At 70.4% G+C, this 57282-nt stretch carries 48 protein-coding genes (1 of these 48 only partly in view); 20 read left to right on the top strand and 28 right to left on the bottom strand.

Annotated features, from left to right (window positions below):
• The first annotated feature begins 93 nt into the window (after positions 1-93).
• A complete protein-coding gene (locus G6O68_RS12340) occupies positions 94-519 on the top strand; it encodes a hypothetical protein (protein WP_165248135.1) in 426 nt (141 codons plus the stop codon).
• A gap of 119 nt (positions 520-638) precedes the next feature.
• Here the strand turns inward: G6O68_RS12340 and G6O68_RS12345 are convergent, their stop codons facing one another.
• From G6O68_RS12345 to G6O68_RS12360, 4 genes are all read right to left on the bottom strand, one after another.
• Positions 639-2318 carry an exodeoxyribonuclease VII large subunit gene (locus tag G6O68_RS12345; RefSeq protein ID WP_165248137.1) on the bottom strand — a complete coding sequence of 560 codons (1680 nt, stop codon included), beginning with the start codon at positions 2316-2318 and terminating at the stop codon, positions 639-641.
• On the bottom strand, positions 2279-2803 hold the full coding sequence (locus G6O68_RS12350; protein WP_165248139.1) for an exodeoxyribonuclease VII large subunit: 525 nt from the start codon (positions 2801-2803) through the stop codon (positions 2279-2281). Before G6O68_RS12350 ends, G6O68_RS12345 begins: the two co-directional genes overlap by 40 nt.
• Positions 2804-3078: 275 nt before the next feature.
• A complete protein-coding gene (locus G6O68_RS12355; RefSeq protein ID WP_165248141.1) occupies positions 3079-4377 on the bottom strand; it encodes a TIGR03915 family putative DNA repair protein in 1299 nt (432 codons plus the stop codon).
• On the bottom strand, positions 4374-5597 hold the full coding sequence (locus G6O68_RS12360; protein ID WP_165248143.1) for a putative DNA modification/repair radical SAM protein: 1224 nt from the start codon (positions 5595-5597) through the stop codon (positions 4374-4376). Before G6O68_RS12360 ends, G6O68_RS12355 begins: the two co-directional genes overlap by 4 nt.
• A 419-nt stretch (positions 5598-6016) precedes the next feature.
• Here G6O68_RS12360 and G6O68_RS12365 point away from each other — a divergent pair, with 419 nt between their 5' ends.
• From G6O68_RS12365 to G6O68_RS12380, 5 genes are all read left to right on the top strand, one after another.
• Complete coding sequence (locus G6O68_RS12365; RefSeq protein ID WP_165248145.1) at positions 6017-6673, top strand: N-6 DNA methylase; 657 nt, start codon at positions 6017-6019, stop codon at positions 6671-6673.
• Between the two features lie 43 nt (positions 6674-6716).
• Positions 6717-7142 (top strand): hypothetical protein, encoded by a 426-nt coding sequence (locus G6O68_RS12370; RefSeq protein ID WP_206108085.1) that lies wholly within the window; start codon positions 6717-6719, stop codon positions 7140-7142.
• The gene (locus G6O68_RS32380) at positions 7129-7581 is read left to right on the top strand and encodes a hypothetical protein (RefSeq protein WP_206108086.1); all 453 of its coding nucleotides are present in this window, start codon (positions 7129-7131) and stop codon (positions 7579-7581) included. The genes G6O68_RS12370 and G6O68_RS32380 overlap by 14 nt, the downstream gene beginning before the upstream one ends.
• A complete protein-coding gene (locus G6O68_RS12375; RefSeq protein WP_165248147.1) occupies positions 7582-7836 on the top strand; it encodes a hypothetical protein in 255 nt (84 codons plus the stop codon). It begins immediately after the preceding gene.
• A 185-nt stretch (positions 7837-8021) separates the two neighbouring features.
• Positions 8022-9086, top strand: coding sequence for an SDR family oxidoreductase (locus G6O68_RS12380; protein WP_165248149.1), 1065 nt, complete (start codon positions 8022-8024; stop codon positions 9084-9086).
• Between the two features lie 176 nt (positions 9087-9262).
• Here G6O68_RS12380 and G6O68_RS12385 read toward each other — a convergent pair whose 3' ends face one another.
• From G6O68_RS12385 to G6O68_RS12415, 7 genes are all read right to left on the bottom strand, one after another.
• On the bottom strand, positions 9263-9529 hold the full coding sequence (locus G6O68_RS12385; protein WP_165248151.1) for a hypothetical protein: 267 nt from the start codon (positions 9527-9529) through the stop codon (positions 9263-9265).
• A 788-nt stretch (positions 9530-10317) separates the two neighbouring features.
• Positions 10318-13227, bottom strand: coding sequence for a BamA/OMP85 family outer membrane protein (locus G6O68_RS12390; protein ID WP_240911152.1), 2910 nt, complete (start codon positions 13225-13227; stop codon positions 10318-10320).
• Positions 13228-13605: 378 nt separating this feature from the next.
• Positions 13606-16620 (bottom strand): FAD-binding and (Fe-S)-binding domain-containing protein, encoded by a 3015-nt coding sequence (locus G6O68_RS12395; RefSeq protein ID WP_165248155.1) that lies wholly within the window; start codon positions 16618-16620, stop codon positions 13606-13608.
• Positions 16621-16720: 100 nt separating this feature from the next.
• Entirely contained in the window at positions 16721-17254 is a 534-nt protein-coding gene (locus G6O68_RS12400; protein ID WP_165248157.1) for a hypothetical protein, read from the bottom strand.
• Between the two features lie 25 nt (positions 17255-17279).
• Complete coding sequence (locus tag G6O68_RS12405; RefSeq protein ID WP_165248158.1) at positions 17280-18038, bottom strand: hypothetical protein; 759 nt, start codon at positions 18036-18038, stop codon at positions 17280-17282.
• Positions 18039-18090: 52 nt separating this feature from the next.
• Entirely contained in the window at positions 18091-18687 is a 597-nt protein-coding gene (gene folE, locus G6O68_RS12410; RefSeq protein ID WP_165248160.1) for a GTP cyclohydrolase I FolE, read from the bottom strand.
• 133 nt (positions 18688-18820) lie between these two features.
• On the bottom strand, positions 18821-19501 hold the full coding sequence (locus tag G6O68_RS12415) for an LON peptidase substrate-binding domain-containing protein (protein ID WP_165248162.1): 681 nt from the start codon (positions 19499-19501) through the stop codon (positions 18821-18823).
• 120 nt (positions 19502-19621) lie between these two features.
• On the opposite strand from G6O68_RS12415, the gene nth reads away from it, so the two are divergent.
• The 4 genes from nth (at position 19622) to queG (ending at position 23755) form a co-directional block, all read left to right on the top strand.
• Positions 19622-20296 carry an endonuclease III gene (gene nth, locus G6O68_RS12420; RefSeq protein ID WP_165248164.1) on the top strand — a complete coding sequence of 225 codons (675 nt, stop codon included), beginning with the start codon at positions 19622-19624 and terminating at the stop codon, positions 20294-20296.
• Between the two features lie 152 nt (positions 20297-20448).
• Entirely contained in the window at positions 20449-21594 is a 1146-nt protein-coding gene (locus G6O68_RS12425) for an FkbM family methyltransferase (protein ID WP_165248166.1), read from the top strand.
• A gap of 111 nt (positions 21595-21705) precedes the next feature.
• Positions 21706-22623 (top strand): methylenetetrahydrofolate reductase [NAD(P)H], encoded by a 918-nt coding sequence (gene metF / locus G6O68_RS12430; RefSeq protein ID WP_165248168.1) that lies wholly within the window; start codon positions 21706-21708, stop codon positions 22621-22623.
• A 13-nt stretch (positions 22624-22636) separates the two neighbouring features.
• Positions 22637-23755 (top strand): tRNA epoxyqueuosine(34) reductase QueG, encoded by a 1119-nt coding sequence (gene queG, locus G6O68_RS12435; protein ID WP_165248170.1) that lies wholly within the window; start codon positions 22637-22639, stop codon positions 23753-23755.
• 24 nt (positions 23756-23779) lie between these two features.
• Here the strand turns inward: queG and G6O68_RS12440 are convergent, their stop codons facing one another.
• From G6O68_RS12440 to G6O68_RS12450, 3 genes are all read right to left on the bottom strand, one after another.
• Complete coding sequence (locus G6O68_RS12440) at positions 23780-24772, bottom strand: Ig-like domain-containing protein (RefSeq protein ID WP_165248172.1); 993 nt, start codon at positions 24770-24772, stop codon at positions 23780-23782.
• A 307-nt stretch (positions 24773-25079) separates the two neighbouring features.
• Positions 25080-26447 (bottom strand): glycosyltransferase family 87 protein, encoded by a 1368-nt coding sequence (locus tag G6O68_RS12445; protein WP_165248174.1) that lies wholly within the window; start codon positions 26445-26447, stop codon positions 25080-25082.
• 98 nt (positions 26448-26545) lie between these two features.
• Positions 26546-28591 carry a hypothetical protein gene (locus G6O68_RS12450; protein ID WP_165248176.1) on the bottom strand — a complete coding sequence of 682 codons (2046 nt, stop codon included), beginning with the start codon at positions 28589-28591 and terminating at the stop codon, positions 26546-26548.
• A 198-nt stretch (positions 28592-28789) separates the two neighbouring features.
• Here G6O68_RS12450 and G6O68_RS12455 point away from each other — a divergent pair, with 198 nt between their 5' ends.
• The 3 genes from G6O68_RS12455 (at position 28790) to G6O68_RS12465 (ending at position 33115) form a co-directional block, all read left to right on the top strand.
• A complete protein-coding gene (locus tag G6O68_RS12455; protein ID WP_165248178.1) occupies positions 28790-29242 on the top strand; it encodes a BlaI/MecI/CopY family transcriptional regulator in 453 nt (150 codons plus the stop codon).
• Positions 29239-32031 (top strand): carboxypeptidase regulatory-like domain-containing protein, encoded by a 2793-nt coding sequence (locus G6O68_RS12460; protein ID WP_165248180.1) that lies wholly within the window; start codon positions 29239-29241, stop codon positions 32029-32031. The genes G6O68_RS12455 and G6O68_RS12460 overlap by 4 nt, the downstream gene beginning before the upstream one ends.
• Positions 32032-32152: 121 nt before the next feature.
• Positions 32153-33115: a hypothetical protein gene (locus G6O68_RS12465; protein WP_165248182.1), complete on the top strand. Its 963-nt coding sequence runs from the start codon at positions 32153-32155 to the stop codon at positions 33113-33115.
• Between the two features lie 10 nt (positions 33116-33125).
• Here the strand turns inward: G6O68_RS12465 and G6O68_RS12470 are convergent, their stop codons facing one another.
• The 4 genes from G6O68_RS12470 to G6O68_RS12485 form a co-directional block, all read right to left on the bottom strand.
• Complete coding sequence (locus G6O68_RS12470) at positions 33126-33602, bottom strand: nuclear transport factor 2 family protein (RefSeq protein ID WP_165248184.1); 477 nt, start codon at positions 33600-33602, stop codon at positions 33126-33128.
• A 31-nt stretch (positions 33603-33633) separates the two neighbouring features.
• Positions 33634-34794, bottom strand: coding sequence for a TlpA family protein disulfide reductase (locus G6O68_RS12475; RefSeq protein WP_165248186.1), 1161 nt, complete (start codon positions 34792-34794; stop codon positions 33634-33636).
• A gap of 575 nt (positions 34795-35369) precedes the next feature.
• Complete coding sequence (locus G6O68_RS12480) at positions 35370-36365, bottom strand: acyl-CoA desaturase (protein WP_165248188.1); 996 nt, start codon at positions 36363-36365, stop codon at positions 35370-35372.
• A gap of 326 nt (positions 36366-36691) precedes the next feature.
• A complete protein-coding gene (locus tag G6O68_RS12485) occupies positions 36692-38257 on the bottom strand; it encodes a B12-binding domain-containing radical SAM protein (protein ID WP_165248190.1) in 1566 nt (521 codons plus the stop codon).
• Positions 38258-38558: 301 nt separating this feature from the next.
• Between G6O68_RS12485 and G6O68_RS12490 the strand changes: the two genes are divergently transcribed.
• Complete coding sequence (locus G6O68_RS12490; protein ID WP_240911153.1) at positions 38559-39539, top strand: YheT family hydrolase; 981 nt, start codon at positions 38559-38561, stop codon at positions 39537-39539.
• Positions 39540-39760: 221 nt separating this feature from the next.
• Here G6O68_RS12490 and G6O68_RS12495 read toward each other — a convergent pair whose 3' ends face one another.
• The 3 genes from G6O68_RS12495 to G6O68_RS12505 form a co-directional block, all read right to left on the bottom strand.
• On the bottom strand, positions 39761-40384 hold the full coding sequence (locus tag G6O68_RS12495) for a hypothetical protein (protein ID WP_165248194.1): 624 nt from the start codon (positions 40382-40384) through the stop codon (positions 39761-39763).
• On the bottom strand, positions 40377-41693 hold the full coding sequence (locus G6O68_RS12500) for an MFS transporter (RefSeq protein ID WP_165248196.1): 1317 nt from the start codon (positions 41691-41693) through the stop codon (positions 40377-40379). The genes G6O68_RS12495 and G6O68_RS12500 overlap by 8 nt, the downstream gene beginning before the upstream one ends.
• 107 nt (positions 41694-41800) lie before the next feature.
• Positions 41801-42787, bottom strand: coding sequence for an aldo/keto reductase (locus G6O68_RS12505; RefSeq protein WP_165248548.1), 987 nt, complete (start codon positions 42785-42787; stop codon positions 41801-41803).
• A gap of 186 nt (positions 42788-42973) precedes the next feature.
• Here G6O68_RS12505 and G6O68_RS12510 point away from each other — a divergent pair, with 186 nt between their 5' ends.
• The 4 genes from G6O68_RS12510 to G6O68_RS12525 are packed head-to-tail and all read left to right on the top strand — an operon-like array spanning position 42974 to position 45402.
• Complete coding sequence (locus G6O68_RS12510) at positions 42974-43402, top strand: hypothetical protein (RefSeq protein WP_165248198.1); 429 nt, start codon at positions 42974-42976, stop codon at positions 43400-43402.
• A gap of 4 nt (positions 43403-43406) precedes the next feature.
• The gene (locus G6O68_RS12515) at positions 43407-44234 is read left to right on the top strand and encodes a lipoate--protein ligase family protein (RefSeq protein WP_165248200.1); all 828 of its coding nucleotides are present in this window, start codon (positions 43407-43409) and stop codon (positions 44232-44234) included.
• Between the two features lie 26 nt (positions 44235-44260).
• Entirely contained in the window at positions 44261-45073 is an 813-nt protein-coding gene (locus G6O68_RS12520; RefSeq protein WP_165248550.1) for a carbon-nitrogen hydrolase family protein, read from the top strand.
• 20 nt (positions 45074-45093) lie between these two features.
• Positions 45094-45402: a hypothetical protein gene (locus G6O68_RS12525; RefSeq protein ID WP_165248202.1), complete on the top strand. Its 309-nt coding sequence runs from the start codon at positions 45094-45096 to the stop codon at positions 45400-45402.
• A gap of 76 nt (positions 45403-45478) precedes the next feature.
• Here G6O68_RS12525 and G6O68_RS12530 read toward each other — a convergent pair whose 3' ends face one another.
• From G6O68_RS12530 to G6O68_RS12540, 3 genes are all read right to left on the bottom strand, one after another.
• Positions 45479-46168 carry a hypothetical protein gene (locus G6O68_RS12530; RefSeq protein WP_165248204.1) on the bottom strand — a complete coding sequence of 230 codons (690 nt, stop codon included), beginning with the start codon at positions 46166-46168 and terminating at the stop codon, positions 45479-45481.
• 24 nt (positions 46169-46192) lie between these two features.
• Entirely contained in the window at positions 46193-47527 is a 1335-nt protein-coding gene (locus G6O68_RS12535; RefSeq protein WP_165248206.1) for a Gfo/Idh/MocA family protein, read from the bottom strand.
• A 240-nt stretch (positions 47528-47767) separates the two neighbouring features.
• Entirely contained in the window at positions 47768-49978 is a 2211-nt protein-coding gene (locus G6O68_RS12540) for a sigma-70 family RNA polymerase sigma factor (RefSeq protein WP_165248208.1), read from the bottom strand.
• Positions 49979-50197: 219 nt separating this feature from the next.
• Here G6O68_RS12540 and G6O68_RS12545 point away from each other — a divergent pair, with 219 nt between their 5' ends.
• Positions 50198-51442 (top strand): acyltransferase family protein, encoded by a 1245-nt coding sequence (locus G6O68_RS12545; protein WP_240911156.1) that lies wholly within the window; start codon positions 50198-50200, stop codon positions 51440-51442.
• Positions 51443-51643: 201 nt separating this feature from the next.
• A complete protein-coding gene (locus G6O68_RS12550) occupies positions 51644-52507 on the top strand; it encodes a hypothetical protein (protein ID WP_165248210.1) in 864 nt (287 codons plus the stop codon).
• 97 nt (positions 52508-52604) lie between these two features.
• Here the strand turns inward: G6O68_RS12550 and G6O68_RS12555 are convergent, their stop codons facing one another.
• From G6O68_RS12555 to G6O68_RS12570, 4 genes are all read right to left on the bottom strand, one after another.
• Positions 52605-54614 carry a glycoside hydrolase family 97 protein gene (locus tag G6O68_RS12555; protein ID WP_165248212.1) on the bottom strand — a complete coding sequence of 670 codons (2010 nt, stop codon included), beginning with the start codon at positions 54612-54614 and terminating at the stop codon, positions 52605-52607.
• Positions 54615-54709: 95 nt separating this feature from the next.
• On the bottom strand, positions 54710-55318 hold the full coding sequence (locus tag G6O68_RS12560) for a sulfotransferase family protein (RefSeq protein WP_165248214.1): 609 nt from the start codon (positions 55316-55318) through the stop codon (positions 54710-54712).
• An 86-nt stretch (positions 55319-55404) separates the two neighbouring features.
• Entirely contained in the window at positions 55405-56688 is a 1284-nt protein-coding gene (locus G6O68_RS12565) for a beta-ketoacyl-[acyl-carrier-protein] synthase family protein (protein ID WP_165248216.1), read from the bottom strand.
• Positions 56689-56779: 91 nt separating this feature from the next.
• Positions 56780-57282, bottom strand: partial view of a XylR family transcriptional regulator gene (locus G6O68_RS12570; RefSeq protein ID WP_165248217.1) — the 3' portion only. 703 nt of this gene lie beyond the right edge of the window; the window shows 503 of its 1206 coding nt (coding positions 704-1206); the start codon falls outside the window, past its right edge; it ends in the stop codon at positions 56780-56782.

A 57282-nucleotide genomic window follows, 5' to 3' on the forward strand; every position in this document is an offset into this window, starting at 1 on the left:
GATGTAATCCACGGGCCGGGGGATGGCTCCCCCGACGCTGGGAACCGGAATTGCTCCTCTACCTGACGAACTGACGAACACGGGGAGCAAACCATGGCCGAAAAGACCGGCGACGTCTCGATCGGCAAGTTCGACATCCTGGCGACCTACACCTACGCCAAGGCCCTGCTCGACGGCCTGGACGACGCGGAAGCCCGCGAACGCGGGATGGTCGCGGCCGTCATGGGCGCGAAGGCCAAGCTCGGCAGACCGGGCGGCACGACGAAGGACTACCACGACGACAAGTCGGCCGCCGAGAAGAAGAAAAAGTCGACCATCACCGCGGGTTCGTTCGACAAGCAGGTGGCCGACAAGATGGGCCCGTTCTTCGATGACACGTTCCTGCCCGCGATCAAGAAGCTGGCCGAGGCGGGGCTGTCCTACGACGAGGTGAAACGCCTGGTGAAGATCCCCAGGGTGTGGGGAGCGAAGCTCAGCGGCGAGAAGTTCAAGGAACGGGCGGCGGTGGCGAAGAAGTGAGACTGTCTCAGGCATCTGCGCGGACGCGCACGACGCATCTCTTCCCTGCTCCGTAATCGATCCCATGCGCCATCAGAATGGAATGTCATGCCCGTCGGCCTCCATAGGAGCCGACGGCCTTAGAGGAGAGATCGACTTCGCGTGCCCATTCGAAGGTGGAGCTTCCACGACGGCTGCGTCCGATTCGAAACACTGGGACAGGGTGACCTGCACGGCGTCGAGCCGAGTCTTGCACACCTTTGTTGGCCTGCATCGCCGTCTCGACCCTCGGGACGAGCTGGTCGATGTCGGGATCCTACTGCTGCGAGAGCCAATCGGAAGTCTCTTTCAGCAGCTTGTAGTTCTTGTTGAAGCTCGTGCCGTCGAGATTCTCGCTCACGATTTGTCCCCTCCCTGAAATTCGTCATTCTACACCCGAACGGGGCCGTCGTGGAAATGCACGCTGAAGCCGGCGGCGTGGGCCGCGTCTGCACGCCTGGTGATCGGTCGGCCGTCGCGATCGCGAAGCCGCGTCGAAGGGTCGGGTTCGGGCCGAGCCCCATGACCAGCCTCAGTTGGCCATCGACATTGGTTCGGGCGGCCTCCACCATCGACGCCGCGCCCGCCTCGATCTCGGCGAGCCCGGCTGACAAATGGTCCGCCGCTTTCTCGGCCGACCGGCTCGATTCCCGACGCAACTCCGTCAGGTTGTGCTCGAGATCGCACCTCGCCGCGTCGATCGCCGATTCGGCCTTCAACGCCAGGATGTTGGCCGTCTTCTCCTGATCGGCGATGCGCATTTGGGCGCGGTGGACTACCGCGTCGATCTCGCCCTTCAACCGCGATCCCGCTTCGCAGGCCGCCCGATCGGCCAGATTCGCCAAGCGGCCACGCTCGGCACCCAGCCACAGGGCGGCCTCGCGGGCGTGATGACCCGCGGACGTCCTGATCAGGTTCATGAACTCCTCACGATCCTTGGACGCTCGCTGGAGGACCGACGACGACCCATCGCGGAGCCGCGTCGCCTGCACCTCGACGGCGGCCCGCTCCTGTTGCAACCGATAGAACGTGCTGGTGCGGATCAGGACTATCGATCTCTCCCGATCGGCCTCGGCACGCCCGACGGCCGTCTTCGCGCCGGTCTTGATCCGTTCGGCCTGCGTTTCGACGGCGGTTCGTTCGCGGGCGAGGATGGGGCCGACTTGCAGCTTGATCCTCTCGACGGCGGCCATCGCCTCGACGGCGTTGTCGCGGATGGAGCTCATGATGTACAGCGCCGCCTTCGAGGGCGTGTCCAACCGCCGATGGGCGACCTCGTCGAGGATGGTCGAGTCGCGCTCGTGCCCGATTCCCGTGAGCACGGGGATGGGCGACGAGCAGAGCATCCGCGCCACATCGAAGTCGTTGAGCCAGGCGAGGTCCGTTACAGAGCCGCCGCCCCGGATGATGACCATCGGGTCGAAGGCCAGGAGGCGATGGGCCGCCAGGGCCTCGTCGAACGCGACTCGCATCGACGCAGGCACGTCCAACCCCTGGAACGTAGCACCGAAAAACGCGATGTTGCACGGCCCGACCCGCTGCAGGCGATCCGTCTCGCGTCGAAAATCGCCCAGGCGCGCGGAGGTATCCGGGCTGATGACCGCCACCTGCAGGAACTCGATGGGCGGGAGGAGCGCCTGGTTGCTGCCGTAGATACGCTCGTCTACGAGGCGTTGCGGGATGCGGGCCAGCTTGGCGGCGAGGTCGCCCAGCGTGTAGGAGGGGTCGACGTCCTCGATGATCAGGTCGAGCCCGTAGAGGGCGTCGAAGCGGACCTGCACCTGCAGAAGATCTTGCTGTCCGTCCGCAGCCCTTCGCCCGTGGCCTCGACGAACTTCGATGCGATGCCGGTGGCGCGGGCTTTCCAGATGATCCCCTTGGCCCTGTCGAGCGGGTCGCCCTGGCCGTTGCGCTCGGTCAGCTGCAGGTACACGTTGCAGTTCTTGGACGACGATTCGCTGATCTCGGCGCGCACCCATACCGCTTCCGACAGGTTCTGCGAAAGCACGCCCTTGATGCGTCCGAGCAGTTCGGACAGGGTGATGCCCTTCTCGGACTCGCCGTCCGTCACCATTTCTGTGCGGGGCTGCGCGCCGGCTGGCTTGAGCAGCCCTGACGGAAACCACGCCTCGTCGAATCCGCGCAGGTCTGTCCTGGCCGGCATGTACCACAGGAGGCGCGTGCCGTCCCAACGGGCGCCGAGGGCCTTCGCCTCGTCCTTGCGCGCGTAGGGGACGTTCAGGTGTATGCGGCTCTCGTGGATCATTCCCTTTCGGATCCCGCCTGCGTCGGCCTATGGTACGAACGCGGGAACCTACCATCGGAAGAGGAATCGGCCAAGGCGAGCTACTGTACGAACGGCCAGGATACGTGCCGGGAGCAGCTTCGTGTCAGGAGTCGGCGGCATGGGGCCGGTCAAAGATCGAAGGGGCGGGCGTCAACAGCGCCTGGGAGGAACGCCGAGGAGTGGAAGCCGGGACTCACCTGAAAGGAAGGCGCGTCAGGTGCCATCCCGGAGCATTCCGGCCTGCCGGAGGGCGGCTACGCAAGCCTCCGCGCGAGCGCGAGGTGGGCGACGAGCTCCGCCCGCGTGCCGCCGCGGGACGCACACACCGGGTGGACGGTCGCCACGACTTTGAACCCGCCGACCGCGTCCACGACCTCGCCGCGGCGGTCGACGAACCGGAACAGCGGCCCGAGCACCGCCCTCGCCGCCGCCGGGCCGAGGCACACCACCACGTCAGGCCTGACCGCGGCCAGTTCCGCGAGCAGCCACGGCCGACACGCGGCGGTCTCGCGCGGCCCGACCCGCGCGCCGTCGCCCGCATTGCGTTTCACCGCGTGCGTCCGGTACACCGCCGCGGGGTCGAGGCCGGCTTCGTCCAGCGCCTGGTCGAGCAGGGCGGCGGCCTCGCCGCCGAAGGGCCGGTCGCTGACCACCACCACCCGCGCGCTCGCTGGCCCCTCCCCGAACATCGGCGGCGAATCCGGGGAGCACAGGCCGCATGCGTTGCAGCCACGGGCCGCCGCCCTGAGGCCGTCGAGGTCGCGTGTCGCCGGCAGGAAGTCGGCGGCCGACCGGGCGCACCCCTCCTGGTGCGCGACCATCGCCGCAACGCGGGCCGGCGCCTCGGCCAGCAAGTCGGGGATGATGGCCGCCTCCGGAAGCGTCGCCCAATGCCGAACCGGGAGCTCCTTCTTCATGGCCTTGATCTTGATCCGCGCGGGGTTGAACGTCGACCGGTAGTACGTCTTCCACATGTCCTCGAGTTGGTCAGGCGGGGGCGCGTCCTTCGCCGGCACGCCGGGGCCGAACTGCAGCCCGTCGCCGTCCCACAGCGCCGACTCGTCCGGCGTCAGGATCGTCCAGAGCATCTCCGGGAAGCGGCGGGCGAAGAAGGGCGCGGCCCGGCGCAGGATGCGATGGTCCGGCCGGTGCCAGGCGACGAAGTGACCGCCGACGTCGCGGAAGCGGACGAACGCGTGCATCTTGTGGACGTCGCGGCGGACGGACTTCTCGGCGTGCAGGAGCCAGCCCACGTCGTCGTCGGTGGCGAGGTCGAGCAGGTGCGGCTCGCCGTGGGTGAGCCGCCACAACGCGCGATACAAGCACCCCCACCGTCGCGGGTCGCGGTGACACGCGACCGACTCGGCCAGCTCGACGAACGCCCGCGGCACGTTGAACGTCCCGCCCGCGGGCGCGGCGGGGAGCGCGTCCGCCGCGAACAGGCCGGTCGCGGCACCGTCGTCGAAAATGACGTCGGCCGGTGGAACGCCCGCGGCCAGCAGCGTGCGGGCGGCGGGACGCCATGCGGCGAAGTCGGGCGCGGAAACGATCATACGTCGACCAGGTGGTCGAAAAGAGTCGCCTGCACTAGCTTCTTCTTCAGGCCGACCGCGTCGAGATGGCGCACGGCCGCGTTGTGGCCGACGGCGAGTACGAACGGGGCGGCGGTCTTCCAGTTCACCCGCAGCTTGCGCAGGTCGTCGGTCGTCACCGGGTGGTGCCGGCGAATCGCCAGGATGCGGTCGACGTTCCGCACCCCGACGCCGGGGACGCGCAGCAGCATCTCGCGAGGGGCGGTGTTCACGTTTACCGGGAAACGGTCGCGGTTCGCCAGCGCCCAGGCCAGTTTCGGGTCCATGTCCAGCGCCAGGTTCGCGCCCGGGGCGACCACCTCGCCCACGCCGAATCCGTAGAAGCGCAGCAGCCAGTCGGCCTGGTACAGTCGGTGTTCGCGAATCAGCGGCGGACGGAGCGCGGGCAATCGCGCGTCGGCGTGCGGCGTCGGGCTGTATGCCGAATAATAGACGCGCCGCAGCCCCCGGGTGCGATACAGTTCGTCGGCGGTCGCCAGGATGGTGCCGTCGGCGGTCGGCGTCGCGCCGACGACCATCTGCGTGCTCTGACCGGCTGGGGCGAACGCCGGCGCCTTGAACCCTGCCTTCCGGTCGGCGGCGTGCTCGGCGATCCCCTCGGCCACCTCGCCCATCGTGCCGTCGATGTCCTCGCGAGTCTTCTCCGGGGCGAGGAGCTGCAAGTCCTGAGAAGTCGGGAGTTCGATGTTCGCGCTCAGCCGGTCGGCCCAGAGTCCGGCCTCCGCGACCAGTTCGGGGGACGCGCCGGGGATCAGCTTGAGATGGATGTACCCGCCGAACCCATGGTCCTCGCGCAAGCCGCGGGCGACCGCGACGAGCTGTCCCATAGTGCCGTCCACGCTGCCGACGATGCCGCTGCTGAGGAACAGCCCCTCGATGTAGTTGCGTCGGTAGAAGTCGATGGTGAGGCTGATCACCTCGGCCACGGTGAATTTGGCCCGCGGCGTGTCGCTCGACGCCCGGTTGACGCAGAACCGGCAGTCGTACACGCAGTGGTTGGTGAGCAGCAGCTTCAGCAGCGAGACGCACCGGCCGTCGGGGGTGTAGCTGTGACAGATGCCCATCCCCTCGGTCGACCCGAGCCGCGTGTCGCGGCGCTTCGTGGAGCTGCCGCTGCTGGCGCACGAGGCGTCGTACTTGGCCGCGTCGGCCAGTATGTCGAGCTTTCGGCGAATGTCCATGAGATTACCGCACCGGCCAAGGAAGTGGACTCGCGTCCACTGTATCATGCGGCAGGAGTGGAGCTCAATGCCAACTGCGGTCGGAATCTATTCTTGATTGCTTATCGGTCGGTTTTCGCCATACTGCTCGGATCAACACGAGCACGCCGCGACCGCATGTCCTCCTTCGCCGACCGATACGCCCACCGACGCGATGCCTTCCTCACGCACGCCGCCCGCGTGAAGGCTTCCCGCGACCGGCAATCGCTGCCGGCCCGGTGGCCAAGGAGATCTTCCCCAACCCGATGACCGGCTAGTTCAAGCCCGGCCGGCAGGCTATCGGCGAGGAACTCAAGTCGCTGCTCACGCCCGAGGAGTACGACTCGGCCAAGCGGAGGACTTTCAGCCAGTTTTTCACCTCGCCCGTCCTCATGGATGCGATGCACGACGCCCTGTCCAGGCTGGGCGTGCCTCAAGATGGCGTGGCCCTCGAACCGGGCTGTGGGGTGGGCAACTGCATGTCCCAAGCCCCGGCGGGCCGGCGGTTCATCGGCGTCGAACTCGACTCGCTCTCAGGCCGAACCGCCCGCGTCCTGCATCCGACGGCCGACATCCGGATCGAGAACTTCGGCGACACCAGGCTGCCCAAGCTCGACGCCGTGATCGGCAACGTGCCGTTCGCCGACGTGAAGCTCGAATACCAGGGACAGAAACTCTCCCTGCACGACTTCTTCATCGCCAAGTCGGTCGACGCCCTGAAGCCCGGCGGCGTGGTCGCGGTGGTTACCTCGCACTACACGCTCGACAAGCAGAACGCCGGGATGCGGATCGACCTCGCGGAGAAGGCCGACTTCCTCGGTGCGGTCCGCCTGCCGTGCGACGCCTTCAAGGCCGAGGGCACGGAGGTCACAACCGACATCCTGTTCCTGCGCAAGCGGGCTCCCGGCCAGGAGCCGAACCACGCCGACCCGGAATGGCTGGAGACCTCGGTCCTGGGCATCGACAAGGCCGACCTGTGGGAGATGGTGCTGGACGACTTGAGCCGAAGGACACGCTCTACGGCTCCGGCTTCTCGGTTCTGCCGGTCGGCGACCTGAAAGAGGAGCTGCGGAAAGCGGTGGGGGGGGGCAGGTCCGCGTCATGCTGGGCTCCACGGCCAAGATGGGCACCCGCACCAACGGGCAGAAGCGGCTGGCGGCCCTGCACCATCTGGACGCCCCGTGGAAGCTCGACGAGGTCGAGCAGCGGGAAAGACGCATCTTGCGGCAGGGCAACCAGAACAAGGAGGTGGCGATCTACCGCTACGTGACGGAAGGCAGCTTCGACGCCTACATTTCGCAGGCGTTGGAAACCAAGGCCCGGTTCATCGCCCAGGTGATGACCGGCGAGGCGGCCGTCAGGAAGGCCGAGGACATCGGCGGGCAGGAGCTATCCGTATGCGGAGGTGAAAGCCATCGCGTCAGGCAACCCGGCGTTGCTGACATTGGCCGAAGCCGACGCGGAACTCCAGCGGCTGGCGATACTGAGGAAAAACCACCTGGACGAGCAGTACGTGGCCAAGCGTAGCCTGCGCGACCTGCCGGACGATATCCTGCGGCTGGAGAAACCCCTGGAGGGCCCCACCGCCGACATGGCCACCATGGCGAGCAACGACGTGATTCCGAGCCAGGAGTCGATCGGCGAGAAGTTGAAGCGGATGTCGGAGAAGGTCCAGGAGACCTACCGCACAAAACTGGGGACCTATCGCGGGCTGGAAGCCAGCCTGGTTCTGCACCCGCTGGGCGGAACGGAAGTCGTGCTGGACGGAGTGACGCGCTGCCGCGAGACGCCGATGCGGGACAACCCCGGCGCACGCGCCGTGCTGAACGAACTGGAGCGGCTGGCGAACGGGTACGACTACGCTTGCCGGAGCAACCGGGCCGAGATCAGCGTGAAGCAGGGCCAGCTCGCGGATTTCGAGGCCCGCGTGGGGCGGCCGTTCGAGCATGCCGAGTACATGAGTTAGTTGTCCGACTTACGCGACCAGCTCCGGGCGGGGCTGTCGGAGAATCCGCCCGAGGGCCCGCTGGGCGAGCAGGAGCCGGCGGAGTCGCCCACGACAGAGGCAGAGCCCACGCAGGTCTCGGTCGCTCCGGAACCCGTCCACCAGCCGGAGCCGGAACCCGTGGTGATCGCCATGCCGGAGCCGACGAGGTCGGAGCACCGCCAGAGCGTGACGCGGCGCACGCAGGGGAACGCGGAGCAGTTGAGGCTGTTCTGATGGCCCGTCCTTCAGTTCGATGACACGGAATTCCCGTTCGAGGTCATCTCGCGACAAGGTCGTCTCAGGGCCGCGCTTCCCGGCCCGATTGGTCATCGGCCTCTGATTCGCGTAATGTCCATGAACGGGCGAGCTAACGACGAACCAACGACATCGAAGCACCGATCGGGAAAGAGACACTAGCCATGGCACAGAGAGCACTCATCGCGGGGGTGAGCGGGATCGTCGGCAACAACCTCGCCTCGCACCTGGTCTCGAAGGGGTGGGAGGTCTACGGCCTCGCCCGCAAGCCGCAAACCAACATCCCGGAAGTGCATCCGGTTGCCGCGGACCTGCTCGACCCCGACTCGCTGCAGTCCGCCCTGTCCGGGATCGATCCGACTCACGTCTTCATCGCGACGTGGCTCCGCCAGGCCACCGAGGCCGAGAACTGCAAGGTGAACGGCGCCATGGTGAGGAACCTCCTGAACGCCGTCGATTCGGCCGAGGGCCTCAGCCACGTCGCCCTCGTCACCGGCCTGAAGCACTATCTCGGGCCGTTCGAGGCCTACGCCAAGACCAAGCCGGTGACGCCGTTCCGCGAGGAGATGCCGCGCCTGCCTTACGAGAACTTCTACTACACGCAGGAGGACGAGGTCTTCGCGGCCGCCGAGAGGCGGGGCTTCGGCTGGAGCGTGCATCGCCCCCACACGATCATCGGATACGCCCTCGGCAACGCCATGAACATGGGCGTCACCCTCGCCGTCTACGCCACGATCTGCCGGGAGACGGAGAAGCCGTTTATCTTCCCCGGATCGCCCCAGCAGTGGGAGGGGCTGACGGACGTGACCGACGCCCGAGTCCTCGCCCGGCACCTGGAATGGGCCGGGACGTCGGAGGCCGCCCGGGATCAGGCGTTCAACATCGTGAATGGCGATATCTTCCGCTGGAACTGGTTGTGGCCGAAGCTCGCGGCGGATTTCGGCATCGAGGCCGCCCCTTATCCGGGCCACAAGTCACCGCTGGAGTCCCAACTGGCAGGCGCGGGGCCGGTATGGGCGGGTATCGCGGCGAAGCACGGCCTCGCCGAGCCGGATATCAACAGGCTCGCCTCGGCGTGGCACACCGACATGGACCTCGGGCGCGAGATGGAGGTCGTGACCGACATGACCAAGAGCCGACTGGCCGGGTTCCACGATTACCAGCCGACGCTCGGTTCGTTTCTCGATCTATTCGCCAGGTTGCGGGGGGATCGAATCATCCCCGCCTGATCGAGGGAGCGTCCGGGCAGTGCGCTTGACCCTGGCGATCCTCGCCGGCGACGTCTCGAGCAGCTCGCCGACGGTCAGCAAGTCGACGCCCGCCATCACGAGCCGGGACGCCGCGAGATGCCTCCACAGATACCCGCGAGCCCGCCCCTCGCCGTCTCCGCCGAGTTCCCCAGGTCTTAGCCCCCCGCGGCCGCGGCCCGACGAAGCCGGGCCGTCGCCTGGGCCAGTAGCGAGGGATCGCAACGTTTTCCGGTCGCCGAGCGGAAGATCAGGTCGTCCGGGTCGGGCCGGAGCCGGTCGTGGAGGCGGCGCAGGGGCCGGAGGACTCCCGGCAGCAGGACGATGCGGCGGGGCTTGCCGCTGTTGCGGGAGTTCTTCCACGCGAGCCTCGTCAATGTCCCGTAGACGGCCCCCGTCGCCGTACGGCCCGCGGCCCAGGACATTCTCGCCCCAGGTCGCCCGGTAGAATTCCGACGGCCTGGCTCCGGTAAGGACCAGGCAGCGTTGGAGCAGCGAGAAGTTGCGGGCGGCTTCGGTCTGAGGCTGGGCCCGGAGCCATTTGAGCCACCGGGCCGCGTCCTTCCGATCGCAGATCCGAACCCGGGCGGGCCGCGATCGGGGGGCCCGAAAGCCGACGAAAGGGTCGGCCTCCAGCAAGGGATCCAGCCCGCCGCCGGGGCGGATAGCCCAGCGAAAGGCCGTCCTGATGAGGCCGGTCGCCGTGGCCAAATACGTCGGAGAAACCCGCGACCCCGGCTTGACGCCGGGACGCTCGGCCCACCGAGCCGCGATCGCCTCGAGATGGGAGAGGCGGACGTCCGCGACGGGGATCGCACCGAATTCGCCGCCCGCGACGACGAATCCCGAAGCCTGGGTCAGGACGGTCGTCGCAAGGCGGACCGTCGCACGATCCATGTCCCCTCGTACGGCCCGCGTCCCGCAGGCGTCGAGGTAGAGATTGAAGAGGTCGGCGACCCGGACGTCGGGCCGGGGGGCCGCGACCTCGGCGGCGAGTGCCGAGTACCATGCCCAAGCGGCCGCCCTGTCGCGCTCGCCCACCTCCGCCGGGGCGGTGCGACGCCTGCCGGCGATCGTCGCCGCCCACCTCGAACGCTCGCGCCACCACCACGGTCCGCCAGGTCTCGCCACGGTCTCGACTCCTACTCTCGCGGGGGGTTTAGTACCGCCGAATAGTGTCGATCCTTTCGTTCTCCTGGATAAATAGCAATTCTCAGTAGCTGGCGCTCATGCTGAAGTTGAAGTAGCGGAGGGCGTCGCCCTCGGCGTACATGACGGGGAAGGCGAGGTCGAAGCCCAGGGGGATCGGCCCCATCGCGGGGATCATCAGGCGGAGGCCGGTGCCGACGGAGACCCGCAGCTTGCTGAAGCTGAAATCGTTCTCGACGGTGCCGAAGTCGGTGAAGACGACCTGATGGACGGTGTCGCCGGCGGTCCAGGGGAACTGGTACTCCAGCGAGCCCAGGGCCATCATCACGCCGCCGGTCGGGACCCCCATCGCCTTCGGGCTGACGGTGCGGTACTGGAAGCCGCGAAGGCTGCCGAAGTTGCCCGCGAAGAACCGCTCGTACACCGGCAGCGACTGGGTGGCGATGCCGAAGTGGCCCCGCAGGGTGACGAACCGCTTGCCGGTGCCGTCGGGGCGGCTGCCGGTCGTGTAGTGCACGCGGCCCTCGGCGTCGAACTTGGACCAGGTGTAGGTGCCCCAGCCTTGCTCGAAGGAGAACTCGGCGTACTGGCCCTTGGTCGCCATGAACGGGCTGTTGCGGTTGTCGAACCGGAGGCTCGGGCGGAGCGAGGCCAGGAACGAGTGGCCGCTGGCGGCCAGGTACTGGGCCGGGGCGGGGTTGCGATAGCCGTAGAAGTTCACATCCTCGACGCGGGCGGCCACGTCGACGTAGGTGCTGGTGCCGAGCTGCCGGCCCAGCGAGAACCGGCCGCCGCCGCGGGCCTCGCTCCAGTCGGGATACAGGCGGTTGAAGTAGTAGCCGGCCGCGGCCCCGCCGATCGGCAGGCCCAGCAGGTAGGGCTCGCGGAGGCTGGCCTGGAAGCGGTTGATCTGGGTGCCCGGCTGGATGTCCAGGCGGAACTCCTGGCCGCCGCCCCGGAAGGCCGTGCCGTTGAAGATGTCGTTGAACGAGCGCGGGACGTTGAAGAGGTCGAAGTTCTTCTCATAGACCGTGATGTTGCCGAAGAGGCCCTGGAAGCTGCTGGCCGCCACGCCGACCATGAACCGGCCGGTGGGCGCCTCCTCCAGGGTCGTCACGATGTCGGCGTACGACCGATTGGGGAAGGGGTCGTTGCGGTCGGGGCCGACGTCGGTCATGTTCAGGCCGGGGATGCTCGGGAACGAGCCGGCGGGCTCGCCCGAGCCGACCGGCGGCTGGCTCCGCCCGGCGGGGGCCGCGCCCAGGACGCCTGGCGCGGGGCCGACGGCCGGCGCGGGGACGCGGATCGGCGGCACCGTGTCGGCGGGGGGGCTGAAGTAGCCCCCGGAGCCGGAGCCGAACGGCTGGAGCATCGACGGGCCCGAGTCCACGGCCGAGCCGGCGGGCGCGGGGACGACCGTGTAGCCGTCGTCCTGCATCCGCACCCTCGGGGCGGCGGCCGGGGCCCCCGCCTGCGCGGGGGCGGGTGCGTTCGCGGACAGGGGTACGGTCGCCACGGCGGTCGTCGGGGCGGCGGCCTCGGCCCGGGCGACGCCCCGGGAGGGCTCGTCGGGGCCCTGCATCCGGGTGCTGCCGATCTCGCTGATCAGGGGCATCATGAGGTCACGGTACGGCTTGTCGAAGGGCCGCTCGTTGACGATCTTGACCTCGATCTGCTTGCCCATCTCGGGGTTCTCGTTGAAGTACCCGAGGTTGCGGAGCCGCTGCTGCGCCAGGGCCAGGCGGTTCTGGTCGAGGACCTCGCCGGGGAGGAGGCCGGCCTGCCAGAACTCGCGGCGGATCACGTCGTCGCGGGTGCGGGCGTTGCCCCGGACGATGATCTCGCCGAGCGTGAACGGCGCGCTCTCCTCGATCTTGTAGACCAGGTCGACCACCCCCGGCTCGTTGGTGAACCGGGGCTCGGCGATGATCTGGGTCTTGATGCAGCCCAGCTCGTAATAGCGCTTGAGCATCCTCTCGCGGTCGGCGTCGCGGACCGCGTCGAGGAAGGGCTTGTTGGAGTGGAGCTCCAGCCCCTCGCGGAGCTGCTCCTCCTTGATCCGGTCGTTCCCCTCGAAGACGAGGTTGCGGACGTGGTAGCGGACCCCTTCCGAGACGACGAACGTCAGGTGGACGTCGCCCAGGCCCTCGCCCGCGCGGGTGACGGGGGCGACGCGGACCTCGAAGAAGCCCTGGGACTGGTAGTACTCGATGAGCTTGCGGGCGTCCTCGTCGAGCATGTCGCGGTGGTACTTGCCGCCGAACCCGGCGACCACCGGCTTGCGGCTGGAGATCTTGGTCCAGAGCTGGGCGTCGGTGGCGAAGACGTTCCCCTTGAAGTCGATCGACGCCAGCTGATATTTGGGCCCCTCGAAGATCTGGATGACGACCTTGGTGTCGCCGGGATCGCCGCCCTCGAGGAGGGTGACCTGGGCCAGCTCGTAGCCCTTCTCGATGTAGAGCCGCTCGATCTGCTGGACGGCCAGCCGGGTGCGGGTAGGGTCGGCGCGGTTGCCGACCTTGAGCCCGGTGTTCTCCTCGATCTCCTTCTGGGAGACCTTCCGCCGGCCCCGCAGCTCGACCGCACGGAGGATCGGCATCTCCTTCACGCGGAAGATCAGGACGATCTTGCCGCTGCCGGGGGGCGTCTCCTCGTAGAAGGGCTGGACGTCGGTGAACCACTTGGTCGCGATCAGCGACCGCAGGTCGGCGTCCACCTTCTGCTGGTCGTAGGGGGCGTTGGCTTTGCTCAGCAGCTTGCCGCGGATCTTCTCCGCGGTGATGCCGGTGTTCCCCTCGATGCGGACCTCGACGACGGTCCCCTGGGGGGTCGCCTGAGCCCGGGCCGTCGGGGCCCCGGCCGCGAGGCCGAGGAGGGCGAGGGCCATCGCCAGGATCGGCGCGGCCGCCGGCGCCGGGATCCGGCGCGGGGGCTTCGGAATGATGACGTCGGCTTCGATGAGATTTCGCTCCACCGGACCCGTCCCTGGCGCCGGAAGGCGTCTGGTTACTTGATACGTCATGAGCGATCGTCCCCCGACCCGGGCCGACCGCGGCTCGCCTCGGCGTGGGCCGCGGCGGCGGAGGGGTCGGGCGGCCCGCAGGCTCGGTCGATCATCCCAGTCGAAGTCGAGGGGGCGACGATCGCCCCCCCATCCCATCCGGATCACGAATATGAGTCGCGACGCGGGCCCGCTCTCGGGGCCTCGCGGGGCGAGGTCGGCGTCCATCCTGGTCGCGACCGCCCCGACATCCGCGCGTCGCCCGCTGACGAAGACGTGACAGGCGGGGGCGTTTTACTCAAGTTCCCCCGCCGACGCAAGGCCGGAAGCGGCGAAAGCCGGGGCCGCTCGTCACGACATCGCGTGCCGCGGCTTGGGGTCCTTGAAATGGAGCCGGAGCGAGGGGTTGAGCCCATAGGCCAGCGCCAGGAGCTTGATCGGGTGGAGCGTCCGCTTGGCGATGCCTTGCTCCATCTGGATCCGGCAGGCCCCGCACTCGGTCGCGCCGATCTCGATGTCGTCGTCAAGGAGCCGCTTGTGCAGGCCCCGCCCGGCGCGGAGGCTGGCGCGGAACTGGTGGCGACGGAGGCCGAACGTCCCCCCCATCCCCGAGCACCCCCGGTTGATGAATTCCAGGTCCAGCTCCGGGACCTTGTGCAGCAGGTCGAATCCGGGGAGGCCCACGTCGAGCGCCCGGAGGTGGCAGGGCTGGTGGTAGCCGACCCGCGCCCGCACCGGCTCGGACGGCGCGGGGAGCTGGCCGCGCGCGTCCAGCCCCTTCAGGTACTGGCCCAGGTCCATCGTGTTCTGGGCCACGAGCGTGGCGTCGAGGTCGTCGGTGAGCTTGACGTACTCCTGCCGGAGCATGAGTGCCGCGGTGGGCTCGGAGCAGACGACGGTGTAGCCGTCACGCACGGCGTCGCCGAGGATGCGGAGGTTCCGCAGGGCCAACTCGCGGGCGTGGTCGACGTCGCCGACGACCAGGGGCGCCATGCCGGAGCTGCGCTGGGAGGCGGGGACGTAGACGTTCACCTCGGCCTGCTGGAGTACGCCGACGACCGACTCGGCCAGCTCGTGGTCGTAGTAGTTGGCGTACACGTCCACGAAGTAGACGACCCGGGGGCCCGGGCGCGAGGGCCTCGGCCGGTGCAGCCCGAGCTTGGCCGCCCGGCTGGTGAACGGCGTCCGCCGCACCGGGGGCAGCACGCGCCGCCGGGACACCCCCAGCGCCCGCTCCAGGAGCCAGCGGGAGCCGCGACGCGACATCAAGAGGTTGGAGACGATCGGGAACCGGCTGGCGAGCCGGGCCCACATCTCCAGGTGGGAGAAGACCCAGTCCTGGGGAGCCAGGCCGTGGTCCTCGACGAACGCCGCTTTGGCCTCCAGGATCAGGCTCGACACGTCCACGCCCGCCGGGCACTCCGGCTGGCAGAGCTTGCAGTGGATGCAGGCCCCGGCCTTGGCCTGGAACTCCGACGAGCCCCACGAACGGGGGTCGAGCACGCCGGCCGCCGCCTGCCGCACCAGGTTGGCCTGCGCCCGGGGGGACGCCGCCTCCTCGCCGTGGGCGCGGAAGGCGGGGCACATCCGGAGGGTCGGGTCGGTCCCTCGGCAGCTCCCGCAGCCGTTGCACGACGAGGCGACCGTCGCGGGATCTTCGCCCGGCCACCGCAGCACGGGCAGGATCAAGGGCGTCGCCGCGCCGGCCGCCGGCCCGCCCTCGACGGCCGCCTCTCCGACGGCCGGGGCGACGGGGTCGGGGAACGCCTTGAGCGGCCGCGCCGCCTGCCGCGAGTTCTCGACGACCTTGCCGGGGTTGAGCAGCCGGGCCGGGTCGAACGCATCCTTCACGTCGCGGAAGACGCGGGAAAGCTCGCCGAGCTGCCGGGGGAGGAACGGCGTCCGCAGCAGGCCGCAGCCCTGCGAGGCCGCGATCGTCCCCCCCGCCTCAAGCACCACGTCGAAGAACTCCGCCGCGAGGTCCTCCAGCTTCGCGAGCCCCCCCGGATCCCCGGGGTCCAGAAACGGCCGCATCCGGATCCGACCCTCGGCCGCGAACACGTCGAGCGTCCAGGTCAGGTCGCGGCGGCGGAGGACGTCCTGGAGGCTCCGGATCGCCGGCGCGAGCCGCTCGACCGGCACAGCCACGTCCTCCAGGACCGGCGACGGCGCGGTACGCCCTCGGCCCCGCAGGAACAGCGGCTCGATCCGGCGGCGGAGGCGCACCAGGCGCTCGCAATCGGCCCGGCGGTGCACCACGGCCGGGTCGGCCGAGAGCAGGCCGGTGCGGACCGCCTTCTCGATCAGCAGCCGGGCCCGCCCCGCGACCTCGGACGGCGAGTCCCCCTCGAACTCGACGATCATGACCGACTCGACCGACTCGCCGACGTGCTCGCGGAAGAGCAGGTCGGCGTCGCGCGCCAGGCTCACGGATCGCCAGTCGTAGAGGTCGCAGGCCGACGGCGCGGTGTCGCCCCCGGTCAGGAACGGCACGCAGCCGGCCGCCTCGACCAGCCTCACGAACGGCAGGATCACGACGGCCGTCGCGGGGGCGATCGGGACCGTGCGGAGCGTAGTCCGAACGACCATCGCCAGCGTCCCCTCCGACCCGCAGAGCAGCCGAGCCAGGTCGACGCCGCGCTCGTCGGACGCCGGCACCAGCCGGTAGCCGGCGCGGTCGCGGAGCGAGACCGACGGCCCCGACGTCGTGTCCGGGGGCTCCTCGCCGCGCGACTCCCAGGCCCCTCGCCGCCGCTTGTGGATCCGGTGGAGCTTGCGCACGACCAGCGACTTGAAGTCCGCCGAGTCGTCCTCGAACGCCGGCCAGGGCTCGAAGCCCAGGTCCGCCGCCTCGCCCTGCGCCGAGACCACGCCCAGGCGCTCGACCCAGCGGCTGGTCGGCCCGTAGAGGCACGACCGCGAGCCCGAGGCGTCGACGCCGATCGCCCCGCCGAGCGTGGCGGCCTCGGACGTCGCGGGGGTCGGCTCCAGCCGCCGGCCCAGCCCGGCGAGCCGGGCGTTCACGGCGTCGAAGACCACCCCCGCCTCAGCCTCCACGCGATCCTCGTCGATCGCGATGATCCGCCGCAGGTGGCGGCCGAAGTCGACGACCAGGCCGTCCCCCAGCGAGCCCCCGCCGGGGTCGGTCGCGGCCCCTCGGGGGTGGAGCGTCAGGCCGTTCTCGGTCGCGTAGCGGGCCAGCGTCGCCACGTCCTCGGCGCTCCGAGGGGCGACCGCGCCCAGCGGGTCGATCTCGAACGGCCCGGCCCCCAGCGCGTACGCGGCCCGGTCCAGGGGCTCGAAATAGAGGTCCCCCGAGACGATCCCCCGGAGGTCGTCGTAGATGCGGGCTCGGCGTTCGTCCACGTGAAAGCTTCGATCCGGTTGCGAGTCGGGATGGGGGCCTGCCGGTCGGCGCCGGCCGGGCGTCGTCTCGACGGGGCGGGGGGTCGCCCCGTCCGTCCTGTCAGGTCGCGTCCCCGCCAGCCTCCGGCGCCGGCTTCGACTCCGGTTCGGCCGACGCGCCGCCGGCCTTCAAGGCCCTGGCGCGGAGTCGTTCCTGGCGGTAGCGTTCGCCCACGGCCAGGTCGAACGCGCCTCGGCGACCGCCGGGGTCGATCCCCGGCCCTCGGATCTGGCTCGAGCAGCGGTAGCAGACGGCGACGTCGGGGACCCAGCGGTAGAGGATCATGTCCAGGAGGAGCGACGAGCCCAGCACCAGGTAGGCCGACAACGGCCGTTCACTATACCAGAACGCCGTGCTGGCCGCGAATCCCGCCGTCACGATCGCCAGCCCCAGCGCCTGCGGAAAATCCTTGCGGATGTAAAGGTCCGCCGAGCCGCAGGCCGGACATTTCGCCAGGCCCCCCTCGGCGTCGAAGGCGTCCGGGGCCAGCTCACGCTCGCGGAGGCAGTGTCGGCAGAGAGCGCGGCCCGACGCCTCCACTGACTCGGTGTGGTCGATCATCCGGCAATGGGGACACTCGAACGTCAATTCCATCGGACCGATCGCCCCTTTCCCGACCTCAGACGATCGGCGCCCCGGCCCGCGAGAGGATCAGCGAGGCCAGTTCGCCGAGCATCACCAGGGCGGTCCCGGCGTAGAGGACCCCCGTCGCCGACTGCGTGGAACGGAGCCCGGCCGCCTTGCAGGCCAGGGCGGCCGCCGCCGCCGGCGCGATCAGCCCCATCCCCCAGCGCATCGCCGGCAGGAGCCAGGTCGGGGCGGTCGCCGAAGCACTCCCCGTCGGCGGTCCCGAAGCCAGCGCGAGCCCGGCCGCCGCCAGCGCCGCCCGCGCGGCGAGGGCCGCCGCCATCAGCAGGATCGCGCGTCGGAGAGGCCCGATCGACGTCGACGGGGCCGTCAGGTACTGGTGTCCCATCAGCATCGCCGCGACCGTCGCCCCCATCGCCGATCCGGAAGCCGCGCGGCTGGCGGCGTTGAACGCCCAGGGGCCCCCCTCCGCGAGCGCGAGGCCCGCGAGCCAGGAGCCCGAGAGGCCCGCGACGGCCGCCGTCGCCGCCGTCCCGACCCGCGACCATCCCATGCCCCATGCCACCGCCCCCATGTAGGCGACCGCCGCCGTCGCGATCATCGCCCAGGCTCCCAGTCCTCCCCGGGAAGCGTCGGAACTCCGACCCGCGAGCGTCGCGAGAACGGCCAGGCCCAGCATAACCAGGCACATCGTCCGGAAGTAAGGCGTGGGGGTCGATCGCCGGGGTGCCGCCAGGGCGGCGACCGCCAGGCCGAAGGCCAGCCTCGCCGCGAAGTCGGCCAGCATCATCGTCCACCCCGGCCGGCCCGGGTGGGCGTCGCGCGGTCGCGGTCGTCGGGGATCATCGCCGCGAGCCGAAGATGAGCGACATGACCTCGGTCCGGGTGGCCAGGTGGTCCTTGAAGCCGCCCCGCACGGCGCTGGTGACGAACGAGCTGTCCGGCTTCTGGACGCCCCGGATGGTCATGCAGCTGTGGCTGGCCTCGATCACCACGGCCACGCCCCGCGCGTCCAGCTCCTTCATCAGCAGGTCGGCGACCTCCTCGGTCAGCCTTTCCTGGAGCTGGGGACGCTTGGCCAGCACGTCGATGACCCGGGGGATCTTCGAGAGGCCGACGACCTTGCCGTTGGGGATGTAGGCGACGTGGGCCTGGCCGATCACCGGCAGCAGGTGATGCTCGCAGAAGCTGACGAACCGGATGTCCCGGATCAGCACCATCTCGTCGCACTTCTGGGTGAAAGCCTTCTGGAGGTGGACGCGGGGGTCCTGGTGGAGCCCCTGGAAGACCTCGGCGTACATCCGCGCCACGCGGTCGGGTGTGTCCTCCAGCCCTTCGCGGTCGGGGTCCTCGCCCACGGCCAGGAGGATCTCGCGGACGGCCCGGCGGATGCGTTCGAGGTCGAAGGCCTGGCTCGGGGCGGGGGACGGCTCGGGCATGAGTCGGAGCTTTCTCGGGCAGGGAGAGGAGCCGGCGGGCCGGACGCAAGCCGAACCAAATCAAGAACTTCCGCACGATCCCCGGGGTAATTTTAAGAACCGGGGCCGGGAAAATCAAGCCGACCGAAGGCCTTCAGTTGTCGCTGAACGGGGGCGGGAAGGTCCGCTCGCGGGGGAACGCCGCGGCGAGGTCGCCGATCCAGCGGTCAAGGCGACGGACGCGGACTTCGACCGAAGGCTCCGCGAGCAGGCGCTGCTTGGACTCGACGGGGAAGGGGAGGGCGTGCGCCATGACGTCCGTCAGCGCGCCGAGGGAGTCGGCGGAGTCCAGCAGCTTGAAGAACTCGGGGTCGACGTCGGCCGCCTCGCCGACGACGCTCCGGAACCGGGAGATCAGGCGCTCGCGCCCGGCCGCCTCCTCGACCTTCGACGGCGGCTCATCCTCGATCAGGGCGACGTCGGCGGTGCGATACGGGAGGTCCGGCTTGCTCGTCTCGCGGACCAGGCGGACCCGCTTGCGGCCGAGCAGGAGGATGTTGAATCGGCCGTCGGCCAGCCTCTCGTGGTGGACGATCCGCCCCAGGCAGCCGACCTCGGCGATCGGCGGATTCGGCTTCCACGAGGTGGCCGGATCGGGGAGGACCTGCACGATCGCGATCAGCCGATCGCCGTCCAGCGCGTCCTCGGCCATCCGCTTGTACCGCGGCTCGAAGATGTGCAGCGGGGCGACGACGTGCGGGAACATCACCACGCCCGGCAGCGGGAACAGCCGCGCCCGCCCCGTGAAATCCTTCAAATCCAGCTCGTCCGCCATGCGTCCTCCGCCCTCCTCGTTCGCCCCGGTCCATCTTGACAACTTTCCCGCCGAGACGCCACAGTCGACGCCGCGAGGGCGCGGGGCGACCCGCCCGAGAGGGGACCGGCCGGGGGCGACATGGCTCGCAAGAAAGACGCGACTCGGACCATCGACCCCAGGGCCCAGGCCCCGCGGGTCGTCGCGGCGCTGAAGGAGGCCTATCCCGAGGCCCTCTGCGCCCTGGTGCACGACGGCCCGTTCCAGCTCCTGGCCGCCACGATCCTCTCGGCCCAGTGCACCGACGCCCGCGTCAACATGGTCACGCCCGAGCTGTTCCGACGCTTCCCCGACGCCCGCTCGCTCGCCGCCGCCGACCGCGAGGAGGTGGAGGACGTGATCCGCTCCACCGGCTTCTTCCGAGCCAAGGCCAAGAACCTGCAGGAGATGGCGGCGAGGCTCGACGAGGACCACGGCGGCGAGGTCCCGCGCGACCTCGACGCCCTCACGGCCCTCCCCGGCGTCGGCCGCAAGACGGCCAACGTCGTCCTGGGGACGGCCTACGGCCTGGCGACCGGCGTCGTCGTCGACACCCACGTCAAACGCCTGGCCTTCCGCCTCGGCCTGACCACCCGAACCGTCCCGGAGCAGATCGAGCGGGACCTGATGGCGATCGTGCCGCGCGACCAGTGGGTCGGATTCAGCCACCGCCTGATCCACCTGGGCCGAGGCCCCTGCCAGGCGCGCAAGCCGCGCTGCAGCGCCTGCCCGATGGCCGACTTGTGCCCGCGGGCCGGGGTGACCTCGTCCGCGTGACGACCCTCGCGCGATTCCGCCTTGTCGGCCCTCGGGGACTTCTGTAGGATCCCGCCGATCCACCCGAGGCCCTTCGCGCCCCGGCCCGGCAACGTCCCAGGGAGTCCATCGGAACGATGATATCCTACGCCCAGAATCGTGAGGATGTCCTTTTGCAACGAGCCTTCCCGCGGGATTACAAGGGCTTCTACCTGGACGTCGGCGCGAACGAGCCGGTCGACTGCTCGGTGACCAAGCACTTCTCGGTCCACGGCTGGCGCGGCATCAACATCGAGCCCCAGCCCGCCCTCCATGAGAAGCTGTGCGCCGACCGTCCGGACGACGTCAACCTGAACATCGGCGTGTCGGACCGCGAGGCCACGCTCGAGTTCTTCGAATGCGCCGCGAACCCCGGCCTGTCCACGTTCTCGGCCTCCCTGGCCGATCAGCACCGGCGGGACCGGGGGATGGAGTTCGTCGCCCGGCACCTGCCGGTCAGGACGCTGACCGAGGTCTGCGAGGCCCACGTCCGCGGCCCGATCGACTTCCTGAAGATCGACGCCGAGGGCTTCGAGCGGCAGGTCGTCCTGGGACTGGATTGGGCGCGCTGGCGGCCGCGGATCGTCCTGGTGGAGGCGGCCTTTCCCGAGCGATGGGAGCCGTTGCTGCACGCCGCGAACTACCTGTCCGCGACGTTCGACGGGATCAACCTTTATTACGTCCGCGGCGAGGAACCGGAGCTGCTGGAGTTCTTCAAGGCCCCGCTCAGCGTCCTGGACGTCTTCACTCCCTACGGGGTCAAACACTCGCTGGACGCCCTCGAGGCCCGCGCCAGCGTGTGGGAGCGACGCTCGGAGCTCTGGGAGGAGCGGGCCGGGGAGGCGGGACGACGTGCCGCGATCGGGGAGCAGCAAGCGGCGCACTGGGAGCGATGGGCCGCCGGCTGGGAGCGGCGGGCCGCGGACCTGGAGCGGAGCCTCGACGAGTCGCGACGGCTGGCCTCGGAGCTGGAAGGGCGGGCCGCGGACCTGGAGCGAAACCTCGACGCCTCGGAGCGGCGGGCCGCGGACCTGGAGCGAAACCTCGACGCCTCGGAGCGGCGGGCCGCGGACCTGGAGCGGAGCCTCGCCGCCTCGGAGCGGCGGGCCGCCGCCTCGGAGCACGAACTGGCGATGGCGGGCGCCGAGCTGGCCGGATATCGCGCGTACGGCCCGAACGCCCTGCGGATCGCCCGCAAGGCCCAACGCCTGGCCGCGAGGCATCCGAAACTCTCTCGGGCCTTCAAGCGGGCGGTCGGGATCGGCCGCGCCGTCGGATGAGGCCCGTCGACGGGGTCGCGGTCTGACCTGTCGCCGGACTCGTCCGGGAGATATGCTGGGACCGGGCCCATGACCGGGAGCGGCTGCGAGCGACGAGGACCTGACGACGCCATGCATATACTCGACATCTTCGACGCGCATCCGACGACCTTCAGCTTCGAGTTCTTCCCGCCGAAGACCGATAAGGCGTCGGCCGACCTCTTCGAGAACATCGCCCGTCTCCAGGAGTTGCAGCCGTCTTTCGTCTCGGTGACCTACGGGGCCGGCGGCTCCACCCGCGAGCGCACCCACGACCTGATCGTCCGCATCCAGCAGCAGACGAACCTCACGGCGGTCTCGCACCTCACCTGCGTCTGCCACTCCGAGGCCGAGCTGGCGGCGATCCTCGACCGCTATGCCGCTTCGAACATCGAGAACATCCTGGCGCTCCGCGGCGACCCCCCACGGAACCTCGAAGGCTATCGTCGCGAAGACGACGCCTTCGAATTCGCCGAGCAGCTCGTCCGATTCATCAGGTCGCGCTCCGCCCCCGACGCGCGCGGCTTCGGGGTCGGCGTCGCCGGCTTCCCGGAAGGTCACCCCTCCACGCCCAACCGCCGGCTGGAGATGGACAACCTCAAGCGCAAGGTCGACGCCGGCGCGGAATACATCTGCACGCAGCTCTTCTTCTGCAACGACGACTTCTACGACTTCCGCGACCGCTGCGACCTGGCCGGGATCCGCGTCCCCATCCTCGCCGGGATCATGCCGATCACCTCGCGCGAGAACATGAACCGGATCTACGAGCTGGCCTTGGGCGCGCGGGTGCCGGCCAAGCTCGATCGGTCGGTGGAACGCTGCGGGGAGTCCAACGAGTCGGTGGCCAAGGTGGGCGTCCACTGGGCGACCGAGCAGTGCCGCGACCTGCTGGACAACCAGGTCCGCGGCATCCATTTCTACACCCTGAACCGCTCCGACGCGACCCGGCGGATCTACGAGAACCTGGGCGTGAAGGACTCCGCGGCCCTCGCCGGCCGCAAGCCCGCCTGAGCCGAGGGCGGCCATGGACCCCGACCTCACGCGACGGCTCAAGCGGCAGGCGCGGGCCCTGGGCTTCGACCGCGTGGGGATCGCCCCGGCGGCCCGGCCGCCGGACTACGACCGCTTCCGCGAATGGCTCGACGACGGCCGCGAGGCCGGCATGGGCTACCTCCGCGAGCACGCCGAGGCCCGCGCTCACCCCGACTCGATCCTCGAAGGGGTCCGCTCGGTCGTCATGGTCAGCCTCGTCTACGGCGCGGGGCCGTCCGCCGCGCCCCGGCCGGCCGTGGGCAAGGTCGCCCGCTACGCCCGCGGCGAGGATTACCACCATGCCGTCCGGGGCCGGCTCGAATACCTGATCGAATGGCTGAAGGCCGAGGCGCCCGGCGTCTCGGCGCGCGCGGTGGTCGACACGGCGCCCCTGCTGGAGCGCGACTTCGCCCGCCTCGCCGGGCTGGGCTGGATCGGCAAGAACACCCTGCTGATCGACCGGAAGCTCGGCAGCTTCACGGTCCTGGGGGCCCTGCTGGTCGACGTCGACCTGGAGCCGGACGAGCCCCACGCGACGTCGCACTGCGGCACCTGCACGCGATGCCTCGACGCCTGCCCGACCGACGCCTTCGACGGCCCCAATCGGCTCGACGCCGGGAAGTGCATCAGCTACTGGAACATCGAGCACATCGGGCCGACCCCCGACGGGCCGGCCGCCGACCTCCACGGCTGGGCGTTCGGCTGCGACGTCTGCCAGGACGTCTGCCCTTGGAACCGCAAGGCGCCGCCGGGCCGCGCGCCCGAACTGGCCCCCCGCGACGACTGGAGCGCGCCCGACCTGATCGAATGGCTGGGACGCTCCAAGGGGGACTGGAAGCGGGCCCTCAGGAGGACGGCGATGCGAAGGACTCGCCGCGAGGGGCTCCTGCGGAACGCGGCGCTCCTGCTGGGCGCCGAGCGTCGCGTCGAGGCCGTCCCCGCGCTGGCCGCGAGGCTGGCCGACCGCCGCGAGGACCCGACCGTCCGGGCCGCCGCCGCCTGGGCCCTGCGGCGGATCGACGCGCCTGAGGCGAGGACCGCGCTCGACGCCGCCCGCGACGACGAAGACCCGGCCGTCCGCGAGGCCGTCGCGGGGGCCGGGTCCGGGTGAGTCGTCATCGCCGGGGCGCGAAGGTCAGGTGGACTTCACGGTCGGGATGGTGTTCGTCAGCGTGGGGGGGTTGTTGCTGTAGGTCACGGCGGCGATCGAGCCGGAGATGACCTGGCCGAAGGCGTCGGCGGCCGTCACCTTGAAGGAGTTGGAGCCGTCGCCGAGCTGGACGTCGATCGTGTAGTTGCCGTCGGCGCCCACGGTCGTCGTCCCGCCCGGCGACTTGCCCGCGGCCTCGACGAAGGTGATCTGTGAGTTCGGCGAGGCCGTCCCCTTGAACTTCACCACCCGCTGGTTGGTGATCCGGTCGGAGATGCCCGAGTCGCTGGCCGGGTCCAGGTTCACGCTGGTGACCGGGCTGATGATGGTCTTGGCGCCGACGTTCTGGCCGGCCATGCGGAGGTCGCGCATGTCGATCTTGCCGTCGCGGTTGGCGTCGGCGTCGAACTCGTAGCCATCGTCGGTCGAGGACCTGCCGAACAGCGTCGCGATCTTCTGCACGTCGTCCCGGCTGACCAACCCGTCGCCGTCGGCGTCGCCGGGGAGGTAGAAGCCCAGCAGGTACGCCCCGTTCGCCGAGGTCATGCCCCGGACGTCGACCTTGTAGGAGACGGGCGCCTGGCCCTCCTTCGGGGTCGTCAGCGTCGCCGTCACGGCCGAGCTGCGCGGGCTCAGCAGGCCCTGCGACTTGACGATCGTCTGCGAGTACATGGACCGTTGGAAGCCCAGGTTGCGGCCGGTGGCGGACCGCACGGCGGTGACCTCCGGCTTGACCGACGAGCCCGGATCGGCCGCCACGTCGATCCCCACCACGATGCGCCCCCGCGCCCCGGGGGTGAAGTGGGTCGTGTCCAGTCGCACCTCGGAGCTGGAGGTCTGGCCCGCCTCGGCGATCACGCCGGGGACGATGGCGAACGTGCTCCCCATCCCGGCGCTGAGCACCCGGCGCTCCTCGAGCGCGTCGACGGCCAACGCGGGCTTGCGACGGTTCCGCTGCTGTTCACGAGACTCGTTCATTCGGAGGCCCTCCTGAGCCGACTGCCGACGGACGATCGAGGCGCCGGTCGGTCGAGATCGCTTCCCATTCGGTCGGACGTGCGACGGGCCGTCGCTCCCCGAGGTCTCGCCCCGAGGCGCACGGCACGGCCGCGATAGGATCCTTAGATCGACCGCCCCACGTCGGAACTCCAGCCGAAACCGAAAAACCCCGGAAACCCGCACGGCCGTCGCAACCCGAAAGACAAACGCAAACCGCCGGCCCGCCCCCCCTCGGGGACGGCCGGCGGTTCGTGGATGGGGGGCCGCGAGGCGAGACCGGGGCCGGTCACTTGGCGGCGAGATTCCTCCGCGACAGGCCGAGCTTGGGGGCCGTCAGGGCCGAGGCCGCGGCGGCGGGGACCGTCGCCTCCAGGCCGTCCGCCGCGTCGTCGGCCCGGAGCCGCCAGGCGACCGCGACGAAGAGGACGAAGGCCGCCCACATGAACATCCCGTATCCCTGCGCGATCTCGTGCCCCTTGCCGTGGGCGAACAGCCCGCCGAACTCGCTCGACGTGCTGGCCATCAGCAGGAAAGACGCCGTGAGTGCCGCGAAAATCCCCCACCTCGACCGCGGCGGGGTCCGCGACGAGTACAGCTCGGCCATGAGGAAGGTGTAGGGGAAGACCATGGTCACGAAGTGGTGCTTCCAGCTCCGTTCCGAGAGGAAGAGCATGGTGAGCACCACCAGGGAAATCTCGCCCAGGTACCTGGGGCTCGTCCGGTCGGCGTCCTTGGTCCGGCAGAAGAAGGCTAGGAGCCCGATGAACCCGAAGCTCACCGCCTTGACCAGCCCGCCGACGACGTCCGGCGGCAGCGCCGCCAGGTTGAGGTCGTGCTGGACGTCGTAGCGGTCCGTCCCCGGCTCGATCTCGGTCAACAACCGCGTCATGACGCCCACCATCGACTGGTTCGCCTCCTGCGGGCTGGCGCTCCCCTCGACGAGGAACGGCGTGACCATCCGCTGGCACCAGGTCGACAGGCAGAGGGCGTTGAACCGCGGCCCGATGACCGCGCTCGGCACGATCAGCAGGAACAGCAGCAGGCCCGTGAACGTCCAGCCCACCGTCCGCCACGACCGCTTGTAGGCGAAGTACGGCAGGAACAGCGCGGGGGTGACCTTGAACGCGATCGCCAGGCCCAGCAGGAGGCCCGCCGATCGGTCGTACCCCTTCCGCCAGGCGTGGAACATCGCCGCGAGGAAGAACAGGATCAGCAGGTTGATGTTGCCGTGGTGCAGGTCCCCAAGGATCGGCCGGAGGGCCAGGAGCAGCACCGCCGTCTGGAAGAACGGCGGGATCGGCTTGCCCCGGACCCGGATCGCGTCGAAGCAGATCAGCAGCGTCATCGACGTGAGCCCGGCCTTGATGAGGAACCAGCCCATCGCCGCGGCGACCGGCGGCAGGGTCATCAGCGGGTAGAGCGTGATCGGCATGATCGGCGGGTTGGGGAAGTACATCTTGTCGTAGATGTTCGTCCCGTCCCAGAACTTGAGCACCTGGGGCTGCCACCGCACGAAGGCGCTGCGCGAGTCGGCCGCCTTCGGGTAGTAGAACGCCGCCGCTATCACCACGACGGTCGCCCAGACGCCCCAGAAGACGGGCTGCGTGAAGCGTCCCACGACGCGGCTCTTGACTCCGGTGTCGATCTCAGGCACAGCGTACTCCCTCCCTGGAGAAAGCCGCGCGGAACGAATCAGCAGGGAACGCGTGCTTCGTCGCGGACTGTGTGAGAGCCTTCTCGCCGGCGCGGCGTCTAGGGCGTTCGGACCGGCGGCGCCATCTCCAGCGTCACCTCCGAGACCCCCGCGGCGGGCCGGACCCGGATGAACGGGACCGGGTCCTCCTCCGCGGATTCCGCGTCGACCGGCGCGGCCGGCTGGGCCTGCAAGCTCGGGACGGAGTGATACCGCAACACGACGGAACCGTCAAGATCGGGCGTCATCCCCCGGACCACCAGCCTCCCCGGCGTCGCCTCGACCGTCGCCGCCCCCCGGATCGCGTCGCCGCCGAATCCCTCGATCCGCGCGAACAGCAGCGTCCCGTCGTCGTCCAGGATCGTCGCCAGGTTCGGGTTGTCGCGGCAGAACCGCCGGGCGTGGGGGGTCCAGCAGAGGATGTAGCTCGGCCGATACACCCGCGCATAGCGCTCGAAGAAGGCCCGATCCCAGCCCTGGCGGCCGAACAGCCGGTCGCCGCCGAACTGGGTGAAGTTCGTTTGCAACGCCGCCCGCAGGTAGGGCCCGCCGAGCAGCTCGGCCCCGGTCTTCCACGGCAGGAGCCCGCTGAACCGCCCGCCGCCGAACGGGTCGGGTGCCCCCGGCACGTCCTCGCCCCCTTCCTCATAGAGCACCCGATCGCCGGGCTTCACGTTCTCCTGGAACCGCTTGAGGATCCAGAAGAACCGCGGCGGCGGCTGGGCCGACAGGAACGTCGGCTCGGCCAGCACCCGCGACCGGACCGAGGCGACGGTCGGCGTCCCGAGGATCCGCACGCCGATCAGGACCGCCGCGAGCAAGGCCCAGCGGTCCAGCCGGACGGCCTCCGGGCCCGAAGCCCCCGGCGCGGGGTGAAGCCTCGCCAGCGCCGCCGCGCCCGCCGCGCCCGACGCCAACGCCAGGGCCGAATACAGGGCGAACGTGTGCCGCCCCGGCTGGAGGAAATCGAGCGCACGGACGTCCGCCGCCGTGTAGGCCCAGAACCAGCCGGCCGCCGCCACCCCCGCCAACGCCAGGCCGCGCCCCAGCCCGCGAGTCGCCAGAACCAGCAGCCCTGGCAGCCCCAGTCCGATCAGGATCAGCTCCGCCGGAGCCTCGCTCGTGAAAAGCTGGACGATCCGCGCCAGCGAGCCCTCCGGGTGGACGAACGCGAACCCGCTCTCTCCCTTGGTGGCCGACAGCCACAGGGCCGGCGCCCACCAGAAGGCGTTCGTCGCCAGCACGACGACCGGGACCGCCCACACGCCCAGGTGTCGAGCGATCGGCAAGCCCGCGCCTCGCCGTCGCCTCGCGATCCAGACCCCGAGGTACGCAAGGGCCCCCGCCGGGGCCACGAGCATCCCCGCGGTCAGGTGCATCAGGAAGGCCAGCGAGCAGAGCAGGGCGGCGGCCAGCCATCGGCCGAAGCCCCCGACGTCGACGAACCGCCCGAACGTCCCCGCCGCGATCAGGCAGGTCGGCGCCGCCACGAAATACGGCAGCATGCCGAAGCCGACGTAGTTGATCGGCCAGTCCGTCCAGACATACCCCAGGAACAGTAGCACGGCCGTCGCGACCGCCCCCCGCCCCATCCCCTGGACCCACCCCGCGCAGGCGACCAGCCAGGGGGCCGCAGCCGCCGCCAGCAGCAGGTAGAGCTTGAACGTCCGCTCCGGCCGCTCCCCGCCGAACAGCCAGACGGCCAACTCGGGCAGAGTCGACGACGCCGGGAAGACCACGCTCTTGGGGTAGCCCGCCATGAACGACGGGTCGTACCCGGCCGTCGTCCCCGACTGCGACAGGAACTCCCGCGTCACCAGGGCGCTGTGGAAGTAGAGCGGATGGTCATCCCGCCAGGGCACCCACGGGCCGTTCACGCCCTCCCAGCCCCCGAGCCCCGTCCAGATCGCCCAGCCGTGTGCCAGGCACGCCGCGACCAGCACCGCCGACGCGGCTGGCCGAGTCCAGCGCGACCGCTTCGGGGCGGCCGGCGACGGGGCCGGCACCTCGGGCGGGACCTCGCCACGCGTCCCGACGTGCGGGGTCGCCCGCGGCTCCGGCTCGTCCGCGAACGGGATGGGATCGTCGTCGATCTCGTCGATCATCGAGGGGCTCGGGAAGGTCGGGAAGCTCCGCGGCCGGGCCTCCACGACCCCCGCGCGCGTCGACCGGATCATAGCACCGACGCCCCCCGTCATGCAAAGTCGCGGGGACGCCGCTTGACTCCCTCCGACGAACTACTCAATAATCCGTACGCTTCACAAGGTAGTCAACCATTCGTCCGAGGGGATGGGGAGGCCGCAATGGCGGGGCGGAAGGTCCTGGCGATGACGGAGCGGCAGTTCGCCGTGCTCCGGGTGTTGTGGGAGCACGGGCCCTTGACGGTGAGGGGGCTGATGGAGCACCTCCCGCGCGGCGACCGTCAGCCGTACACGACGGTCCTGGGGATGCTCCAGCAGATGGAGAAGGCCGGCCTCGTGGGCCACGAGAAGGAGGGCCAGGCGCACGTCTACCGCCCGGCCGTCTCCAGCCGCGAGGCCACCGGCAGCCTGCTCTCGGACTTCCTCGCCCGGTTCTTCCACGGCTCGGCCGAGAAGCTGATCCTCGGCCTGGTCGACGCCGAGCAGCTCGCCCCGGACGACCTCCGCGCCATCGAGGCGAAGCTGGCCGAGGCGGAGCAGGGGGGGCGGGAGGCCGATCCCGACGAACTCAATCCCCCGGTCAAGGAGGCGAAGCGGAAAAGGAGGAAGTCATGAGCGACGACCGATCGATCCTCTTGCTGCTGTGGCTGGCCGACGTCTCCGTGCGCTGGGGCGTCCTGATCGGCCTCCTCGCGATCGCCTTCGCCATTCGGCCGCCCCGAAGCGCGGCGACCCGTCACGCCCTCTGCGCGGTCGTCCTGGCCGCCGGCCCCGCGCTGGCCGTCGTGCCCCGCTGGGGCGAGGCCGTCGTCCCCTGGCACTGGGCGGCCTCGGCGACGGTCCCCGACCCCGAGCCGATCCGGTCGGCCGCCCCGGCGTTCGCGCCGCCGCGCGTCGAGCCGGAGAGGTTCCAGCCTGCGATCCTTCCCTCGCCCCGCCTGGACCCTGCGCCAACGCCAGCGGCCACACCCCAGCCGTTCGATCGAGCCGGCTTCCTCGCGAGGTCCCTCGTCGGCGTCTGGCTGGCGGGCACGCTCGCGATGCTCGCGCGGCTGGCGCTCGGGGCCTGGACGCTCGCGCGGTGGAAGCAGTCGGCGACCGACCTCACAGGCGACGACCTGGCGATGCTCGCGGCCTGCGTCGCCGACGCGCCCGGCCGTCGAGGCGTCCGCATGGCGAGGCACCCCGCCGTGGCCTCGCCGGTGGTGATCGGCGGGCTGCGGCCGACCATCCTGGTCCCGGTCGACTGGGACGCCTGGCCGCCGGCCCAACGCCGGGCGGGGCTCCGGCACGAGCTGGCGCACGTCCGTCGCGGCGACGACGCGTCCAAGCTCGCGGAGGAGCTGATCCGTTGCCCGTTCTGGTTCCACCCCCTGGTCGCCTGGCTGCTGGGGCGGATCGATCGCGAGCGCGAGCTGCTCTGCGACGAGGCCGCCGTGGCCCTGGGCGACGACCCGAAGGGCCTCGCGCGGCTGCTGCTGGAACTGAGCCGACGCCCCGGCCCGCCCCGCCGCGTCCCGTCCGCCTCGCTCCCCTTCTTCCCGGGCCGCCTCGCGACGGCGGTCCGCATCGAGCGTCTCCTGGAGGATGACATGAGCCGCACGCTGTCCCGCCCCTCGTTCGCCCGCACCTGGATCCTCGGCCCCCTGGCCCTGGCCGCCGCCCTCGGCCTCGGCGGCCTCCGCGTCCGCACCGCCACCGCGCAGGACCAACCCCGGCCCGAACCCGCCGCGCCCGTGGCGGGAACTTCCTCGAATGCACTCCGGGGCCTCGTCGTCGACCCTGACGGCAAGCCCCTTGTCGGGGCCGCGGTGACGATCGAGGACGCTCGCTCCGACGCGGCAGCGAAACCGATGCGGTGGTCGCTGCACACGGACGAGAGCGGTCGATTCGCCTGGGTCGCCCCCGAAGGGATGGGCCGGATCCTCGTGTTCGTTTCCATGCCGGGGCTCGCCCCCCGCTCCATGCCGCTCGACATCTCCTGGGTCGTCGCTCGGGGCCGCGAAATCCGGATCGCGCTGAGAAAGCTCGGCACGCTCGGCGGCATCCTCGTCGATGCGGCGGGAAACCCGCTGGAGGGCGCGCGGGTGCGGGCGATGCTGCGATCATCCCGCGATCCGGAGCAGGGCGCGGCCGATCGGGCCTCGGCCGGCGTCTACGCAATGAATAAATTCACCATATCGATTTTGATCGATCCGTCATCAGGACTCGGGGCTTCCAGGGAGGCGACGACGGCCGCCGACGGCTCGTTCACGCTCCCCGGCGACATCCCCTCTGCCATCTATGACGCGAGCCTGGAAGTCCGCGGCGCCGACGGGACAGCGTTGTCGATCCGCCGAAGTGCGCCACTCCCGCCCGCAGGTTCGCCCCCCACCACGCAGATCGTCGCGAACGGCCTCCAAACCCTCACCCCCGGCGAACGGCCAAGGCTGACGGTCGTGCCGTCGGCCCGCATCGAGGGGCGGGTGATCTCCGAGGTCCCCGGGCTCGACCTCGCAACCCTGTCCGTCCGCGTCTCTCGCAGCCTCCTCCGGCCGTCGGCCGAGACCCGGCCCGATCGCGAGGGCCGCTTCGTCCTCGACGGCCTCGACGAGTCGCCGATCGACCTGGTGCTCGCCGGGCCGGGCGTCCATGCGTCGTGGACTTTCCGACCGGCGAGGGTCGACTCGCCGGCGCCGGGCGCGACGCTCCCGGTCGACATCCGCGTGGTCCGCGGGGTCGAGGTCCGGGGCCGGGTCGTCGCACGCGGATCCGGGAGCCCGGGCGAGGGGGTGGAGGTTGAGGTCTGGTCGCCGTCCGTCCCCGACGCAGAAGCACTCCGGACGGTGATCGGCGAGGACGGCCGCTACGCCCTGCGACTGCCTGCCGGCGAGACGATCCTCGTCGTCTCTCACCCCGGGGAACGGTTCGTCGCCTTGCGGGCCGACGGCCGGAATCCCCTCTCCCGCCCGGCCGGCCCCTTCGTCCAGTTCGCCCCCACGGCGTCGGCCGTGAAGTTTACGGTCCCAGAGGGGGCGCAGGCCTTCGAAGCTCCTCCGATCGAGGTCGCTCACGCCGTGACGCTCCACGGCCGGCTCCTCGCCGGGGACGGGAAGCCGATCGCCGGGGCGCATGTCAGCCCGATGAGCGACCGTCCGTTCCGGAGCATGCAAGGCCCGCCCCCGAGCGACGACCGAGGTTACTTCCGGTTCCGTCCGGGGCCCGGCACGGTCGAGGTCGGCCAGGAAGTCCACCTGGGCATCCTCCGCCCCGGCGTCGCGCCTCGGAACGTCCGGGTCACGCCCGACGACGAGGGGTTCGTCGAGGTCGTCGTCCCCGATGAGGCTCCCGCGGCGTCGGAGGGGATGAAGGGTGAGTTGAACGAATTCATCGTAGAGCCCGTCGTCACCCCCGCGGGTCGTTGAGCCGACTCGTCGCGAAACCCCGGCGTTGTCGGTCACATCGAGCCCGGTCGTGGCGTCTCCTATGCTGGATCGAGGCTCCACGCGGCGACGACGGCCGATGGTCCGGCCGGGGAGGTTCGGCATGGGATCCGGGGCGGCAGGGCGGGGCGGCGGCGTGAACCCGAGGGGCCGGATGGGGGTTGTCGCCCTCGGGCGGCTGGTGGCCGGGCCAGCCTTCAACAACCCGAACTTCCTCTTCCGCCTGGCTCGCGAGGACGCCCTCGCGTACTTCCTGGGCCGGCGGGCGGGGGAGACGATCGCGAAGTTCCAGTACGCCCTGGCCCAGGCGTTCGTGCTTGGCGAGCGGCAGCCGCTGCTGAGCGTCGAGGGGGCGTTGCTCCAGCACGGCAAGGGGCATTCGTCCGCGCGGATGGAGGACGGCAAGCGATACCTTTCGGGGACCGAGGCCGCCCATTTCGGCGTCGGCACGATCACCCAGCGCGGCGAGGCGTACAGCGTCCGGTCGACGCGGCGGATGCTCCTGGCGGCCCGGTCGGCGGGCGTGGCCGGGGGCGACTTCCCCACCCGGATCGGGGCGGGGGCCGACCTGGCGACGATGGGACTGGTCCACGACGCGGCCACCTACTACGCCCCCGCCATGATCAATCGGGCCGAGGGGCTGCTGGAAGGCCCCAAGCAAAGCCTCCTGCGCGGCGCCTTGCCAGTTGTCGTCGCCGCCGACCCTTCCGGGCTGGAGTCGCAGATCATCACGATCAGCTTCCAGGCCCTGGAGGTCCTCACGGGCGGCGCGGGGGGGATCGGCCCGATCCAGGAGCGGCTCCGGGCCATCCGGGGGGGCTTCGGCAAGGAAATCTTCCAGGACCCTCGCGATCCCGATCCCGGCAATCGCCTGTTCGGCCTCCGCGAAGCAACCTTCCTCGAAGCGACTTTGGCCGCCTATCAAGACCCGGGCGGTGCGTTCGCCCGCGAGCTGGAGGGGGTCGCCCGGCGTATCCCGGAGCAGGCCCACGACATGGCCCAGCTCGCGGTCCAGGCCCGGGAGGAGTTGGCGGCGATCGCGTCCGGGTCGGCGATCCTGATCTGACCGACGGGGCTCAGGCCTCGACGGTCGGGTCCAGGTCCTCGACGAACTGGTCGACGCGGCGGATCTTGCCGTCGCCGATCGTGAAGTGCTGGGCGCAAAGGACGGCGTAGGCCGCGCCGGTGTCGCGGAACCGCCCGCGCTCGTGGAAGACCACGTCCACGCGGTCCTCCTTGGCCTCGATCGAGCGGATCTCCGGGGCCTGATCTTCGAGCATGCCGAAGTTGCGTCGCATGGCCTCGGCCACCTCGGCGCGGCCCCGCCAGCGGCCGAGGAAGGGGAGGGCGGCCGGGCCGGCGATCTCCAGCTCGACCTCGTCGTGCATCGCCCGGGCGGCGGCGTCGAAATCGCCCCGGGCGACGGCCCCGAAGACCTCCCGGAGCAGCGCCACGTTCCGCGAGGCGGCCTCCTCGCGGGTCGCGTCCGCCTTCCCGGCCCGGAACGCGGGGTCGATGTCGCCGACGAACTGATCGAGGTGGTTCTGCGCCATGAGATCGATCTCCGGGTTCGGGTTCCTGGGCTCAACGCGGGGCGGGAGGGGCCTTCATCTCCGCGAGCAGGGCGTCGACGGCCCGATCGAGTTCTTCCCCCCGGACGTCGATGTGACGGATGACGCCGGCCGGGTCGAGCACGTAGACGGTGGGCCAATGCCGGACGTCGTAGGAGGTCTGGATCGCGCCGCGGACCCCGCCGTCCCACCACGACGGCCACGACATCCGCTTCTCGACGGTCGCCTTGCGGGCCTTCTCCCGATCCTTGGGCGAGTCCGAATTGACGCCGAGGAGGGCGAAGGGCTCGCCCTTCAGGCGGGAGACCAGCTCGCGCTCGTGCGGGACCATCGCCATGCAGGGCCCGCACCAGGTGGCCCAGAAACAGACGACGACCACCTTGCCGCGATGGTCCGAAAGCTTCAGCGGCCGCCCCTCCAGGTCCTCGCCGACGATCTCGGGGGCGACCTTGCCCACCTTCAGATTCGCCAGGTTCTCGAACCGCGCCAGCTCCCCCTTCGCGCGATCGGCCAGGAGGAAGTCCCCCTCGACCGAGCGGACGTCGGCGAACTCGTCGACGACCTGCCGGAACCGCCGTTGAGCCTGCTCGATCCCCTCTCCCGAAGCGGCCTCGGCCGTGTCGCCCCCGCCGGCGCGCTGCTCGGCCGCGTAACGGTGGCCGCAGGCCAGGGCGTAGGTCGCCTGGCCGCGGACGACCCGGTCGGGATGGCGATCGGCGACGTCCCGGATCAGGCCGATCGATTCCGGCCGCGAGGCGAGCGAGGCGCAGAGCTTCCCGATGCGGGGATCGTCCAGGAAGCGGGCTCGGACGATCGCCTCGTCTTGCGGCTGGAGGAAGCTCCGCATGGGGCCGGTGAGAAGGATCAGACCGTCGAGCGCGGCGGGGTCCTCGGGGTGCGTCCGGACGAGGGCCCGGACCTCGTCCGCCATCGCGAACCATTCGCGCTGGAAGTCCGCGTTCTCGTCGGTGATCTTCTTCTGGCGTGCGTCGCCTTCCAGCTTGTTGGCGGCGGTCAGCTCGTCGTAGAAGGCCTTCTCGCGGGCCTCGAAGCGTCGCCCGAGTGCGGCGATCCGAGGGCCGGGGGCGTCGGCCTCGGGGTCCTGGTCGTCGCCCGGCGCGACGAGTAGGCCCAAGGCGACGGCCATGCGGAGCAGGGGGGCGAGGGGCGTCATGGCGCGGGCTCCCGTGCGAAGGACGAGGAGGCGAGACGCGGACGGGGAGGCGGATCGGGTCAGTTCGGACGTGTCGGCGGAGGTCGAGTGCGGCCCGCAGGATTCGAACCTGCAACCAAGGGATTCAAGGGCCCCCGCGTTTCCACGGGGCTTGGACTATCTCATCCTCGCCCCGGCCGCGGGGCGGTCGGGGGAGGCCGGGCGCTCTGGGCGGGGGTTATCGTTGGGGCTCACCCCGCTAGTCTCTGAACCTTCCTGGCCACCGGATGCCCGGCCAGGCTCGGCTGCGGATCGCCATGCCCCCTCGCGGAGGTTTAGGTTTCCCGCAATTCACCCGGTTCGCGGTCGGGGGTCGCCCCCCGGCGCCACCATTCCTCTGGACTGATGAGTCCCCTGCTCTGCCGTTGAGCTAGGGCCGCATGCTTCAAGACGTCGCGGAGACGGCCCGAGCGACGCCATCATCGCCGCTCGGGTCCGGAAAGACAAGGCCGACGACGGCCTTCAGAAACGACGAACCGCCGCGAGGTTCGCTCGCGGCGGTCGGAAACTTGTTCGGGAACGATCGACCGCGCCGGTCAGGCGGAAGTCTGCTGCATCTCGCTGCGGACTTCCCGGGGGGCGGGGGCGACGGCGGGGGGGCAGGAGGGGGCCGCAGCGGTCGTCGGCGGGACGGCCGGGCGGACGTCGGTCTCGACGATCGTGCCGTCGGCGTTCTTGCGGACCTTGGGGAGCTTGATCTCGCTGGCGAGGCCGAAGACCTGCATCAGCTTGATCGTCCAGTAGGTCGGGTCGACCTCCCACCAGTCGAGGCCGTGGCGGGCCGAGGTCTGGAAGGCGTGGTGGTTGTTGTGCCAGCCCTCGCCGTAAGTCAGGGCGGCGCACCACCAGAGGTTCGTGGACTGGTCGCGGGTGGCGTGGGTTCGGTAGCCCCAGACGTGGCTCGCCGAGTTCACCAGCCAGGTCGTGTGCCAGACGAACAGGGTGCGGACGAACCCGCCCCAGATCAGCCAGCTCATCCCCAGCCCGCCGTACCACTGGCCGGCGGCGTACAGCCCGGCGAACAGGGCCATGGGGAAGATCAGGAAGTAGTTGTCGAAGAACCGCTGGACCGGGTCGCGGTAGAGGTCGGGTGCCCAACGCTTGTAGTAGGCCTCGCCGTGGCGCGACGTCTCGTCGGTCACCATGAACCAGCCCATGTGGGCCCAGAACAGGCCGCGGAGCGGCGAATGCGTGTCCTGCTCCTCGTCGGAGTAGGCGTGATGGCGGCGATGGTCGGCCACCCAGCCGATCGCCCCGCCTTCGGAGGCGGTCATGCCGATGATGGTCAGGGGATATTCGAGCCACTTCGGCCAGAGCTTGAAGCTGCGGTGCGTCAACAGGCGGTGGTAGACCAGGCAGATCCCGATCCCGCCGGTGAGCCAGTGCAGGGCCAGGCAGATCAGCAGGCCCGACCACGAGAAGAACGCCGGCACCACCGCCAGCAGCGCGAGGACGTGTATGCCGCCGATATAGAAGATCGGCGCCCAGGCGATGCGCTTTGAGACCGGCGGCGCGGTCGTCGTTGTGCTCATAGTCAACCTTTTTGGTGTAGCTTTCGAGAAGAGTTCCGCGACGAGCCTTCGATCGCCGAGGGTGCGCCTGCATCGCACCGGGCTAGGCTATGCAGGATCCGCGCCGGCATCCTCAGACGTCGAGGATCCGTGCGGCGTCGGCCCGATCGGTCGTTACTGGGATTATCGTTCGCGAGGAAACGGACAACAAGGCGTTCGCCTCTCGCCCGTTTGTACCATTTTTCACGGACTCGCGGGGAGCGAGTCCTTCCGAAAATCCGGCCCGATCCGGCCGCCGCGGCGGGCCCGAGGCGACCCGACGCCCCATCCGCCTGGCGGCCCGGACGTTAGAACGAGTTGACGAGCTGCTGGCTGCGGCTCGACATGGATCGCGCCATTTTCCACGTGTGGTAGTGCATGGCCATGTGGAAGACGTAGAAGAGCACCAGGCCGGGGCGGCGATGGACCTTGATGAAGGCCTTGAACCGCTTGCGGTACTCCTTGCGAAGGTCGGGCTCCGGGACGTTCTTCATCAGGCGGGCGAACAGGCCCAGGCCCTCGACGGCGCACCGCATCTCGTCCAGGAACCATCGCGTCGAGATCTTCCACCAGCGCTGCTTGCTGGTGATCCCATAGTCGAAGTCCGGGTTCATGAAGAGGGCGTCGGTCCGGTCGAAGTAGGCCTGGGGCTCGTAGAGGCGGTTGAGCACCTCGAAGTAGCCTTCCAGCAGCTCCTCGCGCGACATCTTCAGGGGGATGACGTTCGTCCCGAACTCGGAGCGGTCGGAGTGGTCGAGCCGCCCCTCGGCTTCCAGCCGGGCGTGGAGCGGCGTCTTGGGGATGGCCGAGAGCATGCCGCTCATCGAGAACGAGATGCGGGCCTGCTGGATGAACTCGATCTGGCGTTCGAAGATGCCGACGTCGTCGCTGTCGAAGCCCATGATCATCCCGCACCAGACCTCCATGCCGGCGTCCTGGATGCGGTGGACCTTCTCCAGCAGCGTGCCGCCCGTGCGGACGTTCTGGAACTTCTTGGTCTCGCGGAGCGAGTCCTCGCTGGGGCTCTCGATGCCGATGAACGTGGCGATGAAGTTGGCCTCGACCATCAGGTCCATCAGCTCGGCGTCGTCGGCCAGGTCGATCGAGGCCTCGGTGAACAGGCTCAGGGGGTAGCCGTTCTTCCGCTGCCAGACGATCACTTCCTTCAGGACTTCCTTGATCGCCTTCTTGTTGCCGATCAGGTTGTCGTCGACGACGAACGCGATCCGCAGGCCGGTCCGCCGGATGGCCTCCAGCTCGGCGATCACCTGATCGGTCGTCTTGATCCGGGGGCGGCGGCCGAAGGTCACGATGATGTCGCAGAACTCGCACTGGAACGGGCACCCGCGCGAGAACTGGATGCTGCCGAAGGCGTACTTCTTCATGTCGAGCATGTCGAAGCGCGGGGTCGGCACCTTCGTCATGTCGGTCTTGTCGCGCTGCTCGTAGCGATACTGGTTCAGGCCCTGCTTCCACTCGTTGAGGAACTGGGGCCAGGTCTCCTCGGCCTCGCCGATGAAGATCGCGTCGGCCGGCTCGTCGTCGAAATAGTCCTCCTGGACGGTGATCCAGGGGCCGCCGATCGCCACGAAGCAGCCCCGGGACTTCAGCTCGCCCAGGATCTCCTTCATGCGGAACCGCTGGACGCTCATGCCGGTCATCGCCACGATGTCGGCCTTGGCGCAGCGGTCGAAGTCGATCTCCTCGGCGTTCTCGTCGATCAGGGTGACCGTGTGCTCCTCGGGGGTCAGCGCAGCCAGCAGCGGCAGGCAGGCGACCGGCAGGTTGGCCGACTTCCCCATGAACGGGAGCAAGTGGTCCATCCCCCAGTACGACGGCTCGAACCGGGGGTTGATGATCACGATGTCTGCCATAGGATGCCGATCCCTCCGTTCCTGGAGCCGGGTAGGCCAGGGGTGTGCGCAAGCTCTCGAAGATGAATATGCTAGTCAAGCGGGGGGGGACTTGCCCAGGGGCAGTCCTCCGATTCCGGGGCCGATCCGTCGTCGCGATGGCCCTGGCCCGCGGAAATCGTACAATAGGCCCGACCCAACGCCCGTCCGCGGGATGGGGACGACCGCCGTCCCGCCGCCCCGGCTCGCCCCTTAGCCAACACGTTTCATGCCACAACGTCCGATTCGGCGATCGGCCGCGTCCTCGGCGGGCCAGGGCCTCGTGCCCGATTTCGCCCCGCATCCCTGGATCCGGGGGGGCCACGCCCAGACGATCTTCGGCCGCTACATGGACCCGAGCCGACCGACCTACGGGTCGTGGACGGACACGATCGAGCTGCCGGACGGCGACCGCCTCTGCGTGCACGAGTCGATCCCGATCGGCTGGGACGAGGGGGGTCCGGCGGCCGTGCTGCTGCACGGGCTGGCGAGCACGGCGGACGCCCCCTACGTCGTCCGGTTCGCCCGGCGGCTCGGCGACCTGGGGGTCCGGGTGGTCCGGATGAACCTCCGGGGCGCAGGGGCCGGGTTCGGCCTGGCGAGGGGGTTCTACCACGCCGGCCGCACCGAGGACGTCCGCGCGACGGTCGACTGGCTCGCCGGACGCGCGCCGGGCTCGCCGATCGCCGTCGCGGGGTTCTCGCTGGGGGCCAACCTGGCGCTCAAGATGGCGGCCGAGGCGTCCCGGCCTTCGTACGACGGGGTGAGGCCCGATTGCGTCGTGGCGGCGAACCCGCCGGTCGACCTCTCGCTCTGCTGCCGGACGTTGCGGAAGGCCGAGAACCGCGCCTACGACTGGAGCTTCGTCCGCTGGCTGCGCGCCGAGGTGCGCAGGCTGCACGAGCGGTTCCCGGACCTGGGCCCGACCGGGCTCGAAGGGGTCCGCTCGGTCTACGACTTCGACGACCGCTACACCGCGCCTCGCAACGGCTTCGACGGGGCCGAGGATTATTACCGACGCAGCAGTTCCGGCCCGCTCGTCCCCGAGATCGCCTTCCCCGGCCTGGTCGTCCACGCGGCCGACGACCCGTTCATCCCCGCCACGGCCTTCGAAAAAGTCGCGTTCCCCCCGAACGTCCGCTTCGAGTTGCTCCCCCACGGCGGCCACCTCGGCTACGTCAGCCGAACCCCCTGGCTCGGCGACCGCCGCTGGCTGGAGACCCGCCTGACCGCCTGGCTGGCCGATCGCTGGGGGATGGGCTGAGGGGATCCAGGATCACAGGGCCTCGATCCAGTCTCGCCACCGCCCTCGATAGCCGGGGCGATCACGGCCCGGTCGCCCTCGAGCCTCGCCGAGCCCCGGGATGGGCTCGACCTGCTGACACTCCCGGACCGCAAGCCACGAGGGCGGGTCCGCGGCCCATCGTCGCACGACCTCGGGCGCGGCGGAGTCGGCCAACTCCCGGTGGTGACGGACGCCCCATTTCAGGCCTTGCGAGGCGCCCGGCCGGGCTGGGGGAGTTCGCCGCGGAGGAATGCGGCGAGGGCGCGGTCGTCGTCGAGGTCGAGTTCGAAGGGGATCCAGGCGCCGGTGGATTCGTCGAGCAGTGCGGCGTCGGCCATGCCCCGGAGGCTCGTGCGGACGCTGGTCCAGATGAGGCGGTCGTCCTCGTTGGTGAAGCCGTGGCCGTCCCACTGGCCGACGCCGCCGACCGTGGCGCGGAGGGCCGAGCGGACGGCGTAGACGGCGTCGATCGCCTCGGGGCGGCTGCGGATCGCCTCGGGATAGATCCGGATGGCGTAGATCGCGCGGACGGTCTCCAGGTAGTCGCTCAGCCAGCGGACGGCCGAGGGGGGGCCGCCGGTCTCCAGGCTGTCGATGAACTCGGCGACTTCCTCGGCACCGAGCGTGTTGGGGCCGACCGGATTCAGCTCGACGGTGGCCCAGACGTCGTGCAGGTCCTCGGCCTCGGGGCCGATGGCGAGGTAGTTCCCCAGCATACCGGGATGATCAACCGACCAGACCGCACCGAAGGGGACGGCCCGTTGCAGCGCGGCCAGGGGGACGTCGCGGTCATCGACGGTCAACAGGCGGAGATAATCACCCATCGGCCGGCTCCGTCATCAAATTCGCGACGCACGCCACCACGCCTCGTCTGGTATGGGGTCGTTGAAGAACGTCGGCGTCGGCATCGGCGACCGCCTCGCCCGGCCGGCCCACGATCGAGGGCTGCGATCGGAATCCCCTCAAGAAGTAAATTAACAGCGCCCCATCGAGGATGCAAGGGACGAGGAAGACCCACACGTCGTCCCCCAGCGAGATCCGCCGCACCCATTCGCCGGCCGCCAGGCTCCCCAGGAACGAGGGGAGGCCCGTCGAGAGGATCAGGAAGATCGCCTGGACGCTCGCCCGGTGGGTCGTCGGCGCGCGGCCGTCCAGGAATACCTGGCCGCCGATCGCGAAGCAGGCGATCCCGACCCCCTGCAACACCCCCACGCTCACCGCCACCGCGAGCGGCGGGTGCGTCGCCAGGATCAGATACCGGAGGAACCAGGCCCCCAGCCCCATCGCCATCGTCCCCTTGTAACCCATCCTCCCCAGGAGCCAGGGCATCACCGCCAGGGCCGCGACCTCCGGGACCTGATTGATCGACACGGCCGTCGAGATCCAGGCCCGCGGCATCCCCCGCGCCGCCAGGTAGCCGGGCACGACCTGGTACGCCAGGGGGATCGTCAGGAAGACGCCGAAGGTGGTGATCAGGAACACCCGGACGTCCTTCTCCCGCAACAGCTCCACTCCCTTGCGCAGGTTCGCCCGGCCGGACGTCTCCCCGGCCAGGGGGGGCGTGTGGGGGAGCGTCCCGCAGTAGCAGGCCATGACCAGCGAGATCGCCGCCGCCATCCAGAAGACCTCGGGCATCCCCCCGGCGGTCGCGATCCGGCCGCCGCCGACCGCCAGCATCACCCCGGAGACCAGCCAGCCGACGGCCATCCAGCCCACCGTCCCCCAGAGCCGGACCGCCGCGAACTCGCGCCGGGGGTCGTCCAGGTTCCGCATCGCCAGCGAGCTGCTCAGGCTGTGCGTCGGCATGATGATCGAGAAGTAGAGCAGGAACGTCAGGAAGAGCGGCCCCGCCCCCACGACCCAGCCGGACGCGAGCGCCGCCAGCAAGAGCGTCCCCGCGCCGTACGCCAGCACGAGGAACGTCTGCGTGGGCATCAGCCGGTCGACGAGCTGCCCTGCGCCCAGGGGCAGGAGCGTCGCCGCGAGCGCCTGCGAGGCGAAGATCAGCCCGCGCCAGCGGCCGTCGATCCCCAACTCGGCCAGGTGCACGCCCAGGAGCGGCCAGAAGGCCCCCGAGACCGCATAGAGCAAGGCCATCATCATCGACAGCCGCCACCGCCCGCGCGTTTTCATCGCCGCTCCGTTCCTCGTGCGTGCCGCCCCTCCTGGCCGCCTGAGACTCTACCAGAGACGCGCGACGCGGCCCAAGGCCAGTTGCCGCGCCGCGACCGGCCGCCCGCTCATTTGTTCACGGCCTGCATCGCCTGGGCGTGGTAGCGGTCGCCCGCAGCCGCCCCGGCGGGGAGCAACTCGTCGATCTTCCTCAGCTCCTCGTCCGACAGCCCCACCTCCACCGCCCCCAGGTTCTCCTCCAGGTATCTCATCCGCTTGGTCCCCGGTATCGGCACGACGTCCACCCCCTGGGCGAGCACCCAAGCCAGGGCGAGCCGGCTCGGCGTGCAGCCCTTGGCGGCGGCCAACTCCTCGACGGCCTTCACCAGGTCGAGGTTCTTCCGGAAGTTCTCCCCCTGGAACCGGGGCGAGTTCCGCCGATAGTCGTCGGCCGGGAAGTTCTCCGGCGACTTGAACTGGCCGGTCAGGAACCCCCGCCCCAGCGGGCTGTACGCCACGAAGCCGATCCCGAGCGCCCGGACGGTCGGCAGGATCTCCACCTCCGGCTCGCGACTCCAGAGCGAGTACTCGGTCTGCAGCGCCGCGATCGGGTGCACGGCCGCCGCCCGCTTGATCGTCTCGGTCGACGCCTCCGACAGGCCCAGGTGCCGGACCTTCCCCTCGCGGACCAGGTCGGCCATCGCGCCCACGGTCTCCTCGATCGGGACCTTCGTGTCCACCCGGTGCTGATAGTAGAGGTCGATGTGGTCGACCCCCAGCCGCTTGAGGCTGGCCTCGCACGCCTCCTTGACGTAGGCCGCGTCGCCCCGGACGCCCAGGAACTCCCCGTTCGGCCCCCGCACGTTGCCGAACTTGGTCGCCAGCACCACCCGGTCGCGACGGTCGGCGATCGCCCGGCCGACGAGCACCTCGTTGCGCCCCGAGCCGTACATGTCGGCCGTGTCGAGCAGGTCGCCCCCCTCGTCGAGGAACCGGTGGATCACCCGGATCGACTCCGCGTCGTCCTGGCTCGCCGGGTCGTAGAACTCGCTCATCCCCATGCAGCCCAGCCCCGGCGCCCGCACGTCCAGGCCGCCCAGCGAGCGGACCGGCAACTCCCGGCGAGATTCCTGCGTCATCAGTAGGCGTCTCCAATGGATGGTGGAAAGCCCGGGGCCTTCCACCCCCCTCGTCCTTGGTTGATCGTCCCGTCCAGTATAGAATCGAGGACAAGGCACGAGGGGAGCTTCTGGGATGCCCCGAATTGACCCGAGCGAACGGCCCGCAATCAGGGCCGCATCATGGATTCCATCATCGAGCTGACGACCGGCTATCTGACCTTCGAAGAACTCGACGCGGAAGTCGTCGCCTCGATCGACGACTTCCGCTCCATGGGCGTCGAGACGATTTTCCTGACCTTCGGGTTCGGCTGCGACCGCGAGGATCGGCTCCAGTTCGAGGAGATTCCCGTGGCGCTCGGCGACCTGATCCACTTTATCCAGGACGCCGAGGCCGACGGGACGTTCGAACTCGGCGAGTCGGACCTGGTCCTCCGCGGCGGGGGGCTGGAGTTCCTTTTCTGCCACGAGGGGGACGTGCATTGCTACGGCCGAGAATCGCCCCCTCTGCTCGCCGTACGCCGGCGATGGCGGAGGGACTACGAGTGGAGCGAGGATCGTCAATGCGGCGGGCGGCATCGCCGATTGACCGGCCGCCCGAAGCGCCGATGAGGCGGTGCCGATCGGGATCAGCGTCCTCGCCGACGCGGCCGACTCCGCAGCACGGAGAACGCGACGCCGTCGCATCGCCATGATCTGCCGCGTGCTCCCCTATCGCGTCGCCGAGGGGCCGACGAACATGGCGATCGACGAGGCCCTGCTGGACCACGTCGCCCGCGACCCGTCGGCCGCCTGGTTCCGCACCTACGGCTGGGCGACGCCCACCCTGAGCCTCGGCTACTTCCAGCGCTGGGCGGAGACCGAGGCCGAACCGCGCTGGCGGGACGCCGCAAAGGTCCGCCGCGCCACCGGCGGCGGGGCGATATGGCATGAACATGAGATCACGTTCGCGATCGTCATTCCGTCGAGCCACCCCCTGGCGCGGCCGAACACCGCCCTCTACCGCGCCGTGCACCGCGCGACGGCCGCCGTGCTGGCCTCGCGGTCCGTCGACGCCCGCCGCCACGGCGACCTCGCCCCCGACGAGGCCGGCTCGACGCCCGCCCACCCGTTCCTCTGCTTCGCCGGCCGCGACGGCGAGGACCTCGTCCACGGCGGCGACAAGCTCGTCGGCAGCGCCCAGCGGAGGAGGGCGGGGGCCGTGCTCCAGCACAGCTCGCTCCTCCTGAGGCGCGCCGACGCCGTCCCCGAACTCCCCGGCGCGGCCGACCTGGCCGACGTGACCGACGACCCCCGGGCCTGGTCCGACCTGATCGTCGCCGCCCTCGTCCCCGCCCTCGGCATGGAGCCGGAGCCCGCCGGCTGGCCCGACGGCCTGCTCGACCGCGCCGACCGGATCGAGCGTGAGGTCTATCGCAACCCCGCCTGGAATCAGAAGCGTTGAAGCTTGCAGCCGACAAGGACCCGCCGATGTTCCTGGCCGCCGCCATCCAGACTTCCGCCACGACCGACGTCGCCCGCAACCTGGCCGAGATCGAAGCCCTCGTCGCCCGCGCCGCAGGGTACGGGGCGAAGTTCGTGGGGACGCCCGAGAACAGCAACTTCCTCGGCCCGGCCGACGAGAAGGTGAGGCTCGCCGAGCCTCTCGACGGGCCGACCTGCTCGTTCTTCGCCGACCTGGCGCGCCGGCACGCGATCCACCTCCTGCTGGGCTCGTTCAACGAGCGTGGGTCGACCCCGGAGCGGTGCCGGAACACGAGCGTCCTGTTCGGCCCCGACGGCGCCCGGCTGGCGGCCTATCGCAAGATCCACCTGTTCGACGTGGACCACTCCGAAACCGTCCGCGCGATGGAGTCGCGGACGATCGAGCCGGGCGAACAGCACGTCGTGGCCGAGACGCCGCTAGGCCGCTTCGGCCTGAGCGTCTGCTACGACCTGCGGTTCGGCGACCAGTACCGCCGGCTCGTCCGCGAGGGGGCCGAGATCCTCTGCGTCCCCGCCGCCTTCACCATGCGGACCGGCCGGGACCACTGGGCCGAGCTGCTCCGCGCCCGGGCGATCGAGTGCCAGGCGTACGTCCTGGCCCCGGCCCAGTACGGCGTCCACGGCGCGGCGTCCGAACTCCGCGAGAGCTTCGGCCGCGCCATGATCGTCGACCCCTGGGGCGTCGTCCTCGCCACCGCCCCCGACGGCCCCTCCGGCCTCGCCCTCGCCGAGATCGACCTGTCCCGCGTCTCCGAGATCCGCCGCGCCATCCCCGTGGGGGCCTACGAGGCCTCCTAACGACGAAAGGGCCCGCAGCCATGCCGCCCACCGGCCAGGCCGCGACGACCGCCGTCATCTACGTCTTATCGGTCGGCGCTGCCGGCTGTTGCTGCCTGCTCAGCTTGTCCGCACCGAGGCTCCTCGTCCCCGGCGGATGCGGGTTCATCCTTCAGTGCGACTCCAGCGCCCTCTATCATCAGGCGCCGATGGCCCTCTGCCTCGTCCTGGGCCTGGCGGTGTTCGCCCGGCTCGGGCATCCCCAGGCCGCGAGCCTAACGAGGTGCGCGGCCCTCGTCTCGACCTCGTTCTGGATCTTCGCCGTCGGCCTGGCACGGGAGTGGTGGTGAGCGTCGGCCGAACCCCAATCGAAGCCAGTCCCGCCGCCGCGGCGCGAGTGCCGCGGCGGCGTGGTCGGCGGCGGGTTCACGCCTTGCGGAGCGATTCCGCCCGCTTGGCGGCGACGTCCTTGGCGCAGGCCAGCGGGGCGGCCTTGGCCAGGGTTTCGTAGACCTCGGCGGCGGCGGGGCGCTGGCCGAGGGCGGCGAGGGATTCGGCCGCGCGGAAGAGGCCCTCGACGACGGCGGCCTGGGCGACCCCGGTCGTCTTGGGGAGGGCGTCCCGGAGCGCCTGGGCGGCGGCGGCGGTGCCGATGCAGCCCAGCGACTTCGCGGCGGCGACGGCGACCTGCGCGTCGGCGTCGGCGAGCTTGGCGGCCAGGGCGGGGACGGCCTTCACGTCGCGACGCACGCCCAGGCTGGCGATCGCGCCGACGAGGGGGCGGCCCTGGGCCTCGGCGACCACGGCGCGGAGGGCCTCATCGACGGCAGGGTCGGGGATCGGCTCGACGGCGTAGCGGGCCATGTCGGCCAGTTCCTCGTCCCGTAGGAGCGGCGCGACGACCGGCACGCACGCGCGGTCGCCCACCTGGGCCAGCACGCGGAGGGCGTCGACCCGGGCCTTGCGGGGGGAGTCCTCCTTCTTGAGGACCTCGATCAATTCGTCCTGCCCCTGGCGCTTGCGGTTGCCCGCGGACTGCGAGGCCTTCTGGGCGAGGGCCGTCGACGAGGCGGCCAGCAGGGCGGCCCCGGCGAGAACGGCGGCTTGCGTCTTCATCTCGGCATTCCTCGACGGGTAGGTTCAGATGATCCAGGGGGCACGCTGGGCGCGGGTCAGGAAGCGGTTCGCCTCGGCGTCGCCGACGAACTCCTCGCGGACCGGGTCGAAGTGGACGTCGCGCTTCAGCCACATGCAGACGTTGGCCGCGTGCACGGTGGTCATCGTGCGGTGCATGACCTCGGGGTTGGCCACGGTCCAGCGGCGGGACTTCACGCAGTCGAAGAAGTCGCGGACGTGGTTCATCGGCCGGCCGGTCTTCTCGACGTACTCGGCCAGCAGCTTCTCGCCTTCCGCCATCAGGGCGGGCGAGGAGACGTCGGGCTTTTCGTACCCGTCGGCGCAGGAGGCGGAGCCCTCGTCGCCTTCGAAGGTCATGCCGCAGGAGCCCCGCCAGCCCTCGCGCTGGAGGATCATCTTCACGCCGCTGGCGAAGGCGGTCTCCATGCCGTCGCCGCTGACGTTCTTGACATAGCTATACTCGATCGCCGAGGTGTCCAGCGCGTCGATGCCGGCCTGGCCCTGGGCGAACGTGTGGGCGCCCCACTCGCCGATGCAGCTCGTGTGGAAGTCGTAGTGGCCGCGCCAACCGCCTTTGATGTAGCCGCTGTTGAACGGCCGCCAGGGGCAGCCGCCGAGCCAGGCGTCCCAGTTCACCTCATCCTGGGGCGGCTGGGGCTCTTCGGGGAGCCAGGCGTGGCTGAGGTCGGCCGAGTCCCAGGGGGCGATGTGGGCGCGGACGGTGTGGACCTTGCCGAGCTTGCCCGAGCGGGCCAGCTCGATGATCGTCCGGAACGGCCCCTCGCTGAGCCGCTGGGTGCCGGTCTGGTAAATCCGGCCGTAGCGCTTCGCGGCGTCGACCACCGCGCGGCCCTCGGCCACGGTCATGCTGGAGGGCTTCTCGGAGTAGACGTCCTTCCCCAGCCGCATGGCGCGGATGGCGGCCTGGGCGTGCCAGCGGTCGCCGGTGGCGATGAGGACGGCGTCGATGTCGGGGCGGGTGGCCAGCATCTCCTCGAAGTCGGCGTAGGTCTTGCAGTCCTGGTCGCCGTTCTTCTTGTCGATCCTGGCCTTCACCTCCTCGCGGCGCGACTTCTGGACGTCGGCGATGGCGACGAACCGGACGTCGGGCTCGACGGCCATCCAGTCGAACACGAACTGGCCGCGCGGGCCGAGGCCGACGCCCGCCATGGTGATCCGCTCGCTCGGCGCGACGGCGCCGTCGCGCCCCAGGGCCGAGGCCGGCACGATCGTCGGCACGGCGAACGCCGCCCCGGCGAGGGCCGCCGTCTTCAAGCAGTCGCGCCGGGTCTGGCCCTTCGCGGCCGTGCCGTCGGCGGTCGAAACGGGATCCGTCATCGTCGAGTCTCCCTCAATCTGGGGATGTCCGCGCGGGCCTCTCGGGATCTCGTCCGGCCGTTCCTGAAGACTCGCCGGGCGTTGCACCCGCCGGGCGTCGAGGCCGGACCCAGGCAAGGAAGAAGCTCGCACGCGAAGGTCGGAGGACGACCCGCCGTCCGGCGAGTCTCCCGCCATCATCCCCCCGACCGAGGCGTGAAGCAAGGTGCCGGCCGACGGGGCGAGCCTGTCGAGTCCCGTTCAGAGGACCTCCACACGCGGGACCTCCACACGCGGCGCGGGCGCAGGACCTTCAAATCGCGGCTCGGGGGCGAGCTGGATCGTGACGGGCTCCGGGTCGCGAGGGGCCGCGAACGCCCACCCGACCACCCCCCTCAACTCGCCGAATTGAACGTAGAGCAAGGCGCGCCCTTCGGGCAGTCCATCGAACCGGAATCGGCCGGCGGCGTCGGTCCGAACGACCTGCATCCGGGGCATCCGCCTGGAGAGGTTCTCGATCTGGGCCCCTTCCACCGGATTGCCGTCCGGGCCCACGACCACGCCGACCGCCGAGCACGCCGGGACCAGGACGAGGTCGGGGAATGTCGCGGGCTTGCCGCGCTCGATGTCGAGCGGCTCGGTGTCGGCACCCGCGAACCCCTGCTTGCTCACCCCGATTTGCAGCGACGTCGGCGCGGCGCCCGAGACCGCGTCGGGTATGCAGTCGAACCGATAGCGGCCGCTCCCGTCGGTCGTCGTCCGGCAGGATTCCGAAGCCTTCATCGCGACGCCGTAGCCCTCCGCGTTCCTCCAGACGTAGGCGACCTCGACCAGGGCCCCGGAAACGGGGGCGCCCGAGCGGTCGAGGACCTTCCCGCCGACCGCGGCGAGCACCCCCGGCTCGGACTCGGGCAGGGCGATGTGGATCGCCAGCCGGCCGGCTTCCAGGCGAGGCTCGATGCTTCCGCCGTCCTTGCTCTCGAACTCGGCCGACCGGCCTTCGGCGTCCATCAGCCGGTAGCGATCCGATCCCTCCATCCGCGCCACGCTCCGGACGGCCTCGGGCCGGAACCCGTCGTCCCGGCGGAGCGAGAATCCGAGCGGCCGGACGTCCCACCTCCGGGGCGGCTCGATCTTGCCATCGATCTGGCCGCCCTCGCGGGGGAGCCCGATCCTCGCCACGCCGTCGGCGTCGGCGTCGGCAGCGGCGTTGACGGTTTCGGTGTAGACCCTGCCGTGCTCGGCCGGGCGGCCGTCGCGCGCCCACGCAAGCCGGAACTCCCACGCGGCCCCGCGCCGCATCGGCACGTCCTGCCGCTCGACCTGGACGGCCTCCGACAACGCGAACGGCCTGAAGCGCAGCCCCTGCGTCACGACGTAGCAGCCGGGCGCGGGCTCGACCGTCGTCATGGAACAGTGCCCCGGCGCCAGCTCTACCGAGTAGAAACCGTCGGGGCCGGACCGGGCGGACCGGACCGCCACCTCCTTCTTGCCGACCTCCGACGTATAAGTCTTGATCGTGGCCCCGGCGATCGGCTCGCCGGTGTCCGGATCGGCGACCCGACCGGTCAGCCGATACTTACTCGGCGACCGAGCACCGGCCGCCTCCCGAGCCGGGGCCGCCCCGTCATCGGCCGCCGAGGCGTTCCAGGTCCAGGCACCCGCCGCCAGGGCGAGGAGGGCGACGGAGGCTCCGATCAGTTTCGAGAGCCGCATGGTCCGCAGGACTCCCTGGGTCAAGGTGAGGACGGGTGCCGGGACGCCGACGCCCAGGGCCGAGGTGGCGAGGGTCGCCACCCTGGCGGTCGCGGTCGACAGGGCGAGGGGGACGGGGGGAGGGGGGATCGTGGCGAGGGACCGGGCCGGGTCGGAAACGCCTCGGCGTTCGAGGCGGGTCCGCAGCCGCTGCTTCGCCCGACGGAGGCGGACGCTGAGGGTGCCGAGGGGGCATCGGAGTCGCTCGGCGGCGGCCTGATAGGTCAGGCCCTGGAGGTGGCAGAGGATCAGGGGGTCGCGATCACGCGCCGGGAGGCGGGCCAGCTCTTGCATCAGGATCGCCAGGTCGTCGTCCGGGCCGGGCGGCTCGTGGGCCGTGGGCGAGCCCTCGGCGGCGCGGCGCTCGTGGGCCCGTCGCCGTGCCGCGTTCAGGCGGGCGCGGGCCGACACGCGTCGGGCGACGCCGAACAGCCAGGGGCCCAACGACCCGCGGCGACGGACGCTCGCCGCGCGGCAGGCCAGGACCAGGAACGTCGCCTGGAAGGCGTCGTCGGAGTCCGGGCCGGCGACCGAGCGGCAGACTTCCAGGACCATCGCCCCGTGGCGGGCCACGACGGCCTCGAAAGCCGCCTCGGCACCCTCCCCGCCGTCGAGGAACCGGGCGAGCAGGTCCGCGTCGTCGAGGCCCGACAGCGTGCCGACGTCGTACAGGGCCTGGATCGAGCGGACCGGCCCGCCCCCTCGGCTCGTCGTCATCCTGCGTCCCTCCGGGATGCGATCGTTCGTCTGAGATCATAGTGTCCCGGACGACGCCGGCGCTTTCACGAACCTTGCAAAATCGGGGGCCGATCGTCCTTCCCCCCGGCGGGGGAAGGACGTCAGGGGACCTCCTCGCACCTCGCTTCCCCCTTTCGGAGCCGGTATCGTGGCTGCGACGTGTCCCCCTCGACGCCCCCGCCGCAATGAGACCCACATATGAGCACCGAGCCGTCGCCCGTCGAGACCGAGGCCCAACCGAGGCCCGTGGTCGACCCCGATCCCGCCGTCGAGCCGACCGCCCGGCTGGATTCGATCGACGCCTATCGCGGGCTGGTGATGTTCCTCATGATGGCCGAGGTCCTCCGCCTCGGCGCGATGGCCCGGAACTTCCCGGAGAGCGGCGTCTGGCGGTTCCTCGCCGAGCAGCAGGACCATGTCGAGTGGATCGGCTGCGTCCTCCACGACATGATCCAGCCGTCGTTCTCGTTCCTGGTGGGCGTCGCCCTGCCGTTCTCGATCGCGTCGCGGATGGCCAGGGGGCAGTCGCGCGGGCTGATGACGGCCCATGCGCTCTGGCGGGCGCTCATCCTGATCTTGCTCGGCGTCTTCCTGAGGTCGGTCGGGCGGCCCCAGACGTACTGGACGTTCGAGGACACGCTGTCGCAGATCGGCCTGGGGTATCCGTTCCTGTTCCTGCTGGGCTGGACCTCGCGCAAGGTGCAGGGGGGGGCCCTGGCGGCGATCCTGGTCGGCTACTGGCTGCTGTTCGCCGTCTACCCCGCGCCGGGGCCGGATTTCGACTACCCCGCGCACGGCGTGCCGGCCGACTGGCCGCACCTGATGAGCGGCTTCCAGGCCCACTGGAACAAGAACAGCAACCCGGCCTGGGCCTTCGACACGTGGTTCCTCAACCTCTTCCCGCGCGAGAAGCCGTTCCTCTACAACGGCGGCGGCTACGCCACGCTCAGCTTTATCCCCACGCTCGGGACCATGATCCTCGGCCTGCTCGCCGGCGGCCTGCTGAAGGAGCGACGGCCACCCTGGTCGAAGATCGGCCTGCTGGCCGCCGCCGGGATCCTCGCGACGGCCGCCGGCTGGGCGCTCGGCGCGGCGGGGCTCGTCCCCGTCGTCAAGCGGATCTGGACGCCGTCGTGGACGCTCTACTCGGGGGGGATCTGCTTCCTGATCCTGACCGCTCTCTACCTGGTGATGGACGTCTTGGGCTTCAAACGCTGGGCGTTCCCGCTCCGGGTAATCGGCATGAATTCCATCGCCGCCTACTGCCTGGCGCACCTGGTCGAGGAATTCCTCGTCTCGGCCCTGCACACCCACCTCGGCCCCGACGCCTTCAAGGCCTTCGGCCCGGAGTACGAGCCGATCGCCCAGGGCGCGGCGACCCTGGCGATTCTATGGCTTATGCTATTCTGGATGTACCGCCGTCGGCTCTTCCTGAGGATCTAGGCAAGAGGGACGGGGTTGGCCCCGGTTTTGCTATTTCGTAACCCGACGCCGAACAGCCTAAAGCCCCTGACCGACACAATTTTTCCATGTTGCTCTTTTTGCCCATGTTGTAGAATACCCTCGAACGTCTCAGCGGGCGGCAACGAGCGAGCGACCTGGGCGAGAGACGAATTGCTGATGGACAACCGGAGGGAGACGAAGATGCGCATCCGTATGAGTTTGGCGATGGCGGCCTGCCTGCTGATGGCGGCCGAGACGGCTTCGGCCTGCGGGACGTGCCACAAGACCCCCTGCGTGGTCGCGCAGCCGGCCTACCAGTGCGTGACCGAGCTGATCCCGTACACGGTCTACAAGAAGCAGTGGCGGACCGAGTACGAGACGGTCCAGAAGACGGTGATGGAGAAGGTGCCGGTCACCAACTACGTCCAGCGCCAGCGGGTCGTCTGCAAGCCGGTCTACAACACGATCGAGGTCCCGGTCCAGCGGGTCGTCTGCAAGCCGATCGTCGAGACCGACTACGTCACCCAGAACTACACCGTCTGCCGCCCGGTCCAGACGACGCAGCAGGTCCAGTCCTGCGAGTACGTCCCGTCGACGCAGTACGTCACGGTCCCCGTCAAGAAGTGCGGCCTGCACCACAAGTCGGCCTGCGGCGAGTGCCGCGTCGTCGCCCAGACGACCTACACGGCGGTGCCGACGGTCAAGGACGTGGTGGTGACCCAGTTCGTCCGCGAGTGCCAGACGCGGCAGGTGCCGGTCACCCGCACCCGCTACGTCCAGGAGGTCGTCAACGACGTCCGCCGCGTGACCCAGAAGACGATGGTCCAGGAGGTCGTGACCGAGAACGTCCCGGTCGTGACCTGGACCTGCCAGCCCCGCGTCGTGACCAAGCAGATCCCCCACAAGGTCTGCGAGCAGGTGGCCGTCACCGCCTACAAGAAGGTCAACCGGATGGTCCCCGTCGTCTACGCCCCGGTCGAGTACGCCGCCCCGGCCGTCGCCCCCGCCCCCCAGGCCGTAGCCCCGTCGACCCAGGCGATCGCCGCCCCTTCCAAGCAGGGCTGAGCGACGACCGCGACGCGAATCAAGCGCGGAAACGCATAAGGGCGGAGCCGACCTCGTGTCGGCTCCGCCTTCGTTCCTTCGAAGCCTGAACCTCCGATCATCTCGCCGCCGGCCTGAGCCTCGCCACGAATCCGCCGTCGCGCGGGACCGCGAGCCTCAGCGGGGCCGCCGACGAGGCCGCCTCGCGACGCCGGATCAGCGCCGTCGGGCCGACGCTCGGGTCGTCGAGCCAGAGATCTGCCTCGTACTCGCCCTTCAAAAAGCCCACGTCCAGGTCCAGCTGCCGGCCCTCGACGGCGGTCATCCCTCCGAGATACCAGGCGTCCCCTTTGCGCCTGGCGACCACCAGGCAGCGGCCGAACTCGGCGTGCAGCACGCGGGTCTCGTCCCAGCTGGTGGGGACGTCCGTCAAGAAGTCCAGGCCGGGCTGGCCGCGGTAGGCCTCGGGCGTGTCGGCCATCATGGGGAGCGGGTCCAGGTAGACGACGTACATCGCCAGTTGATGCCCGCGCGTCCCCTGGACCGGCGGGGCGACGTTGCGAGGCCGGTAATCGTGGGGAAGCACGTTTCTCATCCCGCCGTGGTGGTAGTCGACGGGCCCGGCGATCCCCCGGATGAACGCGATATCCAGGTTGTGCGAGGGGGGCGCGCCGCGGCTCGCGTTCGAGTCCCACTTGTTGTATTCCTGGTTGAGCGCCGCCTCGTAGTTCAGGACGTTCGGCCAGGTCCGCTCCATCCCGGTCGGCTTGTACGCGCCGTGCAAGGTGAGCGTCAGGTGGTGGCGGGCGGCCTTCTCGGCCATCTCGTGATAGAAGCGGACCATTTCCTGGTCGTCGCGGTCCATGAAGTCGACCATGACGCCCTCGACGCCCCACTTCTCATAGGTGGCGAACGCCTCGTCGATCTGCGGACGCAGGGCTTTCCAGTGGAGCCAGAGGCGGAGCCGCACGCCCTTCTCCCGGGCGTACCGGAGCAGTTCGGGCATGTCGATGGAGGGGGCGGCCGTGGTGACGTCGATGGGGCCCTCGGGCTGGATGGGGCCGTCGTACCAGGCGATGTCGAGGCCGTCGAGCGAGTGGTAGGGGATGCCGTGCTCGGCGCAGAAGTCGATGTAGTGCTTCATCGTGGCCGTGTCCACGCCCGGCTTGAAGTCCAGGCCGTCGGGGGCGTAGCCGTTCCACCAGGGGAACAGGGTCTTGCCGGGCCTGATCCACGACGCGTCGGCGATCGCCGGCGGGTCGCTCAGGTGGAAGATCAGGTTCGATTCGAGAAAACGGCCGGGATCGTCGGCGATCATCAGGATCCGCCAGGGGGACGCATGCGGGGCCTCGCCGACCACCTTCGCGTCGTCCTTCCGGCCGGGAAGGGGGGAGAGCCGGGCGCGGAGGGTCCCCGGGTCGGCCGCATCCCCCGCGAGGTAAAGCCCGGCGTAGTCGGTCAGGCCCGCCTCGGTCACGGCGATCCAGGCCTTTCCCGGACGTTCCAGCAGCAGCGGCAGGCCGATCAGGCGATCGGGGCCGATCGCGGAGGTCGGGAGCGTCTCGTAGTACTTCTCGTAAGAGGTCGTATAGCCGTCGAGCGGCAAGGCGTGGGCCTTCGGATCGCCGGGGAACGTGAGCCGGGTCGCCTCGTCGGTGATCGTGAAGGCGCCGATCGCCGCCTGCTCGGGGATCCGATACCGGAAGGCTACTCCGTCGTCGAACGCCCGGAGCTCGACCTCCAGCCGCCGGCCGGGCGGGCCCGTCTCCTCCAGCGTCAAGACGAGGGCCTTGTGGCGGTCGCGGGCCGACGACGCCTTGCCCACCGGGATCGGATAGGTCGCGTCGCGCTCCTCGCGGCGCTCGGCGACGATCCGCAGGCCGTCACCGATCGGCCGGGCCCCGGCGAGGTCCAGGCCCAACGAGCCGGCGGCGACCGCCTCGCCGCCCCGGAAGACCTCGAACGCCGGCCGCCCCCCGTCGCCGAGCCCGATCGCCACGCGAAGCCGGCCGTCCGGGGATTTCAGCTCGATCGGGTCGATCGCGACCGGGGGGGCCGCCGGGGCGTCAACCCCGATGAGCGCTATGAGCGCGACGAGCGCGGGAAGCCATCGGAACGGGACGGGCATCGCGGTCTCCGGGCGTTGAAGGGAGAGGACGGGCCCGGACAGGTTACGCGACCGCTCGTCGCCAGGCCCGAGGGGACCGAATCGGGGGCCTCGGCTCAGCCCGCGGGCTCGGCCTTGCGGTTGCGGTAGAGCGAGGGGTCGACGGCGGCGACCATCGCCTCGACGTCGAGCCGGCCGCCGAAGAAGGCGTTGATCCGCTCGGCCTGCGCGCGGGGCTCGGCGACGAGGTCGCCGTGGCTGACGAACAGCACGGGCATGTTCGGCTGCTTCTCCAACCAGGCGAAAAGGCGGTCGAGATGCTGGGTGAACGCTCGCTTGATCTCCTCGCGCGGGGCCGAGGGACGGCCGAGGCGCGCGAGCATCTTCTCCTGCGAGTCCAGCATCTCGTCGAAGTCGCGCCGCATGAAGACGATGCGGTAGGTCTCCGAGGCCGGCAGGTCGTAGAGGAGCTGCGAGACCATCTTGAAGACCTTGCCCCGGGTCTCGGGGATCCACGAGGCGTCTTCCTTGATCTTCTTGACGATCTCGAACTCGTAGTAGCCGCGCGGGTTGTCGACGTCGGGGGTCCGCAGGCTGTCGGTGACGGCCGGGATCCCCCCCTTGTCGAGCATCTGCATCATCAGCGAGGTGCCCGAGCGCGGCAGGCCCGAGACGACCACGATTTCCCGATCCGCGCCCGCACCCTCGCCCGATTCCGCGTTCATATTCCGACGACCTCCCTGGATGATCCGTGTCCGAAGTCCGGATTCTAGCGAGTCGCCGGGGAACGAGACATCCCCATCCGTCGCGGTCAGTCGACGAACCGCCTGAGGATCAGGGCCGTATTCTGGCCGCCGAAGCCGAAGCTGTTGGACAGCACGGCGTCGACCCGGCGCTCGCGGGCCTTGTGCGGGATGTAGTCCAGGTCGCAGTCGGGGCCGGGGTTCTCCAGGTTGATCGTGGGGGGGAGCAGGCCGTCTCGGATGGCCAGCAGGCTGGCGACGGCCTCGACCGCGCCGCCGGCGGAGACCAGGTGCCCGGTCATGCTCTTGGTGCTGGAGATGGGCGTGGCGTACGCCCCCTCGCCGAAGACCTTCTTGATAGCGAGCGTCTCGATCGAGTCGTTGGACGGCGTGCTGGTGCCGTGGGCGTTGATGTAGCCGATGTCGGACGGCTCCAGGCCCGCGTCCTCCAGGGCGATCCGCATGGCGGCGACGGCGCCCCGGCCCTCGTCGTGGCTGTCGGTCAGGCGGAAGGCGTCGGCCGTCGAGCCGTGGCCGGCGACCTCGCCGAGGATCGTCGCCCCGCGCGCCCGGGCGTGCTCCAGATCCTCCAGGACGAGCACGCCGCCCCCCTCGCCCAGGACGAAGCCGTCGCGGTCGCGGTCGAAGGGGCGGCTGGCGCGGGCGGGGTCGTCGTTGCGGGTGGACATGGCCGTCAGCAGGATGAAACCGGTGACCCCCAGCGGGTGGATCATGCTGTGCGCGCCGCCGGCCAGCACCACGTCCAGCTCGCCGCGGCGGATGAACTCGCAGGCCTCGCCGACGGCCTGGGCGCTGGCGGCGCAGGCGGTCTGGCAGGTCAGGTTGGCGCCCCGGGCCCCGAAAACCGACGCCAGGTGGCCGGCCGCGTTGCCCGGCTCCTGGTCGGCCTCGCGCACCGGGTGGAGCCCGTGCACGCCCTGGCGGGTGAACCGCGCGGTGTCCACCTTGCCCTCGCGGCTGGAGCCGTGGACCAGGGCGACGAAACGGCCGAAGTCCTGCTGCCCCTCGCCCGAGCCCAGGTAGACGCCGAACCGCGAAGGGTCCAGCCCGGCGACGTCCAGCCCCGCCTGCGCGACCGCCTGGGTCGCCGCCGCCAGCGCGAACTGCGAGGTCCGGCTGTGATCGACCCAGCGCGCCGCGTCGGGCCGGTACGCCGCCAGGTCGAAGTCCGGGACCTCGGCCGCGATCCGGGTCGCGAACGTCCCGGCGTCGAAGAGCGTGATCGGCCCCACGCCCCCCTTGCCGCTCAGGAGCGCCGACCAGGACGACTCCACGTCCTTGCCGACCGGCGTGATCATCCCCATCCCCGTCACCACCACCCGTCGCCGCATCGCAGGGCCCCCCAGCCAATCCGCCCGTCCGCATCGCGCCGGAATGATATGACGCCCGTCTTTCAACGTCAAGGCGGGCGAGGGGGCGGGCTCAGGGGGTGGAGCCGGGCGCGCGGTCGCGGGCGTGCTGCTGGCGGTAGGCGGCGGGGGTGACGCCGGTGGCCCGTCGGAAGACGGTGCTCATGTAGCCGAGATAGGTGAAGCCGGATCTCTCGGCGATGTCCTCGTAGCCGAGGTTCGTCTCGATCAGGAGCTGCTCCACGCGACGGATGCGCTCGCGGGCGATGGTCTCGTGGATCGTGCGGCCGATCTCTTCGCGGAAGAGGCGCTGGAGCTTGCTGCGGGAGACGTCGACGTGGTCGAGCACGTCGTCGACCCGGATGCCCCGGCAGGCGTGGGCGCGGATGAACCGGAGGGCCTCGGCGACGCAGGGCTCCTCGATGGCCGTGATCTCGGTCGACTGGCGGACGGCGACCCCCACCGGGGGGATCATGAGGGTCGTCCGGGGCGCCCTTCCGCCGCGCATCATCCGGTCGAGCAGCGCCGCGGCCTGGTAGCCGATCGCCCCGCAGTCGGGGATCACGCTCGACAGCG

Origin of the sequence: Paludisphaera soli (genome assembly GCF_011064595.1) — a bacterium.
In the GTDB taxonomy this organism is placed as follows: domain Bacteria; phylum Planctomycetota; class Planctomycetia; order Isosphaerales; family Isosphaeraceae; genus Paludisphaera; species Paludisphaera soli.

Excerpts from the sequence above, each read along its gene's own strand:
- G6O68_RS12340 (WP_165248135.1), top strand. The coding sequence starts at position 94 with ATGGCCGAAAAGACCGGCGACGTCTCGATCGGCAAGTTCGACATCCTG.
- G6O68_RS12350 (WP_165248139.1), bottom strand. The coding sequence starts at position 2,803 with ATGATCCACGAGAGCCGCATACACCTGAACGTCCCCTACGCGCGCAAG.
- G6O68_RS12355 (WP_165248141.1), bottom strand. The coding sequence starts at position 4,377 with ATGATCGTTTCCGCGCCCGACTTCGCCGCATGGCGTCCCGCCGCCCGC.
- G6O68_RS12360 (WP_165248143.1), bottom strand. The coding sequence starts at position 5,597 with ATGGACATTCGCCGAAAGCTCGACATACTGGCCGACGCGGCCAAGTAC.
- G6O68_RS12365 (WP_165248145.1), top strand. The coding sequence starts at position 6,017 with ATGCACGACGCCCTGTCCAGGCTGGGCGTGCCTCAAGATGGCGTGGCC.
- G6O68_RS12370 (WP_206108085.1), top strand. The coding sequence starts at position 6,717 with ATGCTGGGCTCCACGGCCAAGATGGGCACCCGCACCAACGGGCAGAAG.
- G6O68_RS12380 (WP_165248149.1), top strand. The coding sequence starts at position 8,022 with ATGGCACAGAGAGCACTCATCGCGGGGGTGAGCGGGATCGTCGGCAAC.
- G6O68_RS12385 (WP_165248151.1), bottom strand. The coding sequence starts at position 9,529 with ATGTCCTGGGCCGCGGGCCGTACGGCGACGGGGGCCGTCTACGGGACA.
- G6O68_RS12400 (WP_165248157.1), bottom strand. The coding sequence starts at position 17,254 with ATGGAATTGACGTTCGAGTGTCCCCATTGCCGGATGATCGACCACACC.
- G6O68_RS12405 (WP_165248158.1), bottom strand. The coding sequence starts at position 18,038 with ATGATGCTGGCCGACTTCGCGGCGAGGCTGGCCTTCGGCCTGGCGGTC.
- folE (WP_165248160.1), bottom strand. The coding sequence starts at position 18,687 with ATGCCCGAGCCGTCCCCCGCCCCGAGCCAGGCCTTCGACCTCGAACGC.
- G6O68_RS12415 (WP_165248162.1), bottom strand. The coding sequence starts at position 19,501 with ATGGCGGACGAGCTGGATTTGAAGGATTTCACGGGGCGGGCGCGGCTG.
- nth (WP_165248164.1), top strand. The coding sequence starts at position 19,622 with ATGGCTCGCAAGAAAGACGCGACTCGGACCATCGACCCCAGGGCCCAG.
- metF (WP_165248168.1), top strand. The coding sequence starts at position 21,706 with ATGCATATACTCGACATCTTCGACGCGCATCCGACGACCTTCAGCTTC.
- queG (WP_165248170.1), top strand. The coding sequence starts at position 22,637 with ATGGACCCCGACCTCACGCGACGGCTCAAGCGGCAGGCGCGGGCCCTG.
- G6O68_RS12440 (WP_165248172.1), bottom strand. The coding sequence starts at position 24,772 with ATGAACGAGTCTCGTGAACAGCAGCGGAACCGTCGCAAGCCCGCGTTG.
- G6O68_RS12450 (WP_165248176.1), bottom strand. The coding sequence starts at position 28,591 with ATGATCGACGAGATCGACGACGATCCCATCCCGTTCGCGGACGAGCCG.
- G6O68_RS12455 (WP_165248178.1), top strand. The coding sequence starts at position 28,790 with ATGGCGGGGCGGAAGGTCCTGGCGATGACGGAGCGGCAGTTCGCCGTG.
- G6O68_RS12460 (WP_165248180.1), top strand. The coding sequence starts at position 29,239 with ATGAGCGACGACCGATCGATCCTCTTGCTGCTGTGGCTGGCCGACGTC.
- G6O68_RS12465 (WP_165248182.1), top strand. The coding sequence starts at position 32,153 with ATGGGATCCGGGGCGGCAGGGCGGGGCGGCGGCGTGAACCCGAGGGGC.
- G6O68_RS12470 (WP_165248184.1), bottom strand. The coding sequence starts at position 33,602 with ATGGCGCAGAACCACCTCGATCAGTTCGTCGGCGACATCGACCCCGCG.
- G6O68_RS12475 (WP_165248186.1), bottom strand. The coding sequence starts at position 34,794 with ATGACGCCCCTCGCCCCCCTGCTCCGCATGGCCGTCGCCTTGGGCCTA.
- G6O68_RS12480 (WP_165248188.1), bottom strand. The coding sequence starts at position 36,365 with ATGAGCACAACGACGACCGCGCCGCCGGTCTCAAAGCGCATCGCCTGG.
- G6O68_RS12485 (WP_165248190.1), bottom strand. The coding sequence starts at position 38,257 with ATGGCAGACATCGTGATCATCAACCCCCGGTTCGAGCCGTCGTACTGG.
- G6O68_RS12495 (WP_165248194.1), bottom strand. The coding sequence starts at position 40,384 with ATGGGTGATTATCTCCGCCTGTTGACCGTCGATGACCGCGACGTCCCC.
- G6O68_RS12500 (WP_165248196.1), bottom strand. The coding sequence starts at position 41,693 with ATGAAAACGCGCGGGCGGTGGCGGCTGTCGATGATGATGGCCTTGCTC.
- G6O68_RS12510 (WP_165248198.1), top strand. The coding sequence starts at position 42,974 with ATGGATTCCATCATCGAGCTGACGACCGGCTATCTGACCTTCGAAGAA.
- G6O68_RS12520 (WP_165248550.1), top strand. The coding sequence starts at position 44,261 with ATGTTCCTGGCCGCCGCCATCCAGACTTCCGCCACGACCGACGTCGCC.
- G6O68_RS12525 (WP_165248202.1), top strand. The coding sequence starts at position 45,094 with ATGCCGCCCACCGGCCAGGCCGCGACGACCGCCGTCATCTACGTCTTA.
- G6O68_RS12530 (WP_165248204.1), bottom strand. The coding sequence starts at position 46,168 with ATGAAGACGCAAGCCGCCGTTCTCGCCGGGGCCGCCCTGCTGGCCGCC.
- G6O68_RS12535 (WP_165248206.1), bottom strand. The coding sequence starts at position 47,527 with ATGACGGATCCCGTTTCGACCGCCGACGGCACGGCCGCGAAGGGCCAG.
- G6O68_RS12540 (WP_165248208.1), bottom strand. The coding sequence starts at position 49,978 with ATGACGACGAGCCGAGGGGGCGGGCCGGTCCGCTCGATCCAGGCCCTG.
- G6O68_RS12545 (WP_240911156.1), top strand. The coding sequence starts at position 50,198 with ATGAGCACCGAGCCGTCGCCCGTCGAGACCGAGGCCCAACCGAGGCCC.
- G6O68_RS12550 (WP_165248210.1), top strand. The coding sequence starts at position 51,644 with ATGCGCATCCGTATGAGTTTGGCGATGGCGGCCTGCCTGCTGATGGCG.
- G6O68_RS12555 (WP_165248212.1), bottom strand. The coding sequence starts at position 54,614 with ATGCCCGTCCCGTTCCGATGGCTTCCCGCGCTCGTCGCGCTCATAGCG.
- G6O68_RS12560 (WP_165248214.1), bottom strand. The coding sequence starts at position 55,318 with ATGAACGCGGAATCGGGCGAGGGTGCGGGCGCGGATCGGGAAATCGTG.
- G6O68_RS12565 (WP_165248216.1), bottom strand. The coding sequence starts at position 56,688 with ATGCGGCGACGGGTGGTGGTGACGGGGATGGGGATGATCACGCCGGTC.